The sequence below is a fragment of the Edaphobacter lichenicola genome, from assembly GCF_014201315.1.
GTDB lineage: Bacteria > Acidobacteriota > Terriglobia > Terriglobales > Acidobacteriaceae > Edaphobacter > Edaphobacter lichenicola_B.
In genome coordinates, this window is the sequence record NZ_JACHDY010000007.1 from 115,343 (window position 1) to 173,013 (window position 57,671).

Below are 57,671 nucleotides of genomic sequence, written 5' to 3' on the forward strand. Positions count from 1 at the left end.
CAAGCATCAATCCGACCACCGGCGAAGTCATGAAAACGTTTGATCCACTGACCGACAAGGAGTTGGCCACAAAGCTCGATAAGGCTGCCGCAGCATTTGTCATTCATCGAGAGACCAGCTTCGCCTATCGCGCGGAACGGATGATTAAAGCGGCAGAGATTCTCGAAGCGGAGAAAGAGCAGTTTGGCCGCATGATGAGCCTGGAGATGGGAAAACCCATCCAGTCCGCAATCGATGAGACCGTCAAATCTGCCTGGGCCTGTCGCTACTACGCCGAGCATGCCGAGCGCTTCCTGGCTGACGAAACGGTCGAGACCAGCGCAAACCGCAGCTATATTCGTTATCAACCGCTAGGGCCGATTCTCGCCATCATGCCGTGGAACTACCCCTTCTGGCAGGTGATCCGCTTTGTCGCTCCGGCGTTGATGGCGGGAAACGTCGGGCTGCTCAAGCACGCCTCCAACGTTCCGCAGAGTGCGCTGGCGGTGGAAGATGTCTTTCTTCGCGCGGGATTTGCTGAGGGAGTCTTTCAAACTTTATTGATCGGTGCCGCGAAGGTAGAGGGCATTCTGGCCGATCCGCGCATCGCCGCCGCGACGCTCACGGGAAGCGAAGGCGCTGGAGTTCAGGTCGGCATCTCTGCAGCCAAAGCCATCAAAAAAGTCGTGCTGGAGCTGGGCGGGAGCGACCCCTACATCGTGATGAAGTCGGCCAACTTTGCCGAAGCGGTTGCAACAGCAGTCAAGGCGCGTGTCGCGAATAATGGCCAGTCCTGCATCGCAGCCAAGAGATTCATCGTGGAGGAGTCGATCGCCGACAGGTTTGAGGAGGAGTTTGTTGCGCGCATGGAGGCGTTGAAGGTTGGGGATCCGTTGGATCGGACGACGGAGCTCGGACCGCTGGCCTCGACCAGTGCCGTCGACGATCTGCACCGCGACGTGCAGAAGTCAGTCGATGCGGGCGCAAGGCTGCTGACTGGAGGCAAGCCGATTCCAGGCAAGGGCAGTTTTTATCCTCCGACCGTGCTGACCGACATTCCACGCGACTCCCCCGCCTACAGCGAAGAGTTCTTCGGCCCGGTTGCGACGATCTTTCGCGTGAAGGATGTAGAGGAGGCAATCCACATCGCCAACGACACGCGCTTCGGTCTGGGTGCGAGTGTGTGGACCCAAGACGAGGCAGAACGAGACCACCTGATCCAGGAGTTGGAGGCGGGGATGGTCTTCGTCAACAAGATGGTCGCCTCCGACCCGCGGGTGCCGTTTGGCGGGGTCAAGCAGTCTGGATTCGGACGTGAACTTGGGCCCTTCGGCATTCGCGAGTTCACGAATGTCAAAACGGTATGGATTGAAAAGTAGACGGCATCGACAGCAATTTTGCTCTATATTGGCATTTTGGTATAACCAATTGACCTTTAGTGTTATCTAACCCAATAAAGCATTTGGCCTATTGGTATAACCAAGTACCCAAACGGAAATCATCTTACTGAAATGGCAATTTCAACCCATGGCGTCCTGTATAGTGTTTCGACCACGACCACCCTCAAGAGTGGCCAGACGAAAGGGATTCCCATGTACAAAGTAGTCCGAACCGCGAGACTTTACGAGCAGATCGTGCAGCAGATCGAGCAGTCGATCAAGGATGGAAAGCTGAAACCCGGTGACCAGCTTCCGGCAGAACGGGAGTTAGCTCTGGAGTTCGGCGTCAGCCGCACGGCGGTGCGCGAAGCCGTCAAGACCTTGAGCGAGAAGGGGCTGGTCGAGGCGTACTCAGGCCGCGGTACGTTTGTCAGCACGGGAAAGTCCCAGGCGATACGCCATTCCCTCAACTCCTTTCTCAAGAGCGGCGACCTCGAAGACTCTGACTATGTTGCGGAGATGCGCGAGATTCTGGAGCCCGAGTTCACGGCACTGGCTGCAACGCGCATTGAAGAGCAGCACCTGATCATGATGCGAGAGGCTGTTGCGGTGATGGACCGCAGCATGAAAAATCCTGACGCTTATATTGAAGCCGATCTCGACTTCCATCTGGCGCTGGCGGAGGCCGCTGGAAATCCGCTCATCCTGTCCTTGCTTGATTCGCTCGTAGGGGTCCTGCGCGAGCAGCGGCTGGGAATCTTTGCCGTTACCGGTGGCCCGGAGCGCGGTCAGGTCCATCACAAACTCATCCTTGAAGCGATCGAAAAACGAAGTGCCAGCAGTGCACGCAAAGCGATGCGTGCTCACTTGCAGCAGGTACATCAGGATTCGAAGGTTTCTGCAGTTATGAAAAATAAATCACCTAAGAGGCAATCCTCTTAAAACGAAAGGCAGAATCGAATGGCGAACCTCGGGTTTATTGGCCTTGGAGTAATGGGAAGCGAGATGGTGGACCGGCTCCTGGCCAAGGGCCACTCAGTGACCGGGTACAACCGGACACGGTCCAAAGCGGAACGACTTATCGCAAAGGGAATGAAGTTCGCCGAGTCTCCGCGCGAGGTCGCCGAAGCAGCCGATGTGGTTCTGAGCATGGTCACAAATGGCTCGGCGTTGAAGGGTATTGCGGAGGGCCCGAATGGTTTCCTCGCCGGCCTTCGCGCAGGAAAGATCCTGGTCGACATCAGCACCGTTGGGCCGGACCTGAGCCGTGAGATCGCAGAAAAGGTTCGGGCTCTGGGCGCCGATATGCTGGATGCCCCTGTCTCCGGAAGCGTCATTACTCTTCAGCAAGGCAATCTCTCCGTGATGGTAGGCGGAAGGGCTGAGACCTTCGAGAAGGTCAAGCCGATCCTGTTGGATATAGGCCCCAAGGTGACGCACGTTGGCGGCAATGGACTGGCACTGTCCATGAAGATTGCTTCGAATCTGAGCCTTGCCGTGCAGATGCTGGCCTTCTCCGAAGGCGTGCTGCTGGCAGAGAAGAGCGGCATCAAGCGCGAAGTCGCCGTGGACGTGCTCACTCACAGCGCCATCGCCTCTCCCATGATCAAGTACCGCGGGCCCTTCGTTCTGCAACAGCCGGAGGAGGCCTGGTTCGACGTAAACATGATGCAGAAGGATATGTTGCTGGCGCTGGATCTGGGACGGCAGCTGAATGTGCCGCTCCCTACCACTGCCGTTACCAATGAATTTCTAACTGCTGCACGGGCCTTGAACTGGGCCAAGCTGGACTTCGCCGTAATCTTCGATGTTCTCGCGAAACTATCTGGCATCGACACAGGAGTTGGAAGATGACACCTCAAACCGAAGAAGCCGTGAACACGTTCAGCAAAGAACTGGCGCTCCATGCCTATCGACAGATGCTCCGTATCCGCATGTTCGAAGAGCAGGTGAATGAGCTCTATACGCGTGCGTTGATGCCGGGCCTCGCTCACCTGTATAGCGGCGAAGAGGCCATCGCTGTTGGCATCTGCGAAGCTCTCAAAAAGGAAGACTACGTCACCAGCACGCATCGTGGTCATGGCCACTGCTTAGCAAAAGGTGCTACACCAAATCTCATGTTTGCCGAGCTGCTGGGGAAGGAAGCGGGGTACTGCCATGGCAAAGGCGGCTCCATGCATATCGCCGATCCGGCGACTGGCAATCTGGGCGCCAATGCGATCGTCGGTGGCAGCATGGGCATCGCGACCGGCGCCGCCTTCTCATCGAAGTACCTGAAGAATGACCTGGTTGCTGTCTGCTTCTTTGGCGAAGGAGCACTCGGTCAGGGTCTGCTCTATGAGGTGCTCAACATCGCTCAGCTTTGGAAGCTCCCTGTTATTTACGTCTGCGAAAACAACCTTTACAACGAGTACACCCACTACAGTGAGACCACGGCAGGAGACATCTGCGCGCGAGCCACCGCCTTTGGCGTGAAGGCCGAGACCGTAGATGGCCAGGATGTGCAGGCCGTCTACAGCAAGGCCAAACAACTCATTGACGATGCGAGAGCAGGCGGCGGTCCGGCTTTTCTTCTCTGCAACACGTATCGTTACACCGGCCATCACGTGGGCGACATCAATCGCGATTACTACCGCACCAAGCAGGAAGAGCAGGAGTGGAAGACGCGCCGGGACCCCATCCTGCTTCACGGCGAGCGGCTGCTTCACGAAGGGTTCACGGATAAGGCAACGCTCGACGCACTTGAGAGCGAAGTAAGAGAAGAGATGAAAGCCGCTGTGGAGTTTGCGATCGCTGCTCCCTACCCAGCCTTAGAAGAAGTGGAGATGCACGTCTATGCCTGATACTACTGATCGTGAATTGACCTTTGCACAGGCCGTCAGGGAGGCGCTCGCGGAAGAGATGCGTCACGACTCGCGAGTCTGCATCCTAGGCGAGGACGTGGCCGAAGCAGGCACCCCCTTCAAAGTGTTATCTGGGCTCGTCGAAGAGTTCGGAACCAATCGCGTCTTTGACACCCCGATCTCTGAGGCAGGTTTTACGGGCATAGCCGTGGGCGCCGCCATGACTGGGATTCGTCCCGTGGTCGACATCATGTTCGGGGACTTTCTCACCCTGACGATGGACCAGATGGTCAATCAGGCTGCGAAGATCCACTACATGTCGGGGGGCAAGTGGAAGGTGCCGATGGTTCTACGCACAACGCTCGGAGCGAGTCGGCGCTCTGCCGCTCAACATTCGCAGTCGCTCCACGCATGGCTATGCCACGTGCCGGGACTGAAGGTTGTGATTCCATCTACTCCGGCCGACGCAAAAGGCCTTTTGAAGACCGCGATTCGCGATGAGAATCCCGTCATCTTCTTCGAAGACAAGATGATGCACCACAAGTTGAAAGGCCCCGTACCGACCGGAGAGTACACGATCCCTCTCGGCGTTGCGGAGGTGAAGCGCATCGGCAAAGACATCTCACTGATAGCGACCAGCAGTATGGTTCAGGTAGCTTTGGGCGCGGCAGATATGCTCGCGGAGATCGGCATCAGCGCAGAGGTCGTCGACCCGCGAACCCTCTGGCCGCTCGATGAAAAGACGCTCATCGACTCCGCAAAGAAGACGTCGCGGGCCATTGTGATTGATGAAGGGTACGGCCGCTATGGTGTGACCTCGGAGTTGGCTTCGGTGATCTCGGAAGGTGCTTTTTATGATCTCGACGGCCCGGTACTTCGCATGGGAGCGATGCATGTTCCTATCCCCTTCTCACCGCCGCTTGAGGACCTGACCGTACCGACCGAGAAGATGCTCTTTGATGCGGCGAAGAAGCTTTGCAGCAAATCGTAAGACAAGAAACGGGAGAAGCAACAATGGCACAGCCGACTTACGGAACCATGGGAGTTGATTGGGAGCAACGAATCGATTTTGATCGTCTTCGTGTGGAGAGACTCCAGCGCGCGAAGAACCTGCTTGCGAAGTCTGAGATGGGCGCACTGCTCTGCTTCGACATGAACAATGTGCGTTATCTCACGTCCACGCACATTGGCACATGGGCCCAGGACAAGGCGAACCGGTTCGTCCTGCTTCCACAGAACGATGAGCCTATCCTGTGGGACTTCGGCTCCGCCGCACGACATCATCAACTGCACTGTCCTTGGCTCGGAGAACGCTCGCGGCCGGGTATCTCCATGTTGCGCGGCACGATGTCTCCTGAACACGGTCGTGCGGAGGACGTCGCGAAGAAGATTCGCATTGAGCTGGAGATGCGCGGCCTGCATAAAGAGCCGGTAGGAATCGACATCATCGAACTGCCAGTTCTGTTTGCCTTGCAGCGCGAGGGCATCACCGTCATCGATGGTCAGCAATTGATGTCCGAGGCCCGCGTCATCAAGACCAAGGATGAGATTGCGCTTCTCAACACCTCTGCCTCCATGGTTGATGCGGCCTATCACGAGCTTTACATGGCGATGAAGCCGGGCATGCGGGAGAACGAAGCTGTGGGCCTGGTAAGCAAGGTGCTCTACGACCTTGGCTCAGAGTACGTCGAGGCGGTCAACGCCATCTCCGGCGAACGATGCAATCCTCATCCGCACGTCTTCTCCGACAGAATCATGCGCCCTGGCGATCCTGTCTACTACGACATTCTTCACTCTTACATGGGCTATCGGACATGTTATTACCGCACCTTCTCGATCGGCTACTCGTCCCACGCGATGGTCGATGCCTACAAGAGATGCCGAGACTATCTGGATGCCGCGATTGATCTGATTCGTCCTGGTCGCTCGACCGGCGACGTAGCCGCAGTGTGGCCGAAGGCGCAGGACTTCGGCTTCCCGAATGAAGAGGCGGCGTTCGCCCTTCAGTACGGGCACGGCATCGGACTCGCGATATGGGAGAAGCCGGTCATCAGCCGCCTCGTCTCGTTGGATCATCCGCAGGAGATCAAGCCTGGCATGGTCTTTGCCCTCGAGACGTACTGGCCCTCGAAGGATGGCTGGAGCGCGGCTCGAATCGAAGAAGAGATTGTTGTTACGGAGACCGGCCATGAGGTGATTACGCGCTTCCCTGCCGAGAAGCTTCTAGTCGCCGGCGCGCATTACTACACGGTCGGCGGTCCGCTTCCCACCGTGCGAGAGACGGAAGTAGAACCTAGTTCCGATGTTCGCAACCTGGTTGCAGCCAGCGCACAAAAAGAGAGGATCGGGAGCTAACGCTGCGGCCTTAGGGCCATGCGTATCCCAACAAACTATGGCTATCAGCGTAGTAATGCCCGCACTCGAGATGGCGCAGGAGACAGGAAAGCTTGTCTCCTGGCTCAAGAAGGAAGGCGACAAGGTCTCGAAGGGGGACTTGTTGCTTGAGATCGAAACCGATAAGGCCGTGATGGAAGTTGAGGCCACTGCCGACGGCGTTCTCGGTGGAATCACCGGCGAAGTAGGGACCGACATCCCAGTCGGCCAGACCATTGCCTGGATTCTGAAGCCAGGAGAAGAGGTGCCGGCTGAGGCAAAACCTCACACGCCTGCGGTCGCTCCAGTTGCCGAAGCAGTCTACAGCTCCGACGAAACTTCTCCACAGTCGGTGACTGCTAACCCCGCCGGAAGAGTCTCTCCGAAGGCGCGCCGGCTCGCGAAAGACAACGGCATCGATCTCACTTCGGTGCGGGGTTCAGGCGATGGTGGGGAGATTCTCGCCTCCGACATACAGGCACTCATCGATGGTGCTCCTAAGAACGTTCCCGCTCCTGCTGCTCAACACGAATCACTCTCTTCCATCGGCCGCCTCATGGCCGAACGAACAGTGCAAAGCTGGACCACAGTCCCGCACTTCTTCCTGCAGCGAGAGGTGGATGCAACCGCGTTGAATTCACTACGCGCAACTCTTGGGCCTGAAGTCGAACGGTCCTCGGGAGTGAAGCTCACGCATACCGACATCCTTGTCGCGCTCGTGGCTCGCGCCCTGGCCCGGCATCCGCGCGTCAATGCCAGCTGGATCGAAAATGGAATCCGTCTCAACCCTGACGTGAACGTCTCCATTGCGATGGCCGTCGAGGACGGTGTCGTAGCACCTGTGGTCCACAACGCAAACACTGCGACGCTGGGTGAGATCGCCAAACAACGTCGCGAATTGACGGACCGGGCGAAAGCAGGTCGCCTCCGCCCCACAGACTTTACAGGCGGGACCTTCACGGTCAGCAATCTGGGGATGTTCCACATCGATTCCTTTTGCGCCATCATCACTCCGCCACAGGCCGCAATCCTGGCCGTGGGTCAAATCGTCGAGAGAGCAGTCGCCGTGGATGGAGTCATCGTTGTGCGGCCAATCTTCAGCTTGACGATCTCCTGCGACCATCGTGTGTTGGACGGGGCAAAGGCCGCGACTTTCCTGCATGACCTTGCTGAGTCGATCCGTGAACCCGGCCTTTGGCTGAAGTAGTGCCTCTGACATTGAGAGGCGCGCGACCTAGGCACGGACTTTCTCGGACGACCGTAGGATGAGGCATAAAACATGGAAAGCGTCGATGTAGAGCAGCTCCCTGTAAGTGCAGGGACTGAATCGAAGGGTAAGACCCCTTTTTATTTTACTTTCTGGTTCCAGGTTCTCGTAGCTGTTGCGTTGGCGATTTGCCTGGGCTACTTCAGTCCTGCTCGCGCCATCGCCATGAAGCCGCTTGGTGACGGCTTCATCCGCCTGATCACGATGATCATCACGCCGATCATCTTCTGCACCGTCGTCTCGGGCATAGCCGGCATGCAGGACTTGAGGAAGGTCGGCCGAGTTGGCGGCAAGGCACTGCTCTACTTCGAGGTTGTCTCGACAATCGCGCTGTTGATAGGGCTTGTAGTGGGCAACGTGGTGCATCCAGGGGGCGACTTCCGCGTCGATCCAGCCTCTCTCGACGCAAAGGCCGTCTCGAGCTATGTGGGCCAGACCAAAGCCATGGGCGTCACGGACTTCCTGATGCATATCATCCCAACCACAGTGGTCGACGCCTTTGCCAAAGGAGACATACTGCAGGTGCTGCTGGTCGCCCTGCTCTTCGGCTTTGCCCTGTCCTCGCTGGGGAAGCGCGCGACCCCCCTGCTGGCGCTGCTCGACACGGTGACGCAGGCGGTCTTCGCCGTCGTCAACATTCTCGTGCGCCTCGCTCCGATCGGCGCCTTTGGTGCGATGGCTTTCACCGTAGGCAAGTACGGCATCGCCTCGCTCGGGCCACTTCTCAAACTGATCGCGACGTTCTACCTCACCTCCATCTTCTTCGTCGTCGTTGTGCTCGGCGGCATTGCGCTGGTCGCGGGCTTTAACATCTTCAGGTTCCTGATCTATATCAAAGAAGAGATTATTCTGGTGCTCTCGGTGGTCTCCTCCGAAGCTGCCATGCCTACGCTGATGGAGAAGCTCGAGGCGGTAGGCTGCTCCAAGGCGCTCGTGGGGCTCGTAGTGCCGACCGGTTACATCTTCAACACGGACGGCACCGCGCTCTACATGACCCTCGCCGCTCTATTTGTTGCACAGGCTACTGGAACCCACCTCACGCTCATGCAGCAGCTCACCATCTTTGCCGTTGCCATCCTCACCTCAAAGGGCGCGAGCGGTGTGCAGGGAGCATCCTTCATCGCGCTAGTCGCTACCTTGTCCGTGGTGCCGACGATCCCCGTGGCCGGCATGGCGCTCATCCTCGGCATCGACCGCTTCATGGCGATGTTCCGCGCAGTGGTCAACATGATCGGCAGCGGCGTGGCAACTCTGGTCATCGCGCGCTGGGAAAACGAAGTCGACGCTGCCACGTTGGGCAGCCGCATGTAGTGCAACATTCGCTTTTTGGGAGAAACCATGGCTCACGCAGTGATCAAGCTCGAAGAAGATAACTTTTCCATTCCCGAAGGTTATGGCCGACATGCCAAGGGCTACTCGCGAGTCTCATTTATCGACCATTCGACCTCTGCGGCAGCCGTCCACATGGCCCATCAAATCGTCCAACTCGAACCCGGAGGCTATCTCGAGCAGTGCGTGCTCGCCTATGAGAAAAGCCTTTACGTTCTGGAAGGTGAGATGGACTTGATGATGGATGGCCGCAGCTACCGCATGGGACCGGGCGATTACGCCCTGATTCTAGTGGGCTCGGCACATGCGTTGAGATCAAGCAGCGGCACGCGCGCGCGCTGGATGGAGATGATTGCTCCACAGCCTCTGGCCAAGGCCGTAGGGCAGGATACCTTTTTCGTTGACGACTTCGATTGGCCTAAGAAGATTGAGCGCTTCGATAAAGGGGACGCTCGCACCCGTTTTGTAGGACACTTTGAAGATGCTCAGCTGCCACCGCCCGGCAACCTGCAGATGGACGGATACACCGGAGACGGTGCGCGCCTGATCAGCCAGAAGATGATGGTCGATCGCAACTTTGGATCGGCCCACATGACGATGTTCGTCGTGGAATTTGCGGAAGGCGGCGGTGGTTCACACCACACACATCCCTTCGAGGAGTCTTACTACTTTGTTTCGGGCATGGCCGACTGTGAATTTGAAGGCAAGAAGTACATCGTAGAGCCCGGAACGTTATGTTGGACCGGAGTCGGTGCGAAGCATGCAATCTACACGCGAGGATCTGAACCACTCCGGTTCATTGAGACGCAGACGCCTCAACCTCCAGCGCGCCAGGCCTTCCGGTTCGATTCTGAGTGGCGCAAAATGCGTGAAAGATATCCGGACTGACAGGTGCGGATCGAGTGATCCGCAATAAGAAACAGTGATGAGCCTGGCAAGCGAGACCAGACCCATCATTGAGGAGCGTCAAGTCGCTGAGCTCAGGCCGTCGGGCTCTCCAGTATCTGAGCCAGCGCATGCAGCCGCCTGGCGTCCTCCGGATTCTTTGCGTCCGATGCGCTCGTTTCCACAGACGCCGCCATCCCATGCAACTTTGCCAGATCCTTCTTGCCAAGGTGCGACCTCTGCGTCCGCACAATCGCCTTATTCAAATCAGCAATCCGCGCTGACGACAGTGCCTGCGAGCGCCCCAGCTGATCGAGATATGCTCGCGCCACTGTCAGTTGAGACGGCCACGCAACCTTCTGCTGGTTCTGCACGTTCAACTCGCTGACCTTCACAAGACTGGCCGCATCAATCTCATTCTGTGTCAGAAATTTGCTTGGCACCAGCTTGAACACATCGAGGCCGCGCGCAATCTCCGATCCATAAATGTAGCCGTTGTACCAGTACGCAGACCAGTCTCCCCCCAGGACCAACGCCTTGGCATCGACGGGCCCGCGATCGAAGTAAGCGATCTCGTACGGATGCGCCGCGTCCGTAAAGTCCATCACCGAAATACCGCCCTGATACCACGCCTGGACCTCGATATCACGCCCGGGCACCGGTATGAGTGAGCCGTTGTGAGCGACGCAGTTTTCCGTCTCCGTCTGTGCGGCCGGCATCTTGTAGTAGCTTGCGAACGACAGCTTGTCGTCCTTCAAGTTGAAGATCGCATCCGCTCCCCACCTGTTCGGATCCGTCGGACGGCAGCGTGGCTGCAGACCTCCTCCCCACTCATCGGTGAACACCACTTTCGTTCCGTCGTTCGAGAAAGACGCCGAGTGCCAGTACGAGTAGTTCGGATCGTTCACTGCATCCACGCGCTTCGGATGCACAGGGTCTCTGATGTCGAGCAGAATGCCATTCCCCGAACATGCCCCAGCCGCGAGTCCGAAAGCCGAATACACCGTGATGTCATGGCACTGGTTGGTGTCCGCAGGCTTCTCCGCCTTCTTGTCGTGGCTGCCACCATTGTTCAAGCCGTTCAAAGCGCCCGTGCGCGCATCGATAAAGACTCGCGGACTCGAAACCACCTTAGCCTGCTGCGGTGCGGCAAGCGGCACCTTGATCACGTCGATCCGGAACAGCGAAGTATTCGGGTCCTTCTCCGGCTTCTCCTCCCGCGAGCAGCCCGCGAGTTCCTCACTCTGCCGCACAAACGACGTTCCCGAAACATAGATGTAGACGTTGTCCTTATCGTTCGGATCCACGACCAGCGTATGCGTGTGCGACCCGCGGCAGGTCTGTACCGCCGCCACCTGCTTCGGATTCTTGATGTCCGAGATATCGAAGACTCTCACACCGCGAAAACGATCAGGGCTCGCCGTCGGAATCCGGTGGTCCTTCTCATGCCCCGGCTCCGGCGGGGGCAGCGGCGGAAATCCCTGCACTCCGCAGTCCAGTCGTCCATTCGGCATCTCCACCGACATGAACAGCAGGTTCCCATACACAGAAACATCTCCCTGCCCGCCCGGACACACCAGCGTGGTAATCAGCGAAACCTTCGCCGGGTTCGAGATGTCATAGAAGCTCACGCCATAGAAGTTGCCCTGGAACAGATGCGTTCCCTGAAACGCAAAGTCGGAGTTTGCGAAGGCAAGCTGCGCAATCACCAGCTGCATGGGCTTCGGGATCTTATCCCTGTTACCCACCCCTATCAGGTCCAGGCTCTTCTGAACCGCAGGATCGTCCGGATTCGTAGACGATAGTTGAAACGCATTAGGCTTCTTCACAAACGCGAGGTGCTCCATCCCCATCGCAGTCTCACCCGCGTCATAGAGTCCCGGCTTCAACCCCACGCGCGGATCGTTCATCGTCGACCCCGTCATACCCGGCGGCAGCGGTACAGCCGGTTTCGGCGTGAACGGATTGTCTTCTTCCTCAGCAGCGGCCTTCGCAGCCGGAGCAGCCGGAGCCTGCGCCCGCAAAGCTACCCAACTGGAACACACCATAGCCGCGCCAAAGGCCACACCGGCCAAACGGAAAGCGAGAGACTGCATACGATTCATCGTTTCTCCTTCAACATATCCTGCATAATTCCAATCTCGGCGCGTTGCGTGTTGTCTGCGTCCGTGGCGAAGTCGAACAGCTCCGCATCCTGCCCCGCACCGGGCGTATCGAACAACTGCTTGACCATCACCAGCGCGCCGTTGTGATGCTGAATCATTCCCGTCAAAAACAGCCGGTCGAACTCCGCTCCACTGGCCTGTCGCAGCGCCTCCATCTGCTTCGACGTCAGCATCCCCGGCATGGCCGGCATCGGACTGCCGCTTCTGTCCATATCCGGCATCCCCGGCATGGCCGCCGACATAGTCATAGCCACAGGCTCCCCGCGCGCCCTCAGCCACCGCTTCATGAACTTCATCTCATCCGCCTGCGAAAGGCCGATGCGCGCCCCCAGCGAACGGATCTCTTTGTTCTCCGTATGCGACGGAATCAGCGCCGTCATCTCGACCGCTTGCCCGTGGTGCATGATCATGCCCTGCATGAACTCGACATCAGCCTGCGATCTTTGCGGAGCCGTCGCGGTGGTAGAGGACGGCAGCCGCCTGCTCGGAGTTCCCGGCGCGCCCGGCTGCACCACCGGAGCCGAACTCGGCTGTGCCTGCTGAGCATGAACCGGAGCAGATGGCACACTACAAAGCGCCACAGCCGAAAGCCATCCACCGAACGCCACAAATCTGGTCGCCATAGTCCGCGGTCTGCGGCTGCGACCAATAGAGTCGAAGTTCAATCTTCCCATCGCGCCGGGCATATTTCGTTCTCCCACGGTATCATGGCGGCTGCGAGTCGCAAGAGAGAAAGCCAATCTCCAGAGCGCCGTGGAGAGCGTGTACCTGCCGGGTCAAGAACGTCTAACAGCAAAGAGGAGTGTCACACCCATGAAGGTTCTCTCGATCCAAACGCGCTTCTTCTGTAATCTCACCGTAGTCGCAGCCTCTCTTCTAACGCCGGCTCACGCGCAGCCCACTCCGTCGCACGCAGCAGAGCAGCATCTGCGCAGCCGTCTCTTCCTCTACGACCTGCGCACCGGCTCCTCGCACCTGGTCTACACGGCCGGCTCCATCTGGGAGGCGCCGAACTGGTCCCCCGACGGCAAATACCTCATCGCCAACTCCGGCGGTGCCATCTACAAGCTCGTCCTCAAGCAGGACGGCACAGCCGAGCCGGCAAAGCTGGCCATCCCCGCCGACTATGAATGCAACAACGACAAGGCCATCTCGCCCGACGGCACAAAGCTCGCCTTCTCAGCCACCGTCCCGCCACAAAAAGGCTCACAGGTCTTTCTCGCCGACGCCGACGGCAGCAACGCAAAGCTGATGACGCCCGACTCCCCCAGCTACTTCCACGGCTGGTCGCCCGACAGCAGCACACTCGCCTTCGTGGCCCAGCGCAACGGCAGCGGCCAATTCGACATCTACGGCATGCCCGCCGCCGGTGGACCCGAGAAGCAACTCACCTCCAACCCCCACCACGACGACGGCCCCGATTACTCTCCGGACGGCAAGTGGATCTACATCAACTCCGACCGCTCCGGCAAAGAGGCCGTCTGGCGCTTCCCTGCCGAAGGCGCAGGCCACAACGACGAGAAGGCTGAGATGGTCGTCAACGACGGACTGGAAGACTGGTTCCCCCACATCTCGCCCGACGGCAAAAAGATGGTGTACATCGGCTACCCCGCCGGCACTCCCAATCACAACCCGCGCAACGTCTCCATCGAACTAAAGCTGGTAGCAATCGACCATGGCAAAGTGTCGGCCACCCAAAAGAAACTCCTCCAGGCCACCGGCGGCCAGGGAACAATGAACGTCAACTCCTGGTCCCCCGACTCCACCCGCTTCGCCTACGTCACCTATGAGGTTTTACAATAACTTCGCGCTCAGAGGATCGCACTCCCGGTCGATAGATCCTCGGAATGTGGAATGTATCGGTAAATCTGGGTCTCGAATTGACGGGGATGCGGGAAGCGAGCAGAATCGGAAAACACAGCGCGAAAAGAAGTGGGAGACAGTGAAACGACTGTCTCATTGGGGCCCCAATTCTTCACACAGGAGATTAATGGCCATGGCCCACATCTCGCTTCTCCCGCTCGCTGTAACTGCGACACTCTTGGTTGTCGCACCTGCTGTTCAAACTCAGACCCGTCCGAATATCCAGCCAACGACTCAGACTCCGAAAGGAGTCGAGGTCCAGCTCTCCTCCGCGAAGACCGCTCTCGTCTTCGAGCCCAATCGCGGCCAAGCGGCTTCGGACTTCCAATGGATAGGCCGTGGTGCCGGATTCAGGCTCGGAATAACTTCCGATGGCGCCACACTTGAGTTTGGGGAGCATGCAGCCGCGAAGCCTGCAAGACCGCTCTTTCCGAGTGCGTCTCAACTAAGGAAGCTCCAGACAAAACCAAAAAGCGCACAAAGCACCCTTGTGAAACTGCACCTCTCGGGCAGCAGCGGCTGGAAGCCGATGGGGACGAAGCCAACTGGCGGGATCAGCAACTATTTCATCGGAAAGATGCCGGCAGGTTGGCACACTGATATCCCTCAGTACGAACAGGTCAAAGTTCCGAGTGTTTATAAAGGCGTTGATCTCATCTTCCATGGCGATGAGAGCGTACTGGAATACGATTTTGTTCTCGCGCCCGGGGCCGATCCGAGACAGATTCAACTCCAGTTCGAAGGCGCAGCAACTCTCGAGGTGGACAAAGGTAACGGCGACCTTGTGCTCGCTATGGCGAACAAGACTGAGCTTCGTCATGCCCAGCCCAAGATCTATCAGGAGGTCGGTGGGAAGAGAGTACCCGTCAAGGGGGGATTTCGGATTCTGAAGGGGGATACTGCAGGATTCACCGTCGAAAAATATGATCCGAAGCAACCACTTGTGATCGACCCGACAATCTCCTTTGTCACATTCCTCGGAGGGTCCGACACCGATACCGCGAGTGCAGTGGCTGTCGATGGCTTAGGCGACACCTATGTTACTGGACAGACTTATTCCGGTAATTTCAACGTCGTTGGAGGCATCATCCAGGGCAGCAGGTCCGGCGACTCAGACGCATTTGTAACAAAATTGGGCACACACGGCAACATCCTCTTTTCGACCTATCTGGGCGGCGGCGACAACGACGCAGGGAACGGGATCGCAGTCGATGCCAGTGGTGTTTACGTCGGCGGCCAAACCCGCTCGGATGACTTTCCTCTCAGGCAGCCCTTCCAATTTGAAAAAAAGGGTGACGCTACCGTCTTTGTTACCAAGCTATCGCCGTCGGGCAACCGGCTCGTTTACTCGACCTACCTCGGCGGCTCCAACGGCGAGAACGGCGGAGCGATCGCCATTGATGCGTCTCAATCGGCCTATGTGGCGGGATTCACGACGTCGACGGACTTTCCAGTTGTGAACGGCTATGAATACTACCCCGGCGGCGCCGTCAGCGGCTTTGTCTCTAAGATCGCACCCAACGGCGCATCGCTCATGTACTCCACTTATCTGGGCGGGTCAGACGTCGATTCCATATCCGCCATCGCAGTCGACAGCTCGCTTTCAGCTTATGTGACAGGCGAATCCGTCTCGCATGACTTTCCCTACGCCGGTTACCAGTCGACCATGTTTGGAGGATCGCCTTCGGCATTTCTTACCAAGCTAAGCCCGGCGGGCGACTCGCTCCTATACTCGACATCCCTCAGCCTGGAAACAACCATCGGTACTGGCGTGTCACTGGATCCTGCCGGGAACGCCTACGTAGCCGGAACCTTTTGCTCACCGTGTTCGGAGTCGGCTGCAGATTTTGCCTTCGTCTCAAAGACCTCTCCTGAAGGAAAGCTTCTCTACCTCAAATATCTCTCAGGGACCGATGGCAGCTCCGACGGCCAGGCGATAGCAACGGATGCAGGGGGAGAGACCTGGGTCGTCGGCAACACATCCTCAACCACGTTTCCTGGCGCTCCCCCCATTACACCGAACCCCACCGCAGGCTTTCTGGTGAAACTCGATAAAGATGGAAATGGCCCTCTCTACACGGTCTTCCTCGGGGCACAAATTAATGGAGTGGCGGTGATCAAGCCCAAAGAACGAATTGTCGAGCTCCCCACGTATCCGACAATTTACACGGCAGGCACCCGGTTTACCGGCGGGATGGGCCTCTCGAACGAGGATGCGTTTGTGGTCAAGTTGGATGAGACTCCCGTGATTGTGAACGCTCCTTAGCTGCCTAAACTTCCAACGAAATAAATCCCAAAACGGGAAACCCTCAAATAAATCCACAACCCATGGCGCATTTTTCAAGTCCGGAAAACTGGCTGCTTAAACACCACGTTTACCACGCATAACACCACAAATTCACCACCGAAACACCACGTTTTGGCACCCGTTTTTTGCCAAACCCCTGCAAAAACGAGGAAACACCACGTCAAAAAAAATAACTGCCAACAAAGTTCCTTCTTCCGGCTGTCTCTCCCCCACCCGGCGGAATGACGGTGGAGGAGGTGGCCCCCTTTCCTGCCCCGAAACCTTACCTATGCCAGAAAAAGAAAATTTGTGAAGAGCCTAGTTCAAGACATTGGCCTGGCATCTCGTTCGTTGATATATCTTCCGAGTGCTCGTCTCCCGCGAATTAGGCGCGATTTTGTGGCAGCCACAGAAATTCCCACTTTCTGCGCAATTTCCTCGATTGACCCGTCGGAGGATAGGCTAATCTCGAGCACATCGCGGAGTACCGGACGGAGACGATTGACAGCCGTCCTCAAACGTACTTCCCTATCGCGCTCGATGTAGTGCAGCTCAACGTCTTTTGCTGGATCCGGAATATCTAGAGGGACCCGCGCGTCGCCGTCGAGGTGTGCCTCTATTGAGGTCTCGTTGCGTCGACGTTTCTGCCGCAGGATCATGAGCGCAGAGTTTATTGCTATTCGCGTCAACCATGTAGAAAATTTCGACCTTCCATCAAACGTTTTGAGATGAACGAAGGCCTGAAGAGTCGCGTTTTGACATGCATCTTCTGCGTCTTCACGATTCTTCGTGATTCGATAGACAGTGGTGAAGACGCGTCTCGAGTGGCGGTTACAAACTTCTGCGAACGCGACGTGAACCCCTTGCTTTGCAGCAGCGACGAGACTTTCATCGCTTGCATAGTGAAGTAAGCATTTTGGACTTTGATCCTGCTCAGGGGAGCCGCCTAAGCTCATTCGATTGCTATCGAAAAACAATTTTACTCTCCGGTGTTTCCATCTAGTTATCAGTCGGGCGAGTCGCGAATTAGCGTTTCTTTATGGGTGTTTTGCAGACTAGGCGGATACGAAAAGAACGCTTCGTGTGTGCTGGGGAGTGTTCAGTTCTCAGCATATGAATTGTTCTCTGCTTTCTCAGAAATAATCGACCTGTTGGTTAAGATCGATTAGTTCTTTCTCAGCCCAGCCAGGTTTCAACCTAATTCGAGCAGTTCCTATGACGGAAGTGAGTAAAGGTGAGCTAGCCGTGAGGGTGAGCTGAAGATTTTCGAAACATCGGTCTGAGGAGGCGTGAGTGAGTTCGACAGCACGTTAGTCATGGGCACGACTTTTTGTTCGTGGGCGAAGATCACATCATGATGAAAACAATCCAACAAACAGTGCTCGAGATGCACCTATAGAGACGCACTCTCTTTTGCTTCACTTCAAAAGGCAACGCTGGAGACGCGCCTAGCACGAAGTCTCGAGTATCTTCCGCTCTGCCGCACCGTTCTCGCTGACTCATGATCGAGTTATCTGTCATTCAGGCCGCGTTCCCAATAGCCGCCGAATGCTGTTCCGGGCGAGAGACAGGTTTAGCTGAGAGTTCAGTACATTCATGTGCGCAGAGGTCAGCGCTGCACGAGCTGTTGCCACTCCAGAGGCGAGTTGAGCGTCAACCTTTGCCCGTTCGCTCTGGATACGGAAGCTTTCCTCGCGAGCCTCGAGAGACTGGGTTGTCACTCCTACCAGTTGTTCAAGCTGTTCTGCTTTGTCGTAAGCAGACGACAACTCGATGCTGACGTCTGCCTCTGTCTGTTTCAATTGCGTTTGGGCCATCGTGAGCTTAATGCGTGCTTCCTGAAGCTTAGCTTCGCGTTCCCCGCCGTCGAACAGGTTGTAAGTGAAGGTAGCTCCGAAGGTTCCAAAGTTATGGACCAGAAAAGGCAGGCCACTCTGATAGCTGTAGCGCGCTACTCCAGTTATGTCGGGAATGTATTCGTCCCGCGCCGCGGCGACGCCAGCCTTTGCCTTGTCTACCGTCTGTCTTGCCGACAATATTTCAGGGCTCTTGTTGAGCACAAGTGCAATTGCCTCTGCACGCGTGGGAAGAACGGAGTCATCGCCCAATGAGTTCGGGTCCAGGATAAGGTGAGTGCCAAGGGGCAAGCCGAGTGCGTCGTCCAGTTGCAGGGTAAGGTCGTCGAGGTTAAGGCGCGAGACCAGGAGAGCTTGCTGCTTATCGAGCAAATCTGTGCGGCTCATCAGTTCTACGTCGGCAAGGAGCTTCCCTTCATCGACGCCGTGCTTTGTCTCCTGCTCAACTACTGTTGCGGCGTCGACGGCGTCCTTTCCGGACGCGCCGCGTAACTTCTCAACAAGGATGCCGTAGTAAAGCTTGTGGACAAGGAGAGCGATGCCATTCTCCGAGTCGTCAGACTGAATGTGCGCCGAGTTTAGATCTGCATCGGCTGCCTTCACACCTGCCCGGATTTTGAAGATTTGCGTGATGGGTTGGGCTAGTCCCGTCCCGCTTGTGTAACTTGTATCGCCACCTTGCCCAATAACTAACGTATTTGCCGGCAAGACGCCTGTAGGAGTTTCTCCTAGAGACCCCTCAGGAATTCTTACTCCCTCAAGTTCGGTAATATGCAGAACGGCCGACTCGTTTTTGATGGTCGGATAAAAGTGCGCCTCGGCTACTCTCTTCTGTGCTTCGCTATCTTTCACCGCAAGATGGGCTAGCTCAATGTGGCGGTTGTGCGCGAGCGCCATCTCGACTGCGCTGGGGAGCGTAAGGTGCACGCTGGCAGCGTTGGACAAATCCTCCGAAGCGGCAGCTGGATTAGACTGCTGAGCAAGAAGCAATAGCGGCGAGATGAGCGAGACGAGCAGAACCGGCGCCACGGAGATCATCACCAGTAGCCTCTTATCTATGCGGCATGTTGCTCCACGCAAAGATGTCTTTTCTGTCACCATTCCAATAATCCTCTCAAGCAGACTTTTCTATGAAGCAGATTTGGCCGAAGTAGCAATGATTTGGCGGAAGCCAACCTTCAGACCTTGGAGACAAGCGATGATCAAGAGGCAGGCGGTTGCGACACAGGCAATGAGGGTAAAGGCATCCATGATCGACAGCGTGAAAGCCTGCTGGCGAATGCTTCCCGCAAACAGTACGGCCACCCGGCCCGCAGCGATATCCTGAGTCGCCGACTGCGCATGCATGATGGGTGTGAGCAGCGCAGTCGTCCAGAAGATCCACTGCCACGAGACGGCACCCATCAGCCACCCCTCGTAGGAATGCGCCATATGGGTTGTGATGACGATATCTGCCGCGTAGGCGGCAATTCCCAAGTGGAGATAGCTCTGGGGGAGATTGCGCAGAATGGACGACAGTGTGAGGGGATAAAATGTTCCGGCTGTCATCCCGGCTGTAGCCAGCAAAAACAACAGTACGGGGAGATGCCCGGCAAACGGCATCACGATACACAACAGGGTGAAGATCGTCGCGGAGACAAACAGGACGCGCTTCGGCCCGAGCAGGCCGCCGAGGTAGACAGAGAAGGGGCCGATGAACATCAGACCCATGTTGTAAATAGTGCCGATCCATGAAGCTGAGTCGAAGTCGAGTCGCAGTGCTCCCCGCAGATCGGGCGCACCGACGCTGAGAAGCCTTCCGAAAAAGGTAGCCAGCGAGGCACCCAGCAGCACGCCCAGAATCCCACAAATAGGTCTGATGCGTTGGACAGATTCGGTTTGTGGATCTGTCGTCATGTCTTCCACTAGTGGGCTGTCGCCGACGGAGTCGCTTCTGTTGTTTCCTGCGGATCGGTGTGAACCGTGACCTCCGCAGACAGCCCCGGACGGAGGATGTCACCTGAGGGTTTCCCATCGAAAAGGATCTTGACCGGGACACGCTGAACGACCTTGGTGAAATTCCCGGTAGCGTTATCGGGCGGCAAGAGTGCTGTAGCGGAACCACTCGCAGGTGCTATCTCGCTCACATGGCCATGAAGGATTTGGGAAGGATAGGCGTCTATCTTGATGTCCGCGGTATCGCCAACACGAACGTGTGCAAGCTGCGTCTCGAGGAAGTTGGCCTCGACCCATGCGCCGTCTTGAACGAAATCGACGACCTGAACGCCCGCTCCCACCAGCTGGCCCGGATGAACCCGTAGCCGACCAACTCGACCGTCGGCAGGCGCAGTAATCTTTGTGTAAGCAAGACTCACTTGTGCAATCGTTACGCCTGCCGTCTTGGCTGCGATCTGAGCCTGTAGTCCCGCATCCTTTGCGTTAAGAGCGGCTCTCTGTTGAAGAGCCCCAGCGAGCGCGGCTCGGCTGCTTGCTACTGCCGCCTTGGTGCGCACGAGATCGGCTCGACGGCTTTGCAAGGCAGCTTGAGCAGCGTCCCGGGCTTCCTGAACCTGCTCGAACTGCTGGCGGGTTGCAGCCCGGCTTGCGAGCAATGTCTCCTGTCGCTGATATTCACTGACAGACTGTGTGACCTGAGCTTGTGAGGCGTCGATCCCCGCCTGCGCCGCATCCGCAGCAGCCTGTGCCTGCTCAACGGACGCCTGTGCGGCGTCAATGTTCGCGTCGGCGGCGCGCTTTGCGTCCTGGTTTGCGGTGAGTTCGGCATGTGCGGCGCTAATAGCAGCTTGCGCCTCATCGACGCTCGCCTGATAATCCGAGTTGTCCAATTCAACGATTGACTGACCAGCTTTGACCAGTTGATAGTCCTGCACCCCCACTCGCTGCACGGTCCCACTAACTCGTGTGCTGAGAGGAATCTGATCGCCTGTCACGTAGGCATCGTTTGTTTTTTGAAGGGCAGCATTGCTCTTCCATGAGTCCCAATGACCTCGGATGGCAAAGATGAGAAAGATGGCTACAGCCAGCACCAATATCGGAATCGCAATAGACCACTTCTTCACAGCCGGACCTCATCAGGAAATCTCTAAAGCGGGCCATTCGCAAGAACAGCCTCCAAACCAAGAACCGATCAGATAGGATTTTTGTTCGAGAAGACCCATTTCGATTGAAGCAGACGATACAGTCCCTCGGAAGTGAGGGGGAGGTTAGATCACCGTGAGCAAGGCCATGACTTTACCATGCATCGAGCCTTCGCGGAAGCCTAAATAGAGGGGCTGGTTCCTACAGAACTGCGCGGACGATAGACAGATAGGTAGCATCGTCGCGGATTCTATCGAATCGCGGATCTGCAGCGATCCAGGGCAGCTCTGCCTCTTTTCGTTTGAACGATTCCCTCAGGAACTCTATCGACCTTGCAGGTTCGTTCAGCGCTAGAGCCAGGCAAGCCTTACGAAAATAACTCAGAGATGCCTGTTCCGCCAGCAAGCCCGCGCTCGCGGTAAGCGAACGCGCTTGATCTACCTCATTCGAAAGTGCAAAGATCTCCGCGATTGTGGCTAAGTAGAGCTGCACGGTTCCCACCCTGCGGCGAAGCCCCTGTGCCAGTGCCACCGCGTTCTTCAACTCACCCATCTGTATCTCAGTGAACGCGCGAATCAGTGTGGCTTCGATCGGCAACGGACCATATTGCATCACTCTGTCGTAGTAGTCCTTCGCTTCTCGATGCCAGCGGCTGTAATAAAAGAATCGAGCCATGGAAGACTTCTGCCGGGCCGAGAAGGGGTCCATCCCCTCCGCGATCTGAAGGTGCTTCCAGGATTCATCGAAGCGCGAATGGATCAGTAAGAACTGTCCGAACTGACGATGCGCTGCGTGCTGGTCTCCGAACGATAAAGCTTTGCGAAAACTCTCTTCAGCAGCCTCCCACTTCCACTCCTGAGCGAGAATGCACCCCAGTGTTGAATGCGCATCAATGGCGTCGGAATCTATCGCAAGGGCACGCTTGCAAGCCTCCCCTGCTCGTAAGACAAATTCTTTTGAAGAGGGTGCGCCTCTCTGCGCTAAAGCCATGTAACACTGAGCAACCCCACAATGAAGCCGCCCATATTCCGGGGCTTCCAACACCAGATCCTCGAACTTTTTAAGAGAATCTGAAATCGTGACAACCGTCCCCTCTTCGAGCAGAGACTCTGCCGCAAGAGCTTCCGAGTAGAATTGATAGAGCGTTTGCGTTGGCGTTCCGAGATAACGGCGGACGATGGACACTCTGGGAGCGATGCGGCTTAGCAGGGCTGCGGCGACTGCATCGTGCAGCTTCAGCAGAGAGTCTTCATCGGTTGCCGCATCAAACCTCTGTGACCAAAGCAACAAACCCTGGGCGGTCGAGACACGCGCAGAAACACGGAGGCGATTGTGTTCGCTGCGAACTGTTCCATCGAGGAGGATCTGTGCCTCCAGTTCTCCGTTGCCCTGAAGGGAATCAGAATCTTGCGGGCGCGACCGGGTCGCCGTCTCCAAAACGACTCGAAGGCCAGGAACCTGAACTAATCTGTGTAGCAAATCGTCGGTAATTCCAAACGCACATGCCGAAGCGATGGGATCGTTCGCATGCGCCTGAAAGGCTGTAAGAGCGATCCGCACTCCATCACCCTCGACCCAGAGTTCATCCTGTGTTCGTGTTGATATCTGAGACCGGCCATCCAGGCTCGCCCTCCACCGGATGACGGGAACATAGCTTCCGGTCCGCATAAAAATCACTACATCGTCGGATTTTCCCTCAGTCTCGTAATATTCCTTCAATTTGCTTCTGAGTCGCCGCGCCTCCGTCCTTACGATCGTGTCCTGGCCCGGATCGAAGTCAGCCTTTCGCCCATAGGCCTCGGTTCCAATGGTGTATTCCTTGAGGCTGCCTTCGTGGCCGTTCAGCGTTTGCTCCACCACAAATCTGAGAAACTGGGAGAGGCGACTGGAACGCGCAAAGATCTCGCTGGCGAGCACTAGTGATAATGCGTTCAACGCGGCATCTGTGGGAACTGTATCCATTCGTCGGTGGGTCGAGGTATTTGTCATAGCAAAACGTGTCCGCTGGCTAATCCCATTCTAAGACGAGAGACGAACCTGACCTTGATTTGCCCCTCGCGCTCACCGTTAGCTCACTTCCGTCGGAAAGTCCGAGGGAATATTGTATGTTTCGATTCCAGCGGAGGTGCGCCGATGACCGAGAACTCCATTGGAGATGTTCTGGCACTCATACCTTCCGATATGCAGCGAAATATGCGGCATTTGGTGAACGCCGTTGTAGGAGTCCTGACAATTTGCGACAACGCCGATGACTTCGCGCAACACACACGACAAAAGATCTACGCTGTTGCGCTCATACCGGCTAGCTTACCGACTCATGAGTGGTGGAACTTATGGGGATTACTTTCTACTATGGAGCCGCAGCCGTCGATTCTCGTGTACACACTGAGCAGCGACTTCCCTATGTGGTCGGGTGTTCTTGAGGCTGGAGGATTCGACGTTCTTGTCGCACCATTCACAGAAGCGAATTTGCGAAAAGCGGTCGAGTCGGCCACTAACTATTTCTATCAACGACTAACATATTGAATTCCGCGTAACCTTCCGAGGAAATCGCGACATACATCCGTGGCTTAACAAAAGACAATAGGTCCCAACTTTTGCGGGACTTATCTGGAGTTGAAGATCTCCTGGGCCCAGGGTTTGGCCCCTGACTTGACCCGTGTTGGGAAGAATCTTCGAATCACTCACGAGGCCGCTACCGAATGGATAAACCAGTGTACCGATAAGTACACCGAAAAGGTGGCCTAAAGACATGACCGCCATCGCAAGAAGTATCGGTACCGAGATCCTCGCGAAGTTCAGCTGGACCACAACTCACCCGATAAGAACGCTTCATCGCCACGATGGATATATCACTTTCATGGTGAAGGATGCAGGTGATCCTGATCGGAGGGAGCGGCACTTCGCGATTCGAGTTGATGCGCTCGATACATGGTTCCCAGAGTTCACTGATCGCTCCAGCGTTCTCTATGGGCTCCACTCCACAACACGCCGGAGGTTGATGACAGCAAAAGCCCTGCGCTGGCTAGCGCAGGGCTTTGTGTAGCAGCTTGCGGTTAGTAGAGGATCTTGAGGCCGAACTGGAAGATGCGCGGCTCGAAGGTGCTGGTGATCTGGCCGCCGCTGGTTGGGTTGTTGAGGCTTGCCGGGGCGGTGCTTGTGGCTGCGGTGCTCAGAGTGCCGCTAAGACCGCTGCCGGGGATGTAGAAGTTGGTGTGGTTGAAGAGGTTGTAGGACTCTGCGCGGAACTGCACTCGCAGGCTCTCGAGGGGAGTGTTGAAGGTTTTGTTGAGGGCTACGTCGGTCTGGTAGAAGGCCGGCGAACGGCCTGGGTTTCTGGAGGCGTTGCCGAAGGGGCTCACCAGATTTCCGCTTCCGTCCTTGGTCTCGGGAAGGGTGTAGGCGGCGAGGTTGATGTACTGGATGAAGCCGTTGCTCAGCTTGGTTTTTTTGATGGCTGGCTGACCGGCTACGACGTTGGGGCGGTACTCGTTGGCGCCGCGATAGGTTGCGGCGATCTGCGGGGAGACGGCGTTGGCGGAGTTGGGGGAGTAGCCGATGTTGTAAGCGGTACCGGCCTGCATGGTGTTGATGGCGCTGATCTGCCAGCCGCCGAGGACGGTGTCGGTGAAGCCGTTGGCGGTGTTCATGAAGTGGCGACCGTGTCCGAAGGGAAGGTCGTAGACGAGGCTGGTGACGTTGCTGATGGGCAGGTTGTAGTCCGACTGTCCGTAGTCGGCGGAGATGTTGTTGGCGTCTTGCGGCGAGGGGCTGTTGCCTTCGAGGGAGGCGCTGGCGTTGTCGAGCGAGTGCGACCAGGTGAAGGAGTTGAGGAGGGTGAGGCCGGCGACGAAGCGCTGCTCGTAACGAACCTGAAGGGCGTCGTAGTGGGAGTAGAACTCGTTGAGGGCTGCGGTGATGTCGCTGGGCCAGTTGGCGTAGGGACGGGCGAAGTTATTGGCGGGGTTCTTCTGGTTGGCGTTGAGGAAGCCCTGGAGCTTGCTGCCGTGATTGCCGACGTAGGCGATGTCGAGGAGCGTGTTCTTGGCGAGTTCCTGCTGTACGCTGAGGAAGTAGCTCTGGACGTAGCTGTCGCGGGTGTTCTTGGGGACGTAGGTGATGTTGTCGGTCGCCGGGTTGAAGGTGGTGGCGATGCCGGTGGGGAAGCCCTGGTCGGTGGTGACGTAGCAGCTTGCAGAGGCTCCGCCTACAGGGCAGTGGTTGGCGGTGCTTGGTGTCTTCTGGGTGACGGAGACGAACTGCGCCTGCGGGGCGTTGATGGCGAGGATGTCGCCGGAGCCAGCGCGGGTGTAGTGGACGTAGCTGGTGCCGTAGCCGCCGCGAATGGAGGTACGTGGAGTGGCAGCGTAGGCAAAGCCGAGGCGGGGAGCGAAGTCGTTCAGGTCGGGGTTGACGAGAGTCTTGCCGTAAGTTCCGCCAGGGGATACCGGGGTGATGCCGTTGCCGGCGACCGCGCCTGGGGTGATGGTAAGGACGGTCTGGGTGATGGGGTCGAAGTTGGAGATGTAGTTGTGCTGCTCGGAGTAGGGCGAGCCGTACTCCCAGCGGAGGCCGAGGTTGAGGGTGAGTTTGGGATCGACCTTCCAGTCGTCCTGGGCGTAGACGCTTTGCAGGGTCTGGCGGAGGTGGGCGACGAAGAGGTTGGCGAGAGAGTAGTTGTTGGTGGTGCCGAAGAGGAAGTCGGCCCAGTAGTTGTCGGCGACTGCGCCTTTGATGTCCGCGCAGGATTGACCGTTCGGATTGGTGGGGACTTTGATTCCGTTGACGGTGGAGCTTGGGCAGAGGCTGAAGCCGCCGGAGTAACTGAAGGAGCCGTAGAGGGGATTGTTATCGTTCACGGCCATCCAGATGTGCTCGTACTCGTAGCCGAACTTGAGGAAGTGGTGGCCCTTGATCCAGGTGAAGTTGACCTTTGGATCGATCAGCGCGGGATTCTGCCACTGGGGGTTGGTGCTCTGCCGGCCAAAGGAGGTAAAGCCGCCGTTGATGCTGGTTGAGGGAAGGCCGCCGGCGACGGTGGGGTCGGAGGGCAGACCGGGGATGGAGATGGCGTTGTCACCGATGGAGAGCGAGTACTTGCCGGCTTTGGTGCGGGAGAGGCCGAGTCGCGCATCGACGACCTTGTTGGCGCCGATGAGGTGGGTGTAGCCGAGGGCTATCTGCTGGTCGAGGACGCGGATGGTGCCGTTGGTCTGGCCGTCGAGGGGGAGCGGGAAGACGGGATGGTTGACGCCGGTCTCTTTGCGATCGGAGACGCGGAGAAACCAGGAGCTGTTGGGGTTTTGTTGGTAGTCGAGACGGAGGTCGCCCTTATCGGAGTTGTCGGTGAAGGGGACCTGGGTGGCGTAGTTGTCTTGTGCGAGGCCGCTGGTTGAGAGGCCTGTGCCCTGGGTGGGAATCTGCTTGAAGAAGCCGATGATCTGTTGAGAGACCGGGTTGATGGCAGCGGCGGGGATGACGGTGCCTTTGGGGTAGACGACGCCCGTGATGGGATTCTGCACGTCGACGACGAGCTTGCCGTTGAGTTCGTTGGTGGTGGGGACGGTGTTGACGCTGAGCGGCTTGAGGACCTGGCGGAAGCCTTCATAGTCGACGAAGTAGAAGAGCTTGTCTTTGAGGATGGGTCCGCCAAAGTTGACGCCGAACTGGTTGCGGTTGAAGGTCGGCTTCTTGAAGGGAACGACGTTTCCGCTGGTGCCGACGAGGGTGGGCTTGAAGTAGCCGGCGGCGTTGAGGTCGGTGTTGCGGATGAACTCGTAGACGGTGGCGTGGAAGCGGTTGGTTCCACTGGCTGATGCGACGTTGATGGTGGCGCCGGAGGAGCGACCGTACTCTGCGCTCTCGTTGTTGGTGACGATCTGGAACTGGGCGACGGAGTCGGGTGGGATGGCGATGATCTGGTTGTCGAAGCCCTGGTTGCTCTCGCCGTAGGCGTTGTTGTCCATACCGTCGAGGAGGAAGTTGTTGAACATGCTGCGCTGGCCGTTGATGTTGTAGGCTCCGGCGCGGACGAGCGAGCTGATGGAGCTGGTGGTGGCGGCGGTGGGAGCCTGGCGGGAGCCGGTGACTAGGCCGAGGAGGTCAGAGTAGTTGCGGCTGACGAGCGGGAAGGCGGCGCTCTGATACTGGGTGATGGTCTGGCCGCGCTGGCTGGTCTCGGTTTCGATTTGGAGGGCGACGTCGCTGACTTCGACGGTGGTCTGAGTGGAGCCTACCTGGAGCGAGAGGTCGATGCGCTCTCGGACGCCAACGGAGATGGTGATGTTATTTGCTACCGCGTCCGAGAAGCCGGAAGATTTTGCAGAGATGGTGTAGACGCCGACGCGGAGGGAGGGGACTTCGTAGTCGCCTGAGGTGTTGGAGGTCGCCTTGGCGGTGATTCCTGTGGCGTTGTTGGTGATGGTTATGGATGCACCGGAAAGAGTGGCGCCACTGGAGTCATGGATTGTTCCGACGAGGCTGCCGTTCTCGTACTGAGCTTGCAGATGGGAGCACAGGAAGAAGAATAGTATGGCCGCCACAAGGTTGGATACAGAAGAAAATCTTTTTTTTCGCATATCCCTAAGCTACAGGGCTGGCGATTAACCTCCGATCAAAGAGGTATGAACGGGGGATTACGGGCTAAGTATTATTGGGGGTTATCAATGAATGTTTAATAGCTTTCCGGCGCCGGATTGTCAAAACAGACTGATTCTAACTACCGAATATCACCCTCACCCAACGCTTACGCCGACACCTATGTCTTGCAAACTCTCGCGTAGGCTCAGCCACGATGGGTTTAGTCATAGCGAAATGTATGGACTCGACGGCGATTTCGCTCCTGTCGGACGGGTGTCCTCGGCGTCGCCGTCGCAACACCGAGGGTTTGTCATACTCCTCTCTACCTAGTCCAGCCCGCCTTGATCGCCGTGTCTACTTCGGACAGCTTGAAGCGGTGATAGTTGCGCTTGCCATTACGAATCGGGTGCGAGGGGATGCGGCCTTCGTTGACGCGCCTGGTGACGGTGTTGAGGCTGAAGCCGATGTGATCGCAGACTGCTTTGATGTCGACCCACCTCTCAGGGGCGGATACTTGGTTGGACAAGCCAAAAGAACATAATCCAGCATTTGCCGGGGTTGTTGCGGTTCATCTGGATGTCTTTGGAACTCCTGGAGCTAGAGGGTGGCGGAAGAGGAGGGATTCGAACCCCCGATACCCTTTCAGGTACGCCAGTTTTCAAGACTGGAGCCATCAACCACTCGGCCACTCTTCCCTGTCTGAAGTTTAGTACGCAGCGAGCCATTGCGCAAAAAAAGATGATCGCCACCCGCCCCAAACGTTATAGGGCAACGGGCGGATTCATCGGCGATCTGTGGAATCTATACTCTTGATAGCCGCGGCACAACGCATGAAACATAGCGTAGTACAAGAAAGTGACAGGCAACACTTGTCGAACCCAATCAAGGATCATGAACCGGAATCGTCGTCCACCTCCTTGCCTCATGATGACTCGTCGCATGAGGAATCAGAGGCCAGGCCTGCATGGCCGGAGCGCACACTCGTGTGGCTACTGGGGATTTATGGCGCAATTGGGCTGAGTTTTCTGGCGATTGTGCCAAAATATTTTCTTCCTGCAGAAGATGCGATGATCTTGTTTGCTTACAGCAGAAACCTTGCGCTGCATGGCGTCATTACTTTTTTTGCTGGCGGACCGCGCACAGAGGGAGCGACGGATTTTGCGTGGATGGCACTCGTTGCTGGGGCCATGAGGGTTGGCCTCGATCCGTACTGGTTCTCGGCTATGGTCAATGTGGGATCGCTGCTGGGACTGGCTGTGGTTTTGCTGCGGATGGCGCGGATTCGGATCTCAACGCTCCGTGTGCTTACGATCGCGGGATCGGTGGCGCTGTTCCCACAGATCTTCGCGGCAGCGGCGGGGTTCGCGGTTCTTCCGGATGCTTTGCTGCTTGCGACGGTGACTCTGCTGGTGATTGAGCGCCGAGTGGCCTGGGCCTCCCTTGGCGCGCTGGTTTTCTGCCTGTTCAGGCCGGATGGAGTGGTCTTTGTGCTGCCTCTGTTGGCTTATGCGGTGGTCTCTTCGAAGGAGAAGAGGGTAGAGCTGGGGAGAGTGGCGGCATTTTTTCTGGTGCCGGGGATAGCGTATTTCGCGTGGAGAGTGCATTACTTTGGTGAACTTTTTCCGCTTCCGTTCCTCGTGAAGTCGGATGCGCGGCGCGTGCTGGGGCTGGTTGTCGCTCATTCGATGCAGCAGAGTCTCAAGTATCTGCTGTTCGACGCGGCGGTGCTGATGCCGGGGATTTTGCTTCGCGGATTGCGACCAAAATATCTGTTTGTGAGTCTGATCGCGGCGCCGACGGCGTTCTATTGGATGATGCGGCTGGATCAGAATATCGGCGACCGCTTCTTCTACTATTTGCCGCTTGCTGCCGCTATTTTACTCGCGATCCATTGGGAGCAGACAACATTTTCGTCGCGCAGGACGGTGTTGGGTGTTGGCTTCGTTGCGTGGCTGTTTTTGATCGCGATGCCGTTCTACCGCGAGCTTCGTACCTTTCGGGATATGCAGTTCCACGAGGCGAAGGGCGTCGCCCAGGAGCTGAGCGCTACGCCGGAACATGGCTCCATGGTTACAACGGAGGCTGGATTTCTGCCCTACTATTCGGGGTGGACGACGTATGATCCGTGGGGCCTGAATACGCCAGAGTTTGCCCATCGCTTTGTACAACCTGAGGATGTCGAGCGTCTACGCGCTGATGTGATTGTGGTGCATCCGGATCAGCCGGAGAGCTGCCTGATCCAACCCGGATGGCAGACACAGTACGCAGGCCGGACATGGCCAAACCTGAGTCGAAACCTGGTGATTGGCGTTAAAGCATCGCGGTATGAGTTGTGGTTGGTCTCTTACGGGTCGGAGTTTTATCGGCAGCGAAGAGGCTGGCGTTACGGGGAAGGCGATCGTGAGTGCTGGTTTTTGCTGAGAGATTCACCGCACTACTCCGGCATCGCAGAGGCACTTGGCCGACACCATGGAGTTGGCCCGCCTGAGTCGATTCGTCTCGAGCGGGAGCACGCGCTGCACGCAGCCCAATAGCTGCTGTCGCCGAGAGTACGCACACCCTGTTTTGGCACGCTTCGGTTACCTCCGTTGACCTGCACGCAGCGTCTATTTACGAGTTTCCGATCGAGGCCGATAGAGTAGCCAGGATTGTTTCCCTGGGAGTCTTCCTTGCCTTCGCTGAACTATCAACTGAAGCCGCGCCCGCGGATTGGGAATCAGATATTTTATGCCCTGGTTCTACTACAACTGGGAATCTCGATCGGCGGTCTGCTTGGTACGAACTCGATGCGGAGCTAGGAGTCAACCGTTCTGGTGCAGAGGGCTGCGCTGACGTCGTACCGGGCTCAATTGGACAGGCTGCAAACGCAGTTGGGAGGAGCGCGAGGTGAAGCCCCCGGCACCGACGCGCTGCGCCGCATGGCAGCGACGCTCGCGTCTTCTCTGCGCAAACTTGGGGATGCTGCCCCCGCAGGCGTCGAGACGAACTCGTCCATCATTTCACATCAGGCAGAGGCATTCCGGCTATTGTCGGCATCACCTGTCGTCGATGCGAGATGGATCGCTGACTACGATCAGGCGCTGGAGGGGACGGCTCATTTGCTAGAACAGGACCGAGCCTCCGCGAATGCGACGGAGGCAGCGTTTCTGAGGCAGGCCCAGAAAAATCATAGGATCAGGCTTTGGGTGGAGCGGATGGACGCAGCGACACCACTGCTTCTATTGAGCACCATCCTATGCATGGGCTGGCTGAAACGGGAGATGCGCCTCCAGGTCTCGCATCGCGTGAAGATCGAGATGGAGCTTCGACAGGAGAGAAGTTCTTTGGAGAACCGTATTGAGGCCCGTACCGCAGAGCTGCAGTCCGAGGTCAAGGAACGGATGCGGGTGGAGCAGTTGAACCGGGGACGAAACCAGATGCTCGAAATGCTCGCGCAGGACGAGCCCACGGAGGAGATCTTCCGCGTTCTGGTGGAGGTGCTTGCAAGACATCGCTCGATCTGGGCCTGCGCGCTTCACCTTCTCGAGGGAGGAGCATTGCATCTGAAGGCTTCTGCGGATGTTCCGGAAAAGCTCATTCGGAATCTGCAGCAACTCTCGGCCGGAATGGCAGGCGTGCCCGAGTTGGAAGCGTTGGGCCAGAGCCAAGCGCTGATACTCGCTGACCTGGCCGCAGAACGCAGACCATGGACCGAACTTTTGCGCGCCAATGGGATTCAGTCGTTATGGTCGACTCCGTTCTTTGGGCCGGCGAAGAATCCACTGGGGACGCTCACGGTCTATGCGCTGCTGCAATATCCACCATCTCCGGCAGATCTTGAGCTTCTGGAGACGCACAGCCAGATGGCGGCGATGGTGCTGGAACGATGCCGCTTGCAGGAGGAGTTGCGGCGGCATGCTTACCACGACAGTTTGACCGCGCTGCCAAATCGTCTGCTAGGGCAAGAGAGGCTGGCGACTGCGATTCGCCGGGCCAAACGAAACGGCGAATCGATTGCAGTGCTTTGGATTGACCTGAATAAATTTAAACAGATTAATGATATGCATGGGCATGCGGCTGGAGACTCGGTTCTTCGACAGATTGCCGAACGTCTTTCGAAGCGTCTGCGCGAGAGCGATACCGTCGCTCGGATGGGTGGAGATGAATTTGTGGCCGTTCTTGAAGGCATTCCGGGGCGAGCCGACGCACAGGGGGTGGCCGGGGCTTTGCTCGAAACTCTGAAGCTGCCAGTTGAATTTGAGGATCTGCAGTTGAGCGTCACGGCGAGCATCGGGATCTCTCTGTTTCCCGAAGATGGCGACTCAGCCGACGAGCTGGAGCGAAATGCTGACCTGGCGATGTACGAGGCGAAGTTCGGCAATCACGGAACGCATGCGTTTACCCCGATACTGAACCAGGCTCTGAGCGCCCGTCGTGAACTAGAGGGAGAGATGGCCTCTGCGCTGGAGCATGGCGGCTTTGAGTTGCACTACCAACCGCAGTGCGACCGCGAGGGCCGTGTTGCTGGGTTTGAAGCTTTGCTGCGATTTACTCATCCAACTCTCGGCGTGGTGCCACCCTCTCGCCTGATACCGATAGCGGAGGAGAGCCAGATGATTATTCCGCTCGGCACCTGGGTGCTCCGCGAGGCGTGCCGGCAGAATCGTCAATGGCAGCTTGAGGGCCATCCTCCTGTGCGGGTTGCGGTGAATATCTCTTCGATGCAGTTCGCTCGCGAGGACTTCGCCGATCGAGTCGCAGAGGTTCTCGAGGAGACGGGGCTGTCCCCTGTGTTTCTGGAGCTCGAGCTAACAGAGAGCGTGGTGGTTAAAGACTTCGCTGAATCGACGCAGCAGTTGCAGAGGCTCAAGCGACTCGGCGTCAGTATCGCGATCGACGACTTCGGCACAGGCTACTCTTCTCTGAACTATCTGAATAGACTGCCGATCGATCGGCTGAAGATCGACCGCTCTTTTATCCAGGTGCTGCATGAACCGAACAGCACTCTGCCAATCCTTGAGGCCATCATCTCCATGGCGAAGAATATGGAGCTGGGGGTCGTGGGGGAAGGAGTGGAGACGGAGGAGCAAAGGTCGATGCTTTGTTTGAAGGGATGCGATCTCCTACAGGGATATCTCTTTTCACGGCCGGTTCAGGCCAATCGCGCAGCAGCCCTGTTGCAGGCCGAAACCCTGTACGCATCCGCAGAGCAGGAAGATGAGCGGATTGTCACTGTGGGTTGAGCAGAGAAGCGTGGGGAACGGCGCGTTGTCTGTCATCAGTTGTAGGAGGCCGAGACAAGCGGTTGCTTTAGAGGCCAGTTGGCTGAGGAAGTCGTCGTGGAAGGTTTCAATAATCTGCAATCTGCGTCTCTTGTACCCCCCTCCCACCCTGGGGGTATTTTGGGGGTAAGTGGATTGGATCCAATGGGTTGGCGGGAGGGGGTGTCGCTAAAGCATTGCATTCATGTGGGTTGCTTCTAAAATATTTGTTTTGTGCAGGTTATGGGCGAAAGAGTATGCGTTTCGGCTTTTGCGACGTTGAACCTGATGTGCGTGGCCCTGGTGTGTTGTGGTCCTTTCGTGGTGCGTTGGTGGCGATTTGTGGTGAGTTAAATGCGAAGGGCTGCCACAGCTTTCGCCGCCGGCTGCCCTTGGGTTGATCTCTTACTTTTAATTGTAACGAATTGGATATAACTCATACGCCAACTTTGGCGAAGATTCTTTGAACTATTTTTGACTCTCACCCGGAGCTCGCGCAGGTTATGGACACAACCGAAGCTAGAGCCTGTTATGAACTTTAGCCAGTGCAATGTGAAGTGCCCATGGATATGCGCTCGTATCGCGACAGTGCCCACAGAGAGAAGGACAGGGTGCAGACACTTAGATAGGCGAAGTTGTATCGTAGCTTTTCCGAGTGGAGGGCAAAGGTAACAACGAACGGCGCAAGCATCACGAAGCTGGTGATGCTGAAGGTGAGTAACAGACGCGGGAGATTCATGCGCACAAAAAAGGTGGTGCAGGCCGCCATCACGGCGAGCAGCGGAAGGGTCCAGCGAGGATGAAGTGCGCTCGGGATGTACCGTAGCTTCACTGCATTTTGGTCAAGCTGCTGCAGGAGATGCGTGAAGGTATGAGGAGCGAAGATCGGAAGAGTGACAGCGGCGGCGGCGATAAGAACGAGGACAAACAATGCGCCGGTGCGAGAGCGTGAAGTGCGTTGCAGTGTGAGCGCCAGCAATGGAATAAGAATAACCGCATAGATGATGCGTGAAGAGAGAGTGACTCCGAGAAAGAGCGCGGCAGCAATGCTGGCATAGAATGCGCGGTCAAGCGACCGAATGAAGAGTGCGACAGCGATTGTTAGATAGAAGAAGTTGGTGAGATAGTCGCCGCCCGAAGTGAAGTCGCTGAGATTTCCAGGTGCCAGCAGAAGAAACACTGCGAGGAAGAAGAGAGCGGTTGCGCGGTGGCGGAAGAAGCGAATCGCGAAGACGAAAAAGAGGGCGAGCCAAAGGAAGTTTTGCCAGGCAATGTGACCGAGCGCGAAGAAGGGTGCGGTTAGCAACATGGCTCCGGGCAGGGGGGTAGGCGGATTGCCCAGGAAGGTATGGGTGTCATAAGGGTACTGGTGGTGGTGGACAGCATTGAGTTCTATGCGGAGAGCATCTTCTCGGTCAGAACCAACGTTGAGGGTGTGTTTCAGGGAGATGGGATAGAGTACTGAAAATGCTGCAGTGAGAATGAGGAATAGAAGCAGGAGCCAGCCGGCGCTGATCTGACGTTGTTGCTGGTTGAGTCGATCGAGCCAGTGCATTCCCTGAGCGATGAACAGAATACCGAGCAACATAGCCGCGGTGGCTTTGCCATAAGTCAGATACTTATAGATTGCAGCCCAGGAGATGAGCGTCCAAGCAGCGCAGATGCTGAAGATAAGCAGAAACCGATGGACGGATGGATTCATCTTTTTGGGAACTATAGAGCGATCCCACCGTTACAGTGTCTCGGGCATGTATCAGAAATGTCATTTTAGTGGGAACGACTCTATCACCTTGCCTCTGCGGTATTGCATCCAGATGGGTTGCGCCTAAAATATTTATTTTGTGCGGGTTAGGGGCGTCGGCGTGGCGCATTTGGCCTTTTCGCGTCGTTAGAGCGATGTGTGTGGCCGTGGTGTGTTGTGGTCCTTTCGTGGTGCGTTGGTGGTGAGTTGTGGTGAGTTAAATGCGAAGGGCTGCCCAGCTTGCGCCACAGGCAGCCCTTGGCTGCAAAGCATCGCACCGAGGCAGCAGGTCACCACATCAACGCAGCCAATAAGCACGATACTGGCAACGTGGATGAGGCGCACGAACACTCGCAGAAGGCCCATGAGTCATCGACGGCGGCGCATGGCAAATCGACGGATGCGCATTCGAAGTCTGCGGCATCGTCCAGCAAGAAGTAGTTCGGTAGCCAGAACGGATTTGAAGGGGCTGCGGTGATCCGTGACCCCTTTGACATTTAAAGGTTTTGGCGGCCAACTTCCCGTGAGTAACGCATCTCTCACTAGTTGATTCTCAAGTGGCAGTAGGGCCGGGATCAAACTATAGATCGACACAGGAGAGATATATGCCGCTTAAGGATGTTTTGCTGGATGAGTTGCGCGATATGTACAGTGCGGAAAATCAGTTGGTGAAGGCGCTGCCCAAACTCGCCAAGGGCGCGAAGAATGCGAAGCTCAAGGAGTTGTTTGCTGCGCATCTAGAAGAGACGAAGGGCCAGGTTGAACGCTTGAAGGAGGTCTTTGGGCATCTGGAAGCGAAACCGACCGGAGAGCACTGCAATGGGATGGAAGGCATCGTGGAAGAGGGCAAGGATGCGCTGGAGAAGGATGAGGCGGGAGCGTCGTTCGATTGCGGTTTGATTGGTGCGGCGCTACGGACTGAGCACTATGAGATAGCGGGCTACCAGGCGACGATTGCCATGGCCAAGACGCTGGGGATGCAGGACGTAATCGACTTGCTGACGGAGAACCTGAGCGAGGAGCTGGCCGCAGCAGCGAAGATTACCGAGGCTGCGCAGCCGATTCTGATGCAGAGTTCCGAAGAGCCGGAGCATAAAAAGAAACCCAAGTCTGCCAAGGAAAAGTACTCGGCACAGAAGAGCCGTGAAGATGAAAACCAGGCGGCTGCGGGTTTGAAGAGACGCGCTTCTTAGGCTGGGTAAGAATCTCAGAGAGAGAGCCTCCCCGCTGGGGGCTTTCTTTGGGGCAAAAATCGGTTTGAGCTTCGTTTGGATTAACTGCGAGAGTGCCTCATGTGGTTAGCCGGTTGATCTGTCGTCCCTCTGCATCGAAGTTTGCGGGATCGAGCCAACGCTCAAAGGCGCGCTTGCGGTTGGGCCACTCTGTATCGAGCATGGAGTACCAGGCGGAGTCGCGGCTGCGCTTCTTTATGACCATGTGCTGACGGAAGATGCCCTCGAAGGTGAATCCGAACCGCTCGGCTGCTCGCCGCGAAGGGAGATTGAGCGCATTGCACTTCCACTCGTAGCGTCGATAGCCCAACTCCTCAAATACATATCGCGCCAGGAGATAGATGGTTTCGGTTGCGGCACGAGTTCTTTGCAGCTCGGAAGAGAACAGGATGTTGCCGACTTCGATGACACCGTTGGGCGCGTCGATCCGCATGAGGCTGGCGTAACCAGCGGCGCTTTGGGCTTGTCGTGCGGTCTGTCTGGAGGTCTGTTTGGGGAGGACAGCGAAGAAGCGGGAGGCGGTGTCGTTCTCTTTGGCGCGGAGAGCCTGAAGGCAGTCCTTTTCGCACGCGTAAGGGCCGTCGCCGAGCCACGCCCAGACCGAATCGTGACCGTTTACAGCCGACCAGATCGCCTGTCCGTGGTGTGCCGCTGTGAGTGGTTCGAGCCGAACCCATTGACCGTCCAGGACAACGGGTTGAGGCAGGCGTGCGGGCTTCCAGTCTTCCAGGTTGAGAGTGGGCTCAGACACCGGATCATGATAGCAGTGGAGGCCTGCAGGTTTGCGCGCGGCTGGAGAGAGTTGGAAGGGAAAAGGCACGGCTTGCGCCGTACCCGTCTTCTAGTTTGCCGGGTGAAAGCCGACCAGAACCGCGACGAAGATCACTCCAAAGAGAATGACCAATAGCGGCCACCAACGATCCACCCAAGACATCGACTCAGTTGACGAACTCATCTCACATCCTCCGTTAGCTACCTTCAAATCCTAACCGAGAACCTGCGTCCGACTCAATTCTGCTCTGCGGTATTGCGAGGATGATGCGCTGAAAGACTCCACGTGCCGGGGATGTATGCAATCTTTGTACTTGATGGCGTTGAAAAAAAGTCGGCCACTGAGGCGGCCAGCACTTAGATTTGTAGAGTGTCAGTTTGTATGCAGGAGTCCTGAATGAAACTCGCGATCCCGGTTGCCTCTGCTCTTTTATTCGTCTCCGTATCGTTGCCTGCCTTTGGCCAGAGTCCAGAGACAACGGGTGCTTCCGGCGACAGGTCGGCGATCTTGCGGGAGTACGACCAGGCCATCGATGAGGTTGCCGAACACGCCATGCGCTCGGTGGTGCAGATAGAAGTTACCGGCTTTGGAAAACCGGAGAGCAGCGAAGACGATGAGGATCCGACGACGTTGCAGCGACAGCGCGTGATTGGGTCGGGAGTTATCGTCGATCCGGACGGCTATATCGTGACCAATAACCACGTCGTCGCGGGTGCGCTTCGCATTCGCGTGATCGTAGCGCCGACGACGGTGGAGTTGGTGACGTGGCACACGCAATTGGCGAATCCGCAGCGCGTCTACGAAGCGACGTTGATCGGTACGAATCGATACGCCGATCTTGCAGTCATCAAGATCGAAGCTCACGACCTTCCTGCGATTGCGCTGCCGGAGCCGTTTCACGTGCGTTTGGGACAGACCGTGATTGCGATTGGATCGCCGCAAGGGCTGGACCATACGATCACCAAGGGAATCATCAGTGCGGTGGGCAGACAGCCCGAGTTGGATCGCCCGATGGTGTATGTGCAGACCGATGCGCCGATCAATCCGGGCAATAGTGGTGGACCGCTGATCGATCGCGATGGCAATTTGATCGGGATCAACACCTTTATCTATAGCTCGGGAGGCGGAAGCGAGGGCCTGGGATTCGCGGTTCCCGAGCCTGTAGTTCGCTTTGTGTACTACGAGTTGAAGGCGCACGGATTTGTGCCTTCGGTTTCGATTGGAGCGCATGCGCAGGCGATCACTCCTGACCTTGCCGCAGGCCTGAAGCTGACCCAGGATCATGGCGTGATCTTCTCTGATGTGGATATGGGTGGTCCGGCCGCAGCAGCGGGGCTGAAACCTGGCGATATTGTGGAGATGATCGATGGTGTTCCAATCGACTCGTTTCCGAAGTACACGGCTTTTCTATATGTTCACGCGCGGGGAGCGCCACTCCGTATGGTGGTGTCACGCGTCGGTAAGCAGATGACACTCTCGGTCAACGCAGTTGATTCGCTTCCGATGGTGGATAGCTTGTCGGATCTGACGAATCCGAAGAAGGATCTTATTCCCTCTCTCGGCATCTTTGTCGTCGATCTCAATGATTTTATCGCTGCAGCTTTGCCTGGACTGCGCTCGAAGCGTGGCGTTGTGGTGGCCGGCGTTCTGTCTGGAGAGCCTGCTACGCTCGCCACTCTTGAGGTAGGGGACGTGGTCCGCGCTATCAATGGGAGGGCGCTGAATACCACCGAGGAGTTGCGGCAACAGCTTGCGAACTTCAAACCGGGAGACTCGGTAGCGTTAGAGGTGGAACGCCAGTCGGTCTTGCAGTATGTGGCCTTCGAAGTGGAGTAGCAGGTATTTGACTGATTGTTCTGGCAAAACTGCTCGGCTTATTGGCATAGCCTCGCCCAGGTTCCTGGCCCACCTTGCATTCCATTGCATGTACGGGGAGAAGAGTTATGCCACAGGGTTCGAGATGAGCCCTTCCTCACAAAAAGAAAACGTAACACGACTGTGCGCGACAGGATAATATTTAGCGAAATATTCGACATAGTTTCCTTGGGGCCTGGCGTTGAATGATCCGGCTGGTGCGTCTCTGCTTGAAAGATTTTCGATCTCTCTCTTAGGGGAGTTGGAGAGCGGCCCTCGTGCGCGGATTTTGTCGCTCGGCATCTCCGATCTGCTGCCGGGGTCTTCCATTCTTGTGTATCTCCTCGACAATAAAAAGTTGGCCTGGATGTTGAAGGCCGCAGTGGGCGAAGTGTCGGTCGACCGGCGCGGCATTCCATTTGATTCGGGAGGCCTTGGTGCCGTAGCAACGGAGCGCACGATTCTGCAATTCAGCGCCGAGGATTTGAGTCGAGAAGACTTTGCGCATCTTGATATTCGTCAAAGTTTTAGTTCTCTTACCTATATTCCTGTCTTACTTCAGGAAGAATTACTGGGCTGCGTTGAGATTGTTAGTTTTTCTGAGCCACCTACGGAGGCTGTGCTCGAAACCGTGGTAGAGATGACCGATAGTGCTGCGGTTGCCTTCGGCGCAGCACTGATTTATGAGTTGGAACGAAATGCTGGCCTCTCTTCCGTGCTTCGACTCACGCAACTTTACGACATTGAAAAAGTGTTCAATGCGACGCTCGAGATGCAGGAGCTGCTTCCTGTGATCTGCTCCAAGGTGCAGGATCTTGTGGGAGCAACCGTAGTCAATTTGTGGATGGTAGATCAGGACGATCTGATGCTGATACAGCAGGCTGGCGAGGATTCGGCTGCGGGAGTGGGAGATCGCCAGGTGGCGGGTGGGGGCATCGTTGGAGATGTCGGCGAGAACGGCGAAACCGTTTTGTTACAGGGAGACGACGATGCGTTGCAACAGCGGAATCTGCGATCGACCGCAGCGGCCAGTTCCTTGATGGCTGCACCTTTGGTGAAAGACGAGAACTTGACCGGCGTGCTCGAGGTGGTCAGCTACGACCCGGAGTTTCTCTTCAGCGATGATGATCTCTTCACTTTGACGCAGGTGGCCGAATCGGCGGCCCAGGCGCTGCATAACTCTTCCCTGCTGCAGGCAGAACGAAAGATTGAGATTCTTCAAACACTGGTCAGCGTCAGTCAGGAGATAACCTCCACGCTGAATTTGCAGCGAGTCCTGCAGGCCATCGTGAATCAACCGCAGCTTGTGATTCCGTATGAGCGCGCGGCGATCGCTCTGGAGCAGAGAAACAGAGTTACTGTGCAGGCTATCTCGGGAGTGACGAAGCTGGATCTTTCGAACCCGGAGGTCGCGTCGCTCAACGGCCTGCTCAGTTGGGTGGCCGGATTGGAGACGGAGGTCTATGTCACGCAACATGAGGAGGAGATCAGCGATACGCGACCTGAGACGCGCGAGAAGTTTCGGCGCTACTTCGAGACGACTGGCTCGCGCAGTTTCTATGCCATCCCTCTTGGAGATGACGAAGGCACGTTGGGAATACTGTCGTTTGAGAGCTCCGATCCGAATTTTCTGACTACGCTGCACTTTGAAATCATCAAGATTCTGGCGAGCCAGGCGACTCTTGCGTTGCGGAATGCTTCGCTCTATAAGGAAGTTCCGTTTATTGGCATACTTGAACCGCTTATCGAAAAGCGACGCCGCTTTATGGCGATTGAGAAGCGTCGCCGCGCGCTGATTTTGACGTCGTGCCTTGCGGTGTTGCTCGCTTTGATTTTGGTGCCGTTTCCGATGCGGGTTGTTGGACAGGCGCAGGTGAGCCCGGCCCAGACTCAATATGTTCACGCGGAAGAAGACAGCGTTGTGCAGAAGGTCTTCGTTCATGAGGGAGACACGGTGCTGCCCGGAACTCCGCTTCTTCAAATGACGGATTGGGGTCAGCGGGCGAGTCTTGCTGCGGCACAGGCGAAGTACAACACGGCTATGGCACAGATGACTCGCGCCCTGATCGAAAACGATGCGACGGTTGCGGGGCAACATCAACTTGAGTCGGATTATTTGCATGGTGAAGTGACGCGGTTGAACGACAGGCTCTCTCGAACGACGGTCCATGCGGACATAGCGGGCGTTGTCGCGACCCCGCATGTCGAAGATCTTGTCGGGAAAAAACTGTCGAGCGGAGACCCGCTGGTGGAGTTGGTGAGCACAGAGAACGTGGTTGTGGATGTGGCGGTACCGGAACGGGATGTTGAACTTCTGAGGACCGGCGCACCGGCCAATATCAAACTGGAGTCGTTCCCGACTGCAACCTTCAGCGGGACGGTTAGCGTGATCAGCCCATCGGGCAAAGCTATGGGCGACGTCCATGTCTTCTTCGCACGAGTAGCGGTACCCAATCCGAAGGGTGATCTGAGGCCGGGAATGCAGGGTCTCGGAAAGATTCGAGTGGGAACGCGCCCGTTGGGATATGTGTTGTTTCGTGATTCGGCTCTCTGGACATGGTCCAGGCTTTGGAAGTGGTTTAGCTGGTGAGGGTCGAAATGAAGCATCTCTTTGCGGTGATGATTGCGGCGTCTGTCCAGTCGATGAGTCTTGGTTGCGCTCCGAGTACAGCTCAACTACACCCCTCGCAGGGACAGGAAACGCGCACGATGCAGACGGCAAACTCTCAGCCCATGAAGAGCGTGGCGCCGCCTCACGGGCTAGTCGTTAGCGGCCCTATTACCCTGGAGCAGCAACTCGATATCGTGGCTCTTCGAGCTGGAGTGATCGTGGCACTTCCGGCCGATGTGGACACCGTGGTGCAGAAGGGTCAGTTGATGGCGGGGCTCGATGCGCGCCAGTTGGAGGCTGATCGCAATACGGCCAGGTATAAAGTCGAGAGTCTTGAAGCGGACCTGAAGAACTGGCAGTCTGAACTGCAGGTTCGCGAGACCGATATGCATCGGGCGGAGGCGATGCATAAGGAAGGAATCACCACCCAGGAGGCCTATGACCATAGCCGCTACGAGGTTGCCGCGAGCCAGTTTGAAGTGGAGCGGCAGCGCGGGGAGATGCTGAGCGCGAAGGCCAACCTGCAATCGATCGATCTGGAGTTGGAGAAGACAAAGTTCGTTGCGCCTTTCAAAGGGGTGGTGGCGCAACGCTATGTGCGGCTTGGCCAATATGTGACGACCGGAGATAAACTCTTTCGCGTGATGGGCGCATCGCCGCTCGAGGTGCGATTCACTCTGCCCGGGGCAGAGGCAGCTCTGCTTAAGCGGGGAGCGCTGGTGACCGTATCGCCTACGCCTGAGTTCCAGCAGACTACCGATGCGACGGTGACACACGTGAGTCCCGTCGTCGACCCTGGCAGCGGCACGATTGAGGTGACTGCCGTGTTGAAGAATCGGCTGCCGGGACTTATCCCAGGCACGGTCGCCTCGGTACGGATTGCGAGATGAATCTCGCCGAAGCATTTAATGCGGCGCTGCCCGATCTGCCTGCACGCAGAAGCCGGACCACGTCTCCCAAACTGGATCCAGCGGTGGTGTTCCGCGAAAATATCGAGGATGGCAAGCCGATTATTGTTGCCCTCATTCGCGGCACGGACAAGATCTACCGATTTGGCTTGGATCAGTGGCGAATTATCGAGTTGTTCGATGGAATACGCTCCTACGAAGACGTAGCCGCGGCACATGCTGAGCTCTATAGCGTGGCCTATAGCGTCGATGATCTGAAGGAGTTTGCCGGCGGCCTGGATGACGCCGATTTCTGGTACAAGACACCGCTGGAAAAGAATATTGCGCTGCAGCAGAAGCTTGAAAGCAGCAGGCATCAACATAGCAATCGCAAGTCGAAGTGGGGTGACATCTCGCATATGCAGTTCTCTGCATGGGATCCCGACCGATACTTCAATCGCATCTATCCCTACTCCCGCTGGCTCTACTCACGATGGTTTACCACGCTTACACTCCTTCTCTTCGGATTCATGGTGGCTTTGTTCTTCGCGAACTGGGCTCAGATTGGTCGAGATACCGTTCAGTTTTATACGTTCACGGAAAAGAGCGCATCCGATCTTGCGGAGTTCTGGATTCTATTCTTGATACTGGGGTTCTTTCATGAGTCCGCGCACGGGCTGACGTGCAAACACTACGGAGCAGAGGTTCACGCGATGGGCTTTCATCTCATCTACCTGACTCCCGCATTCTTCGTTGATGTGAGTGAAGCCTGGGTCTACGCGAACCGCTGGCAACGTCTGGTTACGATCATCGCCGGCATATGGGTGGAGATGATCTTCTGTGCTATTGCGACGATTGTGTGGTGGGGGACCCCTGCTGGAAGCGACGCGCATGACCTTGCTTACAAGATCATGCTGTTGACGGGCGCCGCTGTGATCGTTGTGAATATGAATCCGTTGATCAAGCTCGATGGCTACTACGCTTTCTCTGAGGTGATTGGCTTCTCGGATATCAAGGAAAAATCAACGGCGTACCTCTCAGGCCTTGTGAGGGGAAAGATCTTTCGGCTTCCCGTCGAGGTGGAGTATGTGCCCAGGCGCAGGCGGTTCGGCTACCTTCTGTATGCCATTCTCTCCGGCATTTACAGCTACAGCCTTCTCTACACCGTGATACGTTTCAGCCATAACGTCTTTCTGAAGTACAGTCCCGACTGGGCGTTCCTGCCCGCTCTGGCGCTGGCAGTGGTCATCTTTCGCTCGCGCATTCGCATCTTTCTGAGGTTCGTTCAAACCGTGTATCTGGACAAAAAAGACCGGGTTCGATCGTGGTTCACCGCTACTCGCTTCAGTGTGGCTGCGGCTGTTCTTCTCGTTCTTTTGTTCGCACCCGTTTTGCATGAGACGGTGAGCGCCAGGTTTGTCCTGGAGCCAAGCCGGCGCGAGGTTGTGAGAACGATCGTTCCCGGCCGGGTCGCAGAGGTGCTGGTTGCTGAGGGGCAGAGCGTTGTTGCCGGGGAACCCCTGGTCAGAATGCAAAACGCTCAGATAGATGCAGGGCGTACGAGATCACAGGAGGAGTTCGCTCTGACCGGTGTGCAACGGGTACAGGCTCAGCTGACGCAGGCTGATCTTAGCTCTGTGTCGCAGGAACATGCGCGGGCGGGAGTAGAGCGAACCATCGCACAGGAGGAGACCGAACAACTTGCCCCGAGCGCGCCGATGGCGGGAACTGTGATGACGTCGCATCTGCGGGATCTCGCGGGCACGTACCTGGATGCCGGTGCAACGATCGCAGAGATCGGCGAGACCGACCAGATGCGGGCTCGAATGTTTGTCCTGGAATATGCTGTGCCCCGAGTGCAGTACGGCGCCAGGGTTCATCTGCTGGTGGATGGACGATTCTCACCGGCTACCACTCGCGTGGAGGATTTGCAGCCGGCACCGGAGGCTTTGGCGACCGCGCTTGTGGGGACTAAGAGCGAGAAAGAAGAAGGCATTCTGAAGTACTACGTCGCCGACGCGTTGATACCCAACGATGGCACTCTGCACGATGGGATGACTGGAACCGCAAAGATCACGGTGCAACGTCGAAGCGTCATGGGTCTTATCGCTAAAGAGGTACGGGAGTTTTTCGATCGGAAGGTTTGGTGAGGGTGGGCTTAACGAGAAAGAGGAAGAGCCTTAACTCTTCCTCCTTTACGTACTTCGATAAGAGAACCAGGAACAGACTTCCAAAGAAACATCACGGGCCTATTGGAAAAACCCAGGCGTGCAATTACATCTGGACAGAGAGGCCCAATTGGCAGATATCTGCTGCTAAAAGTCCATCGCTCTTTTAGACCACTTTCTTGGAGAGCGAGATTTGCTTGGACAGGTGGGCTTGCTTGGAGAGCGAGATTTGCTTCGACAGGTGGGCTTGCTTGGAGAGCGAGATTTGCTTCGACAGGTGAGCTTGCTTGGACAGCTGGAGTTGCTTCGACAGGGAGACACCGCCAGCGACCTTCTTCGCCAACATGACACGGCTGGCAACTGGAGCGTTCGATGCCGAGACATCGGGATTTGCGCTCTTGACGGCCGGGGCAGACTTCTTGGTTGACTCGAGGTTGCTGATCAATGATTTCTTCTGGATAGCCATGATGTGTTTCCTCCGAATGTCGAATCAGCTTTAGCAAGCTGTTGCCTTACATGATTGCAATCCTTTTGCCAAACGCGAAGGCAGTGCATTTCAGCCCAAAACACCCGATTCTTGGGAGTTTTCATCTTCGGCTGATCCATGTGTCTCTCTCGAAGTCCCGTTCGAGGGGGCAAATTTAACCTGCCTAGGGTTAATTTTTAACCCGACTGGTTGATTTGGTATTTGCGACAAAGGTACTTCATCTTTTCCTTGGAGATCTGCAACAAGGTGGCCGCTCCGTTCTTGCTGCCGGCCCTGCGTAAGGCCGCCGTGAGATAGGCGACTTCGATACGGGCCAGCTCATCGTCGAGATCGAGGCCGTCCGCAGGCACCAGGATCTCGTCCTGTTTCGCCGTATTCTCCTGGATCACTTTATCCGGAAGATGCTGAACTTCAATCAGATCGCCGTCGACCATCAGGGCCAGACGCTGGGCCAGATTTTCCAGTTCCCTTACATTGCCCGGCCAGTTGCTTGTTTCGAGAACCTGCAAAGCTTCGGGCGAAAAACGCTTCTGCGGCAGATCTCCTGCCGTGCAATACATCCTGAGATAGTGGTCGAGCAGGAGAGGCACATCTCCTGTCCGCTCCCTCAAGGGCGGGAGGAAGACGGGGATGACGCAGATCCGGTAGTAGAGGTCCTCACGGAACTGACCTCTTTTTACCATCTGGTCCAGATTGTCGTTGGTCGCTGCGATGAGCCTGAAATCTATCTTTCGCGGGCTTTTGCCGCCGATTCGCTGGACGACCCGCTCCTGAAGCACACGCAGCAGCTTGCTCTGGAGAGGCAGGCTGAGCGAGCCGATCTCGTCAAGGAATAACGTTCCGCCGTCGGCCAACTCGATCTGTCCGGGATGGACGGCGTGAGCGCCGGTGAACGATCCTTTTTCGTGGCCGAAGAGCTCGGACTCCATCAGGGTCTCGGGGAGGGCGGCGCAGTTCACGCTGATCATGGGCTGGTTGCGGCGAGGACTCAGGGAGACGATCGCGCGGGCGGCGAGTTCTTTTCCGGTGCCGCTCTCTCCGCGCAGCATCACGGTGCTGTTGCTCGCTGCTACGCGGCGGAGGATCTCATAGACGCGCTGCATGGCTTCGCTGCCGCCGATCATCTCGCAGAAGGTGCTCTTCCGTGCAATCTCGCTGCGAAGCTGGTTTGCTTCGAGCCGCTCGCGATGGCGGGTGCCCGCCTCCAGCAGGTACTCCCGGAGTTCGGGGAAGTCTACCGGCGCGAGGAGGAACTCGTCCCCGCCTGCTTTTTTTGTGCGCTGGCGCGCGTTCCGCAGAGGGGTGCGCGAGATGGCGAGGCATAAGATCTGCGGCGCGGCGGCACGCACGGATTCGATGTAAGCAAAGACGTCGGTGCCATCGGGGACGATCGTGTCGAGATCGATGACGACGATCTCGGGGGTTTGCTCGGCGAGGCTTTGGAAGAGGGCTACTGAATCTGGTGCCATGCGGATGAAGAACGCAGGTGCCAGCTCCTGACCGATATCATGGAGGGCTGCGTCATCGCTGGTTGCAAAGAGCAACTTTAGTCCGTCATGGAGTCCTGCTGCAGTTGCAATCGATGCCACGCACAGCCTCGGTTGGAAAGAGTTCTTTCGACATTACAGCAAAGCCGGAATTATTCGAAAGTTCTCTTATAAATGATCTGGCTAGCGGACGACTTGGAAGGTGCGGCCCCAGCGGGCGAAGTCGACTACAGAGTCGATTTTGCCGGGGTGGCGGCGGGTGGGAGTGGCGGTGGCGGATTGGGCTAGGCTGGCGCCTGTGCCGTCGTTGCCGCCATAGCCGTCGGTGTCGTCGGGGTCGTGGGTCTGGAGGGAGAAGTAGATGACCAGGGGTTTGCCTACGATGGCTTCGCGGGGGACGAAGCCCCAGTAGCGGCTGTCTTCGCTGTCGTTGCGGTTGTCGCCGAGGACGAAGTAGTTGCCGGTCGGGATGATGAGCTCGTTGTTTTCGATGAGGGAGCGCATGCGGATCCACCAGTGGGAGTCGATCTCGGGGTCGGCGCTGTGGAGGCGGGGGAAGTTGTCGCGGAAGTTGTCGGGCGGGCTGGGGCGGTAGACGGCGTAGGGCTCGGTGAGGGCGTGGCCGTTGATGTAGACGCGGCCATCGCGGAGGCGGAGGTGGTCGCCGGGGAGGCCGATGACGCGCTTGACGAGGTGGAGGGAGGCGTCGACGGGGTCGTGAAAGACGATGATGTCGCCGCGGCGGATGGCGGCGGTGGGAAGGAGGGTGCCGGCGCCGTCGGGGGCCGCGGCTTGTTTGTCGACGAGGAGGAAGTCGCCGACGAGGAGGGTGGACTCCATGGATTCGGAGGGGATGCGGAAGGGCTGCACGCAGAAGGTGATGATGAAGATGGCGATGACGATGAGGTGCAGAAGGGATTGGAGGGCGGTGAAGACGCTGGACCTGTCGTGGTGGACCGGGTGGCGGCGGTGAGTGGGGTTCGGGGTTGGATGGCGTAGTTGCTGGGCGCCGACGGTGGAGGGGCTGTGCGTGGCGGGATGGCTGGAGACGACGGCGGGTTGGGTCATTCGACCACCTCCGCGGTTACGTCAAGGGAGGCGGCTTCGGCGACCAGGCGGGCTTCGGCGACGAGACGCTCGAATGCGAGGCGGGCCGCGGCTTGTTGGGCTTGTTTCTTGGTGGAGCCTTCGGATTCGGCGAGGGCACGAGAGCCGCCGGCTTTGTCTTCGATGCGAACCTCGACGCGGAAGCGCTTCTGGTGGTCGGGGCCGCTCTGGTCGGTGAGGACGTACTGCGGCTGGCCTGCTCCGGTGGCTTGAAGGTGCTCCTGCAGGGCGGATTTGTGGTCGCCGATGGCGCCGCTGAAGGTCTTGCTGCCGTGGAGGGCGAGGTTGAGGTCGGGTAGGGCCGGCTCGATGATGTGTCTTTCGATGAAGGCGCGGGCGGCGTCGAGGCCTCCATCGAGATAGAGGGCCGCGATGACGGCTTCGAGGGCGTTGGCCAGGAGCGCGGGTTTCTTGCGGCCGCCGCTTTGTTCTTCGCCGCGTCCGAGACGGAGGAGCGAGCCGAGGTCGATGCGGGCGGCTACCTCGCCGAGGTGGCTGCGGCTGACGAGGGAGGCGCGGAGGCGGGTGAGTTCGCCCTCGCGAGAGGCTGGGAAGCGGCGGAAGAGAGCTTCGGCGACGGCGAGACCGAGGACGGCGTCGCCGACGAACTCAAGCTGCTCGTTGTCGGCGGCTGGGTCGGGGAGGGTTTCGGGGTTGGTCTCGTAGGCGAGCGAACGGTGGGTGAGAGCCCAGGTGAGGAGATCGGGACGCTGGAAGATGTGTTCGAACAGAGCCGGGGGGGCGGCGTTCGATTGCGATCGTCCGGGCTTTTTTTGGCGCGTCGTCATAGAACTTCCCTGCTCTACTTTACCGGAGGGAGATGGCCTGGTGCTAAGGGGTAGACGCTCGTTGGTAAAGGAATGAAGCGGATTTTCAGGGAAAGCTTACTCTTGCGGCAGGTGGTCGGGGTGAAGTTCCTATGCTGCCAAGGGTTTGTGCGGCCATGGGCAGCATCGAGCGAAACAAAGACAGAAGCAGATCCCTGCGGGATGACAAACAAAAGACAAGCAAAAGCAGAAGCAACGGCAAGAGCTACGGCAATGCCCTAGTGTGGCGGTGGGGGGCGGTAGGCGTCTTTTTCGGCTTTGCCGCTTGGGTCTAGCGGGGCGTTATCATCGTCTTCGTCCTGGGCTGGGTGGGCGGATTTTGGCGCGACGAAGGGCTCCTTGATTCCCTTTTCGGCGGCTGCTTTGGTGTCGGGCTGGGCGTCGCGGACGGTGAGCGCGGCCTGGTACTCGGCGACGGCCTTCTTGCGATCATCTTTGACGTCGTAGAGGCGGCCTAAGTAGATGTGCGACCAGGCGAGGGTTCGGGGGTCCTTCGAGGAGTCGAGTACCTCCTGAAAGTCGGCGAAGGCGGCTCCGGGCTGGCGCTGCATGAGGTTGACGCGAGCGAGGACGTAGTGGGCCTGGGCGTGGTCGCCTTTGGGGTCGGCGAGAACTTTGTTGGCGATGTAGGAGGCGCCGTCGAGGTCGCCCTTGAAGATCTTCTCTTCGGCGAGTTGCAGGCCGGTGAGCTGCTGCGGGGCGCGACGCAGAACATCACGGCTTCCGGAGGGCAGGAAGGCGATCTGCTGGGCACGATGGCGCTCGCGCTCTACGTCCATGCCGTAGACCATCTCGCCCATGTACTCCTTGAGGCTGACGGACTCTTTCTCCATCTGACCGACCTGGTTGTAGAAGTACTCGGTGAGCACCCAGCCCTGGCGCATGGCGAGATCGACAGCTTTGCGGCGGGTGGCTTCGGCTTCACGCTCGTAGGCGCTCAGGTCGGCGTTGTACTGCTCGATCTCGGCGCGCTGCTTGACCGCGGTGGGCTTGGTTGGCTTGGAGATGCCTACGTCCATGGTTCGGGCTTCAACAGCTTTGATGAGGCACTCGGTGATGAGAGGCACGATCTCAGTCTTGAAGGTGTAGTCGAGCGGCGCATCCTGAACGGCTTTGAGGAGAGGCTGGAGGCGCTCCATCGCGGAGGCGCGGGAGTAGACCAGGGGCTCGATCTCGTAGTGGAGATAGCTGTGGCGGATATCGTCCATATGGACTGCGCCGAGAGGTTCGGCCGCCGGTGAGGTGACGACGATGTAGTCGTTGGAGTAGATGCGTGCGTTGGTGGTGGAGGGAGAGAGCATGGGTTCGAGCAGGACGAGAAAGCGGCGTCCGTCGTAGCTGCTGACCGGGAGATGGAGATAGACGTTGGTGTTGAGAATGGTTCGGGTGAGTGGATCGTGGACGCGCTTGAGGAGGTCTTCGTACTCCGGACGATGTTCAATCCAGAGGGCATGGAGGTGTACGTCCTCGGCAAAGGTTCGGAGGAGCGGGAGAATGTTGACGACCTGGGTGGAGTCGGGCGGCAGCTCTGTTTCGCCGACGATGGGGGCGAGGCTTGGGGGCGGTGAGAGATAGAGAGCGAGCGAGATGTACTGGGCGAGGTTTAGGCTGGCGTCGTTGAGTGTGTGCTCACGGACGTAGCCGCAGAGCGCGTCCCTGCTGGCGCGGGCTTCGGGGGAGGCGGCAACCTGCGCGTTGATGTCATCGCGAATCCTGAGGCGCACCGGGGCGGAGTTGGCGAGGTCGGCGTCGTAGCCGCAGACGTTTAGCGCAACGGCAAGATCGAAGAGGGGCTCGCTGGTTTCGAGAGTGATGGCCGAGCCGCCCGCTTCGGGTTGAGCGATGCGGGGTGCAGATTTGGTGGGGGGCTCTTTGGAGATTGTCGTGTCGGTCGTGCCCTCGGAACTGCTGCTGGAGGAGCTTGATTGCGCCCTGACGCCGAGAGGGGCCAGGAGCAAGGAAGACGCGAGGCACACGAGGAGAGATGCGGGATGGCGAGAGGAAAACGGTTTTGTTGAAAGGGACACGATATGGATTCGACGCTCCCGTGAAGTTTATGGGAGCGAAGGTGTGAGAGGCAACCTGCCCACGGAATGGGCCAATTCAGGAGAGCGGAGTTTCGCGAATCTCCATGCTGCGAATAAGGCCATCTTGCACAAGATAGATGTGTTGCACCATGTGATCGACGAGGACTTTACCGGTGAGATCGCGAACTACCTGATGGACTTGAACGATGGTGCGTCCATCCGGGCCGGAGGCAAAGCCAGCGGGTTCGACGTGAGGGTCGAGGATGGCCCACTGGCGTGTCCAGTAGTCCCGCACGGCATGGTGGCCGTGGACACGACCGCCCTCCATCCCGTTGGGCCAGTCCACATCGGGGTGCATGAGGTTGAGGACAGAGTCGATGTCGCGAGTGTTGAAGTGTTTGTAGGCGGAGGCGAGAAGTTCGCGGTCAGTCTGCATGGGCTTCTACTTTTGCTTCTATTGGATGGGCGATCGGCTTGCTAGCCGCGGACGGAGATGCCTGAGAACGTCAGCACGACGCGCCCGCGCACCGGAGCACCGAAGACGCTGGCCGGCTGGAAGACGCTGGTCAATAGCTGGTCGACCACCTGGCTCTGGACCGCAGAACTCTCAGGTCCGGAGACGATGCGGTAGTCATAGACCTTCCCATCTGAGTTCACGCTGGCCTCAACGACGATGACTCCGTCGTGATCGGTGAGGATGGCGTGCGGGTTGACCGAGGAGTAGAGATAGTGGGGAGAGGTCATCGCGCCGAGGGGCTCGTCGTTCGCCATCACGGGCTCCGGCGCAGCGAAGAGTCCGAGAAGGAGGGCGATGCTGCCGACGAGTGCGATGGTGCCGGCGAAACCTGCGGAGACCTGAAGAAGCATAGGACGGGCTGTGTTGTCCCACATGAGGGACACGGTATCGATCCAACTCGATTTGCGTTTGGATTGCTCGTGCGAGATAGCCAGCCGAAGCCGAAGCGCCAGGTCAGCGGGCGCCTTGGCCGGTCCCACGCTTGAGAGCATCTGCTGGGTGGTACGCCAGGCGGTAAATTCGCGCTCGCATACGGCACAGCTCTCCAGGTGCGATGCGATCTTATGCATCTGCTGTCCGCTGACATCGCCATCGAGATACGCCGAAAAAGAAGATTGGCACTTCAGACATGTCAGGGGAGTCATCGGGCCACCTCAAGCTTAGACGTCTGAGGGTCTGTGGAAGTCGCAGAGTCGGTTGCAGCGATGGCGTCATCGGCGTTCAGGATTGCGCGAAGGGCGGAGCGGCCACGGGTGAGTCGCGACTTCACAGTGCCGAGGTTGACGTTGAGGATCTCGGCGATCTCTTCGTAGGCGAAGCCTTCGATCTCGCGCAGGATGACTACGGTGCGAAAGGCCTCGGGGATCTGGCGAAGGGCGGCTTCGACGCGCTCGCGAACTTCGGCCTGGACGGCGTGGTCGAAGGGAGAGTCGGACTGATCGGCGAGTGTGGATGCGAGGCTGAGATGGCTATTTTCCGCATCGGGATCGGACTCGAAGGAGGAGTCGATGGTGATCTCCTGCTTTTTGTGGCGGGACCACCATCGTCTTTGATTGGAGGCCTCGTGCAGCGCGATGCGGTAGAGCCAAGTGCGCAGGCTGGCTTCGCCGTGGAAGCCGCGAATGCTGCGGAACACCTTGATGAAGACTTCCTGGGTGATGTCTGAGGCGTCTGCCGGGTCGTTGAGGCTGCGTGCGATGAGCGAGTAGAGCGGCTGATGGTACTGTGCGATGAGCACAGCGAACGCCTCCTCGGAGCCGGCCTTGAGGTCAGCGATGAGAGCGACGTCTTCTGTGGTGATGCCTATCGCACTGGCTAGATTGCCCACTATCGTGCCCGCCTGCATATCGGGTGTCCTTTACATTACGACGTGATGAATCGCTATGCAACTTTCGAGCGTGCGACGCTCTAAAAAGGTGTTAGGAACTGCGCCGCCGGCGGCCGAGTGCTCGCTCACTCTATTAGCTTTAGACACCGGGACATGGGAGATAAGTTCCCGCGCACGTTGACTAATATCGCGCTCTCGGCCAGAATAGAAAGAGTCCTTCCTAAGAGTGGGCCTGTGGCGCAGCTGGGAGCGCGCTTCCATGGCATGGAAGAGGTCATCGGTTCGATCCCGATCAGGTCCACCAAACAACCCCTTACAAATCAGATAGCTACAGGAAGTAGGCTCCCTCCTTCCCTTTGCAGTTTGGTGTCATTTGGTGTCACGCGCGCCGATGACCTCCGCCGACTGCTGACGACCGCTCCGGTTGACGCCGACTCTTTCGAAGCCTTCCGGCCCCGGGCACCCGACTTTCTCAACTCCGAATTGATCGAGTTAATCGTCGATTGCACGCTCGCTGGGATCTCCTGCATATAGACATCCGTACCGTTTCGTTATCGGTTGTGGAACGGTTCTCCTCTGCGGTTCGCTATGGCTGAACTTCTCCTTAGCCCACCGGCCAATCCCCAATCGCTATATCCGTATCGACGAAATGGGACGCGCCCAGGCGATACAGTACACCGACCTGAATTACAGCCCGCGCGAAGGCGAAGTACGTACCTATCTAACGGATTGGGTGAACTACCGGTTCACCATCAATCGGGAGGTCATCGCGAAGAAGTATCCGTTGAACTACTACTTCCTCTCGCAGCCTCTCGCGTCGCAGCTCATGGCTTCCGACAATCAGAACCATCTCGTCTCCCGAGTGACCGCAGGACAGGTGGAGTCGGGGGATGTTCAGGTGCGGAACGTCACCATCACATCTATGTCGGAGGAGATGGTGCAAGGTACGCGAGTCGCGCGAGGAACAGCGCTTCTCACGCTGGATAAGCTCTTCTCGGAACAGACTTCTCATCAGCCCCGAACGGAGCACTGGTTGCCCGGCTCCGGCGCTTGCGGGAGAAAGAGGCCATGCTGCGCTCGATACGGGGCGGCTGACTGCGCGTGCAGTTCCAAACCCACAACCCCTGCAGTCGGGGGATGTGTCTCCAGATCGAGTTGGAGGAGTTTGAGCAGTGTCGCCGTATCCTGCAACGGCAATGCAGGACGAACGGTGCGCTCATGCTCTGCTCCGCCGTCGAGACGCAGCACGACACGAAGCGCGGCGATGGCCAGTGCCTTCCCGCGAACACGCTCCAGTAACTCCGTCGTCATGCGGGAGAGCAGAAACAGAAGACGTTCCAACTCCTCTACTGGAAAGTCCAGTTCCATTCGCTCCACCGGCTTCGAAGCTCGGTCTATCGGGAACATCAAGTGCGGCCATGTACCGCACGCCAGAGAATGCAGTCTCTTTCCAGCCTGTCCGAGCCGCGCAATCAAATCTGTCTCTGCCAGCGCGGCCAGTTCCGCACAGGTGCGAATACCCCAGACCGCAAAGGTCGCTTCATGCTCCGGCGCAAGCTCGAGCGCCGTGACCGGGAGTTGGCCGATCGCGTGCGCCTCGCCGCCGGACGGCACAACGGAGACGCCAGCCCTGCCACATGCGAGCGATATGGCGGCGTGGAAATTTTCGGCGACGGCAATGTTCGCAAGAAAGCCCGCCGTCATCACACTCCGTCGCAATTTATTCGCAAGCTCCACAGCATTGCCGTACAGGAGATCCATGCCGCGAATATCGAGCGCATACGTGCCGGGCCGCTCTTCCACCGACTCGATACGGGGCGAGAACATGCATGCGATGTGGTGAAGCGTGGCATGGGCCGTATGCTCGTGCTCGATAACACGACGGAGCGCGACGACTTCCGAGAATGCTTCGGCCTGTATCCGAGTCATACCGATCTCGACACCCTGAGAACGTGCTGCATTGTTCGCCGCAAAGACCATCTCGCTTGGCGGCTCTCCATCCAGCACCACAAACGGACTCTTCCGCAACTCCGGGCGCTGGTGCGCCGCGGCCTGTGCGAAGAAGTTCGACGGATGGAGAACGGCGTACATTACCGGACCCTCGACCAAAGCGTCTCCGCCGACCAGCTCACGCGCTGCGCTGGTCTCCTATGCATGAAAGGCGAGCCTTCGTTGCGGTTGCGTTCCCGTGCGAACTGGTACTGCTGTCTCTCGAACAACGGAGTCTCGCCCTGGCTACTGAATGGCACAACTGAGGCCGGGTCACAGCGAAGAGACAATGTCGCGCAACTGCTGGCGCAAGGCGATTGCGTGAGGAAAACTAACGCGGTGCGCGCATGTTCTGCCGCCAGCCGGAAGCGATACCACGTGCCCAACGGGATGCGTTGCGTGTGTTGCGGCAACGCATCGCTCATATCAAGCACGACCGCTGCAAAGCCTCCTGTTTGCAAGAGGAGATCGGTCGCCTTCAGTGCTTGCTCCAGCCGGGACCAAGGCTTATCTGCCAGCTTCGTTCGGCGTTCCGCAGACATGCGAAGCCAGAGCAGTCGCCGTAATTCCACACCGGAAGCCGCTGCTGTCTCCGGCGACAGGGCATCGCTCACATCGACCCAGGCGCAGGCATTACCAAGCTGGGTGATCGAGGCGAGGGTACAAAGAGCAAACGAGGTCTTGCCCGTGGAGGATGGGCCGCTGACTTCGGTGATGGTTCCGCGCGGGATACCACCCCCAATCATGGCGTCCACCTCCGGCATGCCGCTCGCAAAGACCTCCGGCGCTTGTTTGATCTTGAGCGTGAGCGCGGCAGGCACACGTTGCGCTAACGTGGATTCGATCTGGACCCGAATTGTGGCAGCGGAGGGCATAAGCGTATTCGCTTTATATTCGCCTATTCGATTACCATTCCGCTAATCTCGCTTGCTCTGGAAAGGGTGCATTCACTTGTAAGTCATTGGAGAATAAGGGCAGAATAATTGCTGCAACAAGCCGCTTACGTACGCCCGTGGGATCGATCGGGTGAAACTCGGATATCCCAAGTATTGCCTTGGGCCTATTCCTCGCACGGGGAGGGCTACACGATGCGGCTCTAGAACTTCCAAACGATTCCCGCTGAGGGAACCATTGCTTGTGTGAACTTATCGATTTTCAATGCGGGCACATCGAAGTCCGGAGCCTTGTACAAGAATGTCTTCGCTTGGCCGCGGATCGCGAGATGTCTCCCTAAAGGGACATCGATTCCGCCCCCGAAGACGATAGCCTGCTTCGTCTCGAAGCTCGTATCTGTGTTCTCGGGATGAAAGATGAGGGCACCGCCCCCGACCATGAAGAACGATTCGAACTTCTTCGTCAGTGGATTTGGCAGATTGAAGACGGCACCCCCGCTGACCGCCGCGACGTTCGTCTTCTGCGAAAGAACGAGGGTCGAGGTCGTGTACTTCTGACTATTGCGGAAATAGTCGAAATCGCCCTCAACCCCGAGCCACCGCGTCAGATAAAAACGATAGCCAACGTCGACGCTGCCCGCAGACGTCGGTTTATAACGCACGCCGTCTTCGGTTACGGCCCGGGCAAAGATTGCACCGCCCTGGAGGTTGATTTCTGATGTTGGGCGGCGGTACGCCGAAGGCGTGGCCTGGGCAGCCGCAAACCCGCTCAAAGAAAGCAGAATGGACAGAGTGAATACCGATCGGTTCATGGGATGACTTGGCTCCTTGTTATCGGGGGGACAATTAAATACGTACCAGTAGGAACTATATGAAAGAGAGGTGTACTGACGCTTGATCTTTGCCTTGGGGTCTGAAGTGAGTGGGAGGACGTTACTGAGTTGGCGGATTCGTGCCGAACATCGTGTCGAAGAGCTTACCAGCGACCTTCTTGAGAACGTCCGATGTCACCACATCCGGATCAAACTGCGTCTCAAGCTGCAGGGCCGTCAGCATCGCGAACGCCGTATGCACCGCCTCAGTCCTGCTGATAGCCCGCTTTCCCTTCGCGGCTGGTCCCAGAAGAGAGCTGTAGGCCGTCTCCTCGTTGGGAGGAAGGATGCTCTGATAAAGCTTATGGAGGCGTTCTCGGGACTTCGGATTTCTCACCGCATAGAGCCGAAAATCCAGCATGAGAAAGCTCCAGCGGTCATTCGTGGCGAATTCAATGAAGAACTTGCGGAAGGCGGCCATATTGCCCGCAATCGAATCGGACTTGGACAGAAAATCCGCCATGATGGCGCGACGTCGAAGGGAGTTCTCTTCGTACAACGCAAGAAACATGTCTTCTTTACTCTTGAACTGTGCGTAGATGGCACCCTTGGTGCGCCCCGCAAGCCTGGCGATCTCTCCCAGCTCCGCCTTTTCGTACCCGTCCCGGGCAAAGACCTCCTCCGCAGCGCTCAACAACAGCGAGCGAGTCTCCTGGGTTTTCAGCTCATGCTTGTTCGGCTTGGATGGCATCGTCGTCCCTTCTATCTTAGTGGATAGAAGGGGATGGGCTACCGTCTCCATGCTGAGCTGTGCGTCTCTCTGGTCTCTGAAGTGATTCATGTTTCTCCTGTTGCGCTTTGCTTGTTTTATGACTGCGCGAATCTGGTGGAGCCGATTTCGCGGGACCTCAGAACGGCAGAGGGCTGTTCGCCCTCGCCGTCAAGGTTGGTTGCTCGAACTGCTTGGTGGTATTGGCATACGACTTGGCGATTTTCTTGGCAACACCGTCGGTGACATTTTTGCTCTCTCCCTCGCCGCGAAGGGTGGCTTTGACCTCTTGCGTCGAGTTCAGTCCGCCTGATGAATCCCGGATCGTGACGTTGAACGCCATCTGGGTGGTGCCGACGAAGAATCCGATGGGTCCGGTCATGGCGCGTTGGACCTGATTGCCCTGCTTGAAGCTCACAATCGAGATCGCGACCGTGTACTGCGGGCAGACTGGCTGCGCCCCCGTCTCGCCATCGCGGAACACATGGTCAACTCCCTTTACGCGTTGCATCCGGTCGACGATGTGCTCATACACCATCGCTCGATACGCAGCTGGTACTTGCGCGTCGTTCCATACGGGAGCAGATACCAGGACGTTATGCGATCCAGAACCGGGTTGGCAGGCCAACGCCGATGCGGTCGGCACGATTCCCAGATCCGGATGTGGTTGCGCCGTCAGAATTGCATGGGTGTAGATATCAAGTACACGGGTTGCATCGTTGCCTGGGAGGAAGAACACAGCACCGTGATACGCACCCCTTTGGTCTCGAAACTCCACGGTGAGTTCGTTCACCTTGTGATGCATGACTCCCGCCGCCGCCAGTCCGCCGCCATTCGGTATGACCATGCGGACGAGCCGTCCGGTGGTCCCCCACATCTCTACGCGCTCGACGCCGTTGCTCAATGCCATGGTGTCTGCCCATGGAATCGTGTAACGGCTCGTATTGCTGGTGAAGATGAGACCGGCGTTGTTGATCTCCATCGTTCCTTTTGCCTTCGCTTTGGTCTCAGGGAGACCATAGGCATGCTGGACCTTGCTGG

The 57,671-nt window shown here is 57.5% G+C and carries 45 protein-coding genes, 2 tRNA genes and 1 pseudogene (2 of these 48 running past the window's edge); 23 read left to right on the forward strand and 25 right to left on the reverse strand.

Annotation, left to right across the window (positions count from 1 at the left end):
• The 9 genes from HDF09_RS19130 to HDF09_RS19170 all read left to right on the forward strand — a co-directional run.
• Positions 1-1,358, forward strand: partial view of an NAD-dependent succinate-semialdehyde dehydrogenase gene (locus HDF09_RS19130; protein WP_183769067.1) — the 3' portion only. 10 nt of this gene lie to the left of the window's left edge; the window shows 1,358 of its 1,368 coding nt (coding positions 11-1,368); the start codon falls outside the window, past its left edge; its stop codon occupies positions 1,356-1,358.
• Positions 1,359-1,490: 132 nt separating this feature from the next.
• Positions 1,491-2,300: a FadR/GntR family transcriptional regulator gene (locus tag HDF09_RS19135; RefSeq protein ID WP_183769068.1), complete on the forward strand. Its 810-nt coding sequence runs from the start codon at positions 1,491-1,493 to the stop codon at positions 2,298-2,300.
• 18 nt (positions 2,301-2,318) lie between these two features.
• The gene (locus tag HDF09_RS19140) at positions 2,319-3,212 is read left to right on the forward strand and encodes an NAD(P)-dependent oxidoreductase (RefSeq protein ID WP_183769069.1); all 894 of its coding nucleotides are present in this window, start codon (positions 2,319-2,321) and stop codon (positions 3,210-3,212) included.
• Positions 3,209-4,201 carry a thiamine pyrophosphate-dependent dehydrogenase E1 component subunit alpha gene (locus tag HDF09_RS19145; RefSeq protein WP_183769070.1) on the forward strand — a complete coding sequence of 331 codons (993 nt, stop codon included), beginning with the start codon at positions 3,209-3,211 and terminating at the stop codon, positions 4,199-4,201. The genes HDF09_RS19140 and HDF09_RS19145 overlap by 4 nt, the downstream gene beginning before the upstream one ends.
• Positions 4,194-5,192: an alpha-ketoacid dehydrogenase subunit beta gene (locus HDF09_RS19150; protein ID WP_183769071.1), complete on the forward strand. Its 999-nt coding sequence runs from the start codon at positions 4,194-4,196 to the stop codon at positions 5,190-5,192. The genes HDF09_RS19145 and HDF09_RS19150 overlap by 8 nt, the downstream gene beginning before the upstream one ends.
• A gap of 23 nt (positions 5,193-5,215) precedes the next feature.
• Complete coding sequence (locus tag HDF09_RS19155) at positions 5,216-6,556, forward strand: M24 family metallopeptidase (protein ID WP_183769072.1); 1,341 nt, start codon at positions 5,216-5,218, stop codon at positions 6,554-6,556.
• Positions 6,557-6,611: 55 nt separating this feature from the next.
• Positions 6,612-7,781, forward strand: a complete 1,170-nt coding sequence (locus HDF09_RS19160; protein WP_183769073.1) for a dihydrolipoamide acetyltransferase family protein — start codon at positions 6,612-6,614, stop codon at positions 7,779-7,781.
• A 72-nt stretch (positions 7,782-7,853) separates the two neighbouring features.
• Positions 7,854-9,152: a C4-dicarboxylate transporter DctA gene (gene dctA / locus HDF09_RS19165; RefSeq protein ID WP_183769074.1), complete on the forward strand. Its 1,299-nt coding sequence runs from the start codon at positions 7,854-7,856 to the stop codon at positions 9,150-9,152.
• A 27-nt stretch (positions 9,153-9,179) separates the two neighbouring features.
• A complete protein-coding gene (locus tag HDF09_RS19170) occupies positions 9,180-10,058 on the forward strand; it encodes a cupin domain-containing protein (protein ID WP_183769075.1) in 879 nt (292 codons plus the stop codon).
• A gap of 92 nt (positions 10,059-10,150) precedes the next feature.
• Here HDF09_RS19170 and HDF09_RS19175 read toward each other — a convergent pair whose 3' ends face one another.
• A complete protein-coding gene (locus tag HDF09_RS19175; protein ID WP_183769076.1) occupies positions 10,151-12,160 on the reverse strand; it encodes an LVIVD repeat-containing protein in 2,010 nt (669 codons plus the stop codon).
• Entirely contained in the window at positions 12,157-12,843 is a 687-nt protein-coding gene (locus tag HDF09_RS19180) for a DUF305 domain-containing protein (RefSeq protein WP_183769077.1), read from the reverse strand. The genes HDF09_RS19175 and HDF09_RS19180 overlap by 4 nt, the downstream gene beginning before the upstream one ends.
• Before the next feature lie 190 nt (positions 12,844-13,033).
• Between HDF09_RS19180 and HDF09_RS19185 the strand changes: the two genes are divergently transcribed.
• Both HDF09_RS19185 and HDF09_RS19190 read left to right on the forward strand, forming a co-directional pair.
• Positions 13,034-14,023, forward strand: a complete 990-nt coding sequence (locus tag HDF09_RS19185) for a TolB family protein (RefSeq protein WP_183769078.1) — start codon at positions 13,034-13,036, stop codon at positions 14,021-14,023.
• 193 nt (positions 14,024-14,216) lie between these two features.
• Positions 14,217-16,349 (forward strand): DUF7948 domain-containing protein, encoded by a 2,133-nt coding sequence (locus HDF09_RS19190; protein WP_183769079.1) that lies wholly within the window; start codon positions 14,217-14,219, stop codon positions 16,347-16,349.
• Between the two features lie 344 nt (positions 16,350-16,693).
• Here the strand turns inward: HDF09_RS19190 and HDF09_RS19195 are convergent, their stop codons facing one another.
• The 5 genes from HDF09_RS19195 to HDF09_RS19215 form a co-directional block, all read right to left on the reverse strand.
• On the reverse strand, positions 16,694-17,326 hold the full coding sequence (locus HDF09_RS19195) for an RNA polymerase sigma factor (protein ID WP_183769164.1): 633 nt from the start codon (positions 17,324-17,326) through the stop codon (positions 16,694-16,696).
• 561 nt (positions 17,327-17,887) lie between these two features.
• Positions 17,888-19,264 (reverse strand): TolC family protein, encoded by a 1,377-nt coding sequence (locus HDF09_RS19200; RefSeq protein ID WP_260181824.1) that lies wholly within the window; start codon positions 19,262-19,264, stop codon positions 17,888-17,890.
• A 90-nt stretch (positions 19,265-19,354) separates the two neighbouring features.
• Positions 19,355-20,122: an MFS transporter gene (locus tag HDF09_RS19205; protein ID WP_183769081.1), complete on the reverse strand. Its 768-nt coding sequence runs from the start codon at positions 20,120-20,122 to the stop codon at positions 19,355-19,357.
• 8 nt (positions 20,123-20,130) lie between these two features.
• Complete coding sequence (locus HDF09_RS19210) at positions 20,131-21,285, reverse strand: HlyD family secretion protein (RefSeq protein WP_183769082.1); 1,155 nt, start codon at positions 21,283-21,285, stop codon at positions 20,131-20,133.
• A gap of 220 nt (positions 21,286-21,505) precedes the next feature.
• Positions 21,506-22,489 (reverse strand): tetratricopeptide repeat protein, encoded by a 984-nt coding sequence (locus HDF09_RS19215; protein WP_183769083.1) that lies wholly within the window; start codon positions 22,487-22,489, stop codon positions 21,506-21,508.
• 948 nt (positions 22,490-23,437) lie between these two features.
• On the opposite strand from HDF09_RS19215, the gene HDF09_RS19220 reads away from it, so the two are divergent.
• Positions 23,438-23,830 carry a response regulator gene (locus HDF09_RS19220; RefSeq protein WP_183769084.1) on the forward strand — a complete coding sequence of 131 codons (393 nt, stop codon included), beginning with the start codon at positions 23,438-23,440 and terminating at the stop codon, positions 23,828-23,830.
• 226 nt (positions 23,831-24,056) lie between these two features.
• The gene (locus HDF09_RS19225; protein WP_183769085.1) at positions 24,057-24,350 is read left to right on the forward strand and encodes a hypothetical protein; all 294 of its coding nucleotides are present in this window, start codon (positions 24,057-24,059) and stop codon (positions 24,348-24,350) included.
• Positions 24,351-24,360: 10 nt separating this feature from the next.
• On the opposite strand, the gene HDF09_RS19230 is transcribed toward HDF09_RS19225, so the two are convergent.
• The 3 genes from HDF09_RS19230 to HDF09_RS19240 form a co-directional block, all read right to left on the reverse strand.
• Complete coding sequence (locus HDF09_RS19230; RefSeq protein WP_311720038.1) at positions 24,361-27,846, reverse strand: TonB-dependent receptor domain-containing protein; 3,486 nt, start codon at positions 27,844-27,846, stop codon at positions 24,361-24,363.
• A gap of 359 nt (positions 27,847-28,205) precedes the next feature.
• Entirely contained in the window at positions 28,206-28,409 is a 204-nt protein-coding gene (locus HDF09_RS19235; protein WP_183769087.1) for a helix-turn-helix transcriptional regulator, read from the reverse strand.
• A gap of 79 nt (positions 28,410-28,488) precedes the next feature.
• Positions 28,489-28,578 (reverse strand) — tRNA-Ser (locus HDF09_RS19240).
• Between the two features lie 288 nt (positions 28,579-28,866).
• Here HDF09_RS19240 and HDF09_RS19245 point away from each other — a divergent pair.
• Together HDF09_RS19245 and HDF09_RS19250 are read left to right on the forward strand one after the other, a co-directional pair.
• Positions 28,867-30,417, forward strand: coding sequence for a hypothetical protein (locus HDF09_RS19245; RefSeq protein ID WP_183769088.1), 1,551 nt, complete (start codon positions 28,867-28,869; stop codon positions 30,415-30,417).
• Between the two features lie 279 nt (positions 30,418-30,696).
• Positions 30,697-33,105 carry a putative bifunctional diguanylate cyclase/phosphodiesterase gene (locus HDF09_RS19250; RefSeq protein ID WP_183769089.1) on the forward strand — a complete coding sequence of 803 codons (2,409 nt, stop codon included), beginning with the start codon at positions 30,697-30,699 and terminating at the stop codon, positions 33,103-33,105.
• Between the two features lie 556 nt (positions 33,106-33,661).
• Here HDF09_RS19250 and HDF09_RS19255 read toward each other — a convergent pair.
• Positions 33,662-34,825, reverse strand: a complete 1,164-nt coding sequence (locus tag HDF09_RS19255) for a hypothetical protein (protein ID WP_183769090.1) — start codon at positions 34,823-34,825, stop codon at positions 33,662-33,664.
• 297 nt (positions 34,826-35,122) lie between these two features.
• Between HDF09_RS19255 and HDF09_RS19260 the strand changes: the two genes are divergently transcribed.
• Positions 35,123-35,305 (forward strand): hypothetical protein, encoded by a 183-nt coding sequence (locus HDF09_RS19260; RefSeq protein ID WP_260181810.1) that lies wholly within the window; start codon positions 35,123-35,125, stop codon positions 35,303-35,305.
• Positions 35,306-35,469: 164 nt separating this feature from the next.
• Positions 35,470-36,057, forward strand: coding sequence for a ferritin-like domain-containing protein (locus HDF09_RS19265; RefSeq protein WP_183769092.1), 588 nt, complete (start codon positions 35,470-35,472; stop codon positions 36,055-36,057).
• Between the two features lie 97 nt (positions 36,058-36,154).
• On the opposite strand, the gene HDF09_RS19270 is transcribed toward HDF09_RS19265, so the two are convergent.
• The gene (locus HDF09_RS19270) at positions 36,155-36,847 is read right to left on the reverse strand and encodes a GNAT family N-acetyltransferase (protein ID WP_183769093.1); all 693 of its coding nucleotides are present in this window, start codon (positions 36,845-36,847) and stop codon (positions 36,155-36,157) included.
• 417 nt (positions 36,848-37,264) lie between these two features.
• Between HDF09_RS19270 and HDF09_RS19275 the strand changes: the two genes are divergently transcribed.
• The 4 genes from HDF09_RS19275 to HDF09_RS19290 all read left to right on the forward strand — a co-directional run bounded on the left by HDF09_RS19275 (position 37,265) and on the right by HDF09_RS19290 (position 44,370).
• On the forward strand, positions 37,265-38,704 hold the full coding sequence (locus HDF09_RS19275; RefSeq protein ID WP_183769094.1) for a trypsin-like peptidase domain-containing protein: 1,440 nt from the start codon (positions 37,265-37,267) through the stop codon (positions 38,702-38,704).
• A gap of 220 nt (positions 38,705-38,924) precedes the next feature.
• The gene (locus HDF09_RS19280) at positions 38,925-41,312 is read left to right on the forward strand and encodes a GAF domain-containing protein (protein WP_183769095.1); all 2,388 of its coding nucleotides are present in this window, start codon (positions 38,925-38,927) and stop codon (positions 41,310-41,312) included.
• A gap of 8 nt (positions 41,313-41,320) precedes the next feature.
• Positions 41,321-42,223, forward strand: a complete 903-nt coding sequence (locus tag HDF09_RS19285) for an efflux RND transporter periplasmic adaptor subunit (RefSeq protein WP_183769096.1) — start codon at positions 41,321-41,323, stop codon at positions 42,221-42,223.
• On the forward strand, positions 42,220-44,370 hold the full coding sequence (locus HDF09_RS19290; protein WP_183769097.1) for an HlyD family efflux transporter periplasmic adaptor subunit: 2,151 nt from the start codon (positions 42,220-42,222) through the stop codon (positions 44,368-44,370). The genes HDF09_RS19285 and HDF09_RS19290 overlap by 4 nt, the downstream gene beginning before the upstream one ends.
• A gap of 184 nt (positions 44,371-44,554) precedes the next feature.
• On the opposite strand, the gene HDF09_RS19295 is transcribed toward HDF09_RS19290, so the two are convergent.
• The 8 genes from HDF09_RS19295 to HDF09_RS19330 form a co-directional block, all read right to left on the reverse strand.
• Positions 44,555-44,854: a hypothetical protein gene (locus tag HDF09_RS19295; protein WP_183769098.1), complete on the reverse strand. Its 300-nt coding sequence runs from the start codon at positions 44,852-44,854 to the stop codon at positions 44,555-44,557.
• Between the two features lie 197 nt (positions 44,855-45,051).
• A complete protein-coding gene (locus HDF09_RS19300; RefSeq protein WP_183769099.1) occupies positions 45,052-46,464 on the reverse strand; it encodes a sigma-54 dependent transcriptional regulator in 1,413 nt (470 codons plus the stop codon).
• Positions 46,465-46,545: 81 nt separating this feature from the next.
• Positions 46,546-47,430: a signal peptidase I gene (lepB, locus tag HDF09_RS19305; protein ID WP_183769100.1), complete on the reverse strand. Its 885-nt coding sequence runs from the start codon at positions 47,428-47,430 to the stop codon at positions 46,546-46,548.
• A complete protein-coding gene (gene rnc, locus HDF09_RS19310) occupies positions 47,427-48,257 on the reverse strand; it encodes a ribonuclease III (RefSeq protein ID WP_183769101.1) in 831 nt (276 codons plus the stop codon). The genes lepB and rnc overlap by 4 nt, the downstream gene beginning before the upstream one ends.
• A 257-nt stretch (positions 48,258-48,514) precedes the next feature.
• Positions 48,515-50,254 carry a hypothetical protein gene (locus HDF09_RS19315; protein ID WP_221270215.1) on the reverse strand — a complete coding sequence of 580 codons (1,740 nt, stop codon included), beginning with the start codon at positions 50,252-50,254 and terminating at the stop codon, positions 48,515-48,517.
• 145 nt (positions 50,255-50,399) lie between these two features.
• A complete protein-coding gene (locus tag HDF09_RS19320; RefSeq protein WP_183769102.1) occupies positions 50,400-50,759 on the reverse strand; it encodes a nuclear transport factor 2 family protein in 360 nt (119 codons plus the stop codon).
• Between the two features lie 41 nt (positions 50,760-50,800).
• Positions 50,801-51,484, reverse strand: coding sequence for a zf-HC2 domain-containing protein (locus HDF09_RS19325; protein WP_183769103.1), 684 nt, complete (start codon positions 51,482-51,484; stop codon positions 50,801-50,803).
• Positions 51,481-52,185 (reverse strand): RNA polymerase sigma factor, encoded by a 705-nt coding sequence (locus tag HDF09_RS19330; protein WP_183769104.1) that lies wholly within the window; start codon positions 52,183-52,185, stop codon positions 51,481-51,483. Before HDF09_RS19330 ends, HDF09_RS19325 begins: the two co-directional genes overlap by 4 nt.
• Before the next feature lie 210 nt (positions 52,186-52,395).
• On the opposite strand from HDF09_RS19330, the gene HDF09_RS19335 reads away from it, so the two are divergent.
• Positions 52,396-52,471: transfer RNA gene (locus tag HDF09_RS19335), tRNA-Ala, on the forward strand.
• 222 nt (positions 52,472-52,693) lie between these two features.
• Positions 52,694-53,203, forward strand: a pseudogene (locus HDF09_RS20955) (VirB8/TrbF family protein); the annotation flags it as partial.
• Here the strand turns inward: HDF09_RS20955 and HDF09_RS19345 are convergent.
• The 5 genes from HDF09_RS19345 to HDF09_RS19365 form a co-directional block, all read right to left on the reverse strand.
• A complete protein-coding gene (locus HDF09_RS19345) occupies positions 53,179-54,258 on the reverse strand; it encodes a DNA polymerase Y family protein (RefSeq protein WP_183769105.1) in 1,080 nt (359 codons plus the stop codon). The pseudogene HDF09_RS20955 and the gene HDF09_RS19345 sit on opposite strands and share 25 nt — an antisense overlap.
• Positions 54,258-55,031, reverse strand: coding sequence for a P-loop NTPase family protein (locus HDF09_RS19350; protein ID WP_183769106.1), 774 nt, complete (start codon positions 55,029-55,031; stop codon positions 54,258-54,260). Before HDF09_RS19350 ends, HDF09_RS19345 begins: the two co-directional genes overlap by 1 nt.
• Positions 55,032-55,252: 221 nt before the next feature.
• Positions 55,253-55,861, reverse strand: coding sequence for an outer membrane beta-barrel protein (locus HDF09_RS19355; RefSeq protein WP_183769107.1), 609 nt, complete (start codon positions 55,859-55,861; stop codon positions 55,253-55,255).
• Positions 55,862-55,982: 121 nt separating this feature from the next.
• Positions 55,983-56,702, reverse strand: coding sequence for a TetR/AcrR family transcriptional regulator (locus HDF09_RS19360; RefSeq protein ID WP_183769108.1), 720 nt, complete (start codon positions 56,700-56,702; stop codon positions 55,983-55,985).
• A gap of 67 nt (positions 56,703-56,769) precedes the next feature.
• On the reverse strand, positions 56,770-57,671 hold the 3' portion of the coding sequence (locus HDF09_RS19365) for a hypothetical protein (protein WP_183769109.1). It continues 142 nt past the right edge of the window; only the last 902 of its 1,044 coding nucleotides appear in the window; its start codon lies off the right edge, out of view; its stop codon occupies positions 56,770-56,772.

Excerpts from the sequence above, each read along its gene's own strand:
- HDF09_RS19195 (WP_183769164.1), bottom strand. The coding sequence starts at position 17,326 with ATGAGCTTAGGCGGCTCCCCTGAGCAGGATCAAAGTCCAAAATGCTTA.
- HDF09_RS19295 (WP_183769098.1), bottom strand. The coding sequence starts at position 44,854 with ATGGCTATCCAGAAGAAATCATTGATCAGCAACCTCGAGTCAACCAAG.
- HDF09_RS19150 (WP_183769071.1), top strand. The coding sequence starts at position 4,194 with ATGCCTGATACTACTGATCGTGAATTGACCTTTGCACAGGCCGTCAGG.
- HDF09_RS19145 (WP_183769070.1), top strand. The coding sequence starts at position 3,209 with ATGACACCTCAAACCGAAGAAGCCGTGAACACGTTCAGCAAAGAACTG.
- HDF09_RS19360 (WP_183769108.1), bottom strand. The coding sequence starts at position 56,702 with ATGAATCACTTCAGAGACCAGAGAGACGCACAGCTCAGCATGGAGACG.
- HDF09_RS19330 (WP_183769104.1), bottom strand. The coding sequence starts at position 52,185 with ATGCAGGCGGGCACGATAGTGGGCAATCTAGCCAGTGCGATAGGCATC.
- HDF09_RS19190 (WP_183769079.1), top strand. The coding sequence starts at position 14,217 with ATGGCCCACATCTCGCTTCTCCCGCTCGCTGTAACTGCGACACTCTTG.
- HDF09_RS19225 (WP_183769085.1), top strand. The coding sequence starts at position 24,057 with ATGACCGCCATCGCAAGAAGTATCGGTACCGAGATCCTCGCGAAGTTC.
- HDF09_RS19155 (WP_183769072.1), top strand. The coding sequence starts at position 5,216 with ATGGCACAGCCGACTTACGGAACCATGGGAGTTGATTGGGAGCAACGA.
- HDF09_RS19140 (WP_183769069.1), top strand. The coding sequence starts at position 2,319 with ATGGCGAACCTCGGGTTTATTGGCCTTGGAGTAATGGGAAGCGAGATG.
- HDF09_RS19175 (WP_183769076.1), bottom strand. The coding sequence starts at position 12,160 with ATGAATCGTATGCAGTCTCTCGCTTTCCGTTTGGCCGGTGTGGCCTTT.
- HDF09_RS19265 (WP_183769092.1), top strand. The coding sequence starts at position 35,470 with ATGCCGCTTAAGGATGTTTTGCTGGATGAGTTGCGCGATATGTACAGT.
- lepB (WP_183769100.1), bottom strand. The coding sequence starts at position 47,430 with ATGACCCAACCCGCCGTCGTCTCCAGCCATCCCGCCACGCACAGCCCC.
- HDF09_RS19180 (WP_183769077.1), bottom strand. The coding sequence starts at position 12,843 with ATGGCGACCAGATTTGTGGCGTTCGGTGGATGGCTTTCGGCTGTGGCG.
- HDF09_RS19185 (WP_183769078.1), top strand. The coding sequence starts at position 13,034 with ATGAAGGTTCTCTCGATCCAAACGCGCTTCTTCTGTAATCTCACCGTA.
- dctA (WP_183769074.1), top strand. The coding sequence starts at position 7,854 with ATGGAAAGCGTCGATGTAGAGCAGCTCCCTGTAAGTGCAGGGACTGAA.
- HDF09_RS19285 (WP_183769096.1), top strand. The coding sequence starts at position 41,321 with ATGAAGCATCTCTTTGCGGTGATGATTGCGGCGTCTGTCCAGTCGATG.
- HDF09_RS19170 (WP_183769075.1), top strand. The coding sequence starts at position 9,180 with ATGGCTCACGCAGTGATCAAGCTCGAAGAAGATAACTTTTCCATTCCC.
- HDF09_RS19320 (WP_183769102.1), bottom strand. The coding sequence starts at position 50,759 with ATGCAGACTGACCGCGAACTTCTCGCCTCCGCCTACAAACACTTCAAC.
- HDF09_RS19275 (WP_183769094.1), top strand. The coding sequence starts at position 37,265 with ATGAAACTCGCGATCCCGGTTGCCTCTGCTCTTTTATTCGTCTCCGTA.
- HDF09_RS19135 (WP_183769068.1), top strand. The coding sequence starts at position 1,491 with ATGGCAATTTCAACCCATGGCGTCCTGTATAGTGTTTCGACCACGACC.
- HDF09_RS19350 (WP_183769106.1), bottom strand. The coding sequence starts at position 55,031 with ATGCCCTCCGCTGCCACAATTCGGGTCCAGATCGAATCCACGTTAGCG.
- HDF09_RS19290 (WP_183769097.1), top strand. The coding sequence starts at position 42,220 with ATGAATCTCGCCGAAGCATTTAATGCGGCGCTGCCCGATCTGCCTGCA.
- HDF09_RS19255 (WP_183769090.1), bottom strand. The coding sequence starts at position 34,825 with ATGAATCCATCCGTCCATCGGTTTCTGCTTATCTTCAGCATCTGCGCT.
- HDF09_RS19220 (WP_183769084.1), top strand. The coding sequence starts at position 23,438 with ATGACCGAGAACTCCATTGGAGATGTTCTGGCACTCATACCTTCCGAT.
- HDF09_RS19205 (WP_183769081.1), bottom strand. The coding sequence starts at position 20,122 with ATGACGACAGATCCACAAACCGAATCTGTCCAACGCATCAGACCTATT.
- HDF09_RS19200 (WP_260181824.1), bottom strand. The coding sequence starts at position 19,264 with ATGATCTCCGTGGCGCCGGTTCTGCTCGTCTCGCTCATCTCGCCGCTA.
- rnc (WP_183769101.1), bottom strand. The coding sequence starts at position 48,257 with ATGACGACGCGCCAAAAAAAGCCCGGACGATCGCAATCGAACGCCGCC.
- HDF09_RS19345 (WP_183769105.1), bottom strand. The coding sequence starts at position 54,258 with ATGTACGCCGTTCTCCATCCGTCGAACTTCTTCGCACAGGCCGCGGCG.
- HDF09_RS19160 (WP_183769073.1), top strand. The coding sequence starts at position 6,612 with ATGCCCGCACTCGAGATGGCGCAGGAGACAGGAAAGCTTGTCTCCTGG.
- HDF09_RS19355 (WP_183769107.1), bottom strand. The coding sequence starts at position 55,861 with ATGAACCGATCGGTATTCACTCTGTCCATTCTGCTTTCTTTGAGCGGG.
- HDF09_RS19325 (WP_183769103.1), bottom strand. The coding sequence starts at position 51,484 with ATGACTCCCCTGACATGTCTGAAGTGCCAATCTTCTTTTTCGGCGTAT.